At 71.7% G+C, this 56,740-nt stretch carries 54 protein-coding genes (1 of these 54 cut by a window edge); 31 read left to right on the top strand and 23 right to left on the bottom strand.

Annotated elements, in window-relative coordinates; genetic code table 11:
• The 6 genes from EUA98_RS11805 to EUA98_RS11780 all read left to right on the top strand — a co-directional run.
• Window positions 1–715, top strand: the 3' portion of a protein-coding gene (locus EUA98_RS11805; RefSeq protein ID WP_130102883.1) for a Ni/Fe hydrogenase subunit alpha. It extends 593 nt beyond the left edge of the window; only the last 715 of its 1,308 coding nucleotides appear in the window; the start codon falls outside the window, past its left edge; its stop codon occupies window positions 713–715.
• Window positions 712–1,233: a hydrogenase maturation protease gene (locus tag EUA98_RS11800; RefSeq protein ID WP_130102882.1), complete on the top strand. Its 522-nt coding sequence runs from the start codon at window positions 712–714 to the stop codon at window positions 1,231–1,233. The genes EUA98_RS11805 and EUA98_RS11800 overlap by 4 nt, the downstream gene beginning before the upstream one ends.
• Complete coding sequence (locus EUA98_RS11795; RefSeq protein WP_130102881.1) at window positions 1,220–1,480, top strand: HypC/HybG/HupF family hydrogenase formation chaperone; 261 nt, start codon at window positions 1,220–1,222, stop codon at window positions 1,478–1,480. The genes EUA98_RS11800 and EUA98_RS11795 overlap by 14 nt, the downstream gene beginning before the upstream one ends.
• On the top strand, window positions 1,477–2,394 hold the full coding sequence (locus EUA98_RS11790) for an EamA family transporter (RefSeq protein WP_130102880.1): 918 nt from the start codon (window positions 1,477–1,479) through the stop codon (window positions 2,392–2,394). The genes EUA98_RS11795 and EUA98_RS11790 overlap by 4 nt, the downstream gene beginning before the upstream one ends.
• A gap of 8 nt (window positions 2,395–2,402) precedes the next feature.
• Window positions 2,403–3,239, top strand: a complete 837-nt coding sequence (locus EUA98_RS11785; protein ID WP_242511428.1) for a DUF6390 family protein — start codon at window positions 2,403–2,405, stop codon at window positions 3,237–3,239.
• Window positions 3,240–3,333: 94 nt separating this feature from the next.
• The gene (locus EUA98_RS11780) at window positions 3,334–3,633 is read left to right on the top strand and encodes a hypothetical protein (protein WP_242511426.1); all 300 of its coding nucleotides are present in this window, start codon (window positions 3,334–3,336) and stop codon (window positions 3,631–3,633) included.
• A 17-nt stretch (window positions 3,634–3,650) separates the two neighbouring features.
• On the opposite strand, the gene EUA98_RS11775 is transcribed toward EUA98_RS11780, so the two are convergent.
• The 10 genes from EUA98_RS11775 to EUA98_RS11730 form a co-directional block, all read right to left on the bottom strand.
• Entirely contained in the window at window positions 3,651–5,186 is a 1,536-nt protein-coding gene (locus tag EUA98_RS11775; RefSeq protein WP_130102878.1) for a hydrogenase large subunit, read from the bottom strand.
• Window positions 5,183–6,652: a proton-conducting transporter transmembrane domain-containing protein gene (locus tag EUA98_RS11770; RefSeq protein WP_130102877.1), complete on the bottom strand. Its 1,470-nt coding sequence runs from the start codon at window positions 6,650–6,652 to the stop codon at window positions 5,183–5,185. The genes EUA98_RS11775 and EUA98_RS11770 overlap by 4 nt, the downstream gene beginning before the upstream one ends.
• A complete protein-coding gene (locus EUA98_RS11765) occupies window positions 6,652–7,314 on the bottom strand; it encodes a hypothetical protein (protein ID WP_130102876.1) in 663 nt (220 codons plus the stop codon). Before EUA98_RS11765 ends, EUA98_RS11770 begins: the two co-directional genes overlap by 1 nt.
• Window positions 7,315–7,330: 16 nt before the next feature.
• Complete coding sequence (locus EUA98_RS11760) at window positions 7,331–8,293, bottom strand: respiratory chain complex I subunit 1 family protein (protein WP_207219067.1); 963 nt, start codon at window positions 8,291–8,293, stop codon at window positions 7,331–7,333.
• On the bottom strand, window positions 8,290–10,290 hold the full coding sequence (locus tag EUA98_RS11755; RefSeq protein ID WP_207219066.1) for a proton-conducting transporter transmembrane domain-containing protein: 2,001 nt from the start codon (window positions 10,288–10,290) through the stop codon (window positions 8,290–8,292). Before EUA98_RS11755 ends, EUA98_RS11760 begins: the two co-directional genes overlap by 4 nt.
• Entirely contained in the window at window positions 10,287–10,766 is a 480-nt protein-coding gene (locus EUA98_RS11750) for an NADH-quinone oxidoreductase subunit B family protein (RefSeq protein ID WP_130102875.1), read from the bottom strand. The genes EUA98_RS11755 and EUA98_RS11750 overlap by 4 nt, the downstream gene beginning before the upstream one ends.
• Before the next feature lie 64 nt (window positions 10,767–10,830).
• A complete protein-coding gene (locus EUA98_RS11745) occupies window positions 10,831–11,178 on the bottom strand; it encodes an ArsR/SmtB family transcription factor (protein WP_130102874.1) in 348 nt (115 codons plus the stop codon).
• Window positions 11,179–11,349: 171 nt separating this feature from the next.
• The gene (locus tag EUA98_RS11740) at window positions 11,350–12,534 is read right to left on the bottom strand and encodes a TIGR04053 family radical SAM/SPASM domain-containing protein (RefSeq protein WP_242511424.1); all 1,185 of its coding nucleotides are present in this window, start codon (window positions 12,532–12,534) and stop codon (window positions 11,350–11,352) included.
• Window positions 12,535–12,801: 267 nt separating this feature from the next.
• Window positions 12,802–13,746: a D-hexose-6-phosphate mutarotase gene (locus EUA98_RS11735; protein WP_130102873.1), complete on the bottom strand. Its 945-nt coding sequence runs from the start codon at window positions 13,744–13,746 to the stop codon at window positions 12,802–12,804.
• Between the two features lie 47 nt (window positions 13,747–13,793).
• Entirely contained in the window at window positions 13,794–14,045 is a 252-nt protein-coding gene (locus tag EUA98_RS11730) for an acylphosphatase (protein ID WP_242511423.1), read from the bottom strand.
• A gap of 250 nt (window positions 14,046–14,295) precedes the next feature.
• Here EUA98_RS11730 and EUA98_RS11725 point away from each other — a divergent pair, with 250 nt between their 5' ends.
• On the top strand, window positions 14,296–15,252 hold the full coding sequence (locus tag EUA98_RS11725; protein ID WP_242511430.1) for an ATP-grasp fold amidoligase family protein: 957 nt from the start codon (window positions 14,296–14,298) through the stop codon (window positions 15,250–15,252).
• A 48-nt stretch (window positions 15,253–15,300) separates the two neighbouring features.
• Here EUA98_RS11725 and EUA98_RS11720 read toward each other — a convergent pair whose 3' ends face one another.
• The 7 genes from EUA98_RS11720 to EUA98_RS11690 all read right to left on the bottom strand — a co-directional run bounded on the left by EUA98_RS11720 (window position 15,301) and on the right by EUA98_RS11690 (window position 20,487).
• Entirely contained in the window at window positions 15,301–15,564 is a 264-nt protein-coding gene (locus EUA98_RS11720; RefSeq protein ID WP_130102870.1) for a MoaD/ThiS family protein, read from the bottom strand.
• A 52-nt stretch (window positions 15,565–15,616) separates the two neighbouring features.
• Entirely contained in the window at window positions 15,617–16,792 is a 1,176-nt protein-coding gene (moeB, locus tag EUA98_RS11715) for a molybdopterin-synthase adenylyltransferase MoeB (RefSeq protein ID WP_130102869.1), read from the bottom strand.
• Between the two features lie 132 nt (window positions 16,793–16,924).
• Window positions 16,925–17,296 carry a VOC family protein gene (locus EUA98_RS11710; protein ID WP_130102868.1) on the bottom strand — a complete coding sequence of 124 codons (372 nt, stop codon included), beginning with the start codon at window positions 17,294–17,296 and terminating at the stop codon, window positions 16,925–16,927.
• A 170-nt stretch (window positions 17,297–17,466) separates the two neighbouring features.
• Window positions 17,467–18,306: an SDR family NAD(P)-dependent oxidoreductase gene (locus EUA98_RS11705; RefSeq protein ID WP_130102867.1), complete on the bottom strand. Its 840-nt coding sequence runs from the start codon at window positions 18,304–18,306 to the stop codon at window positions 17,467–17,469.
• A 66-nt stretch (window positions 18,307–18,372) separates the two neighbouring features.
• Window positions 18,373–19,125 carry an SIR2 family NAD-dependent protein deacylase gene (locus tag EUA98_RS11700; RefSeq protein ID WP_130102866.1) on the bottom strand — a complete coding sequence of 251 codons (753 nt, stop codon included), beginning with the start codon at window positions 19,123–19,125 and terminating at the stop codon, window positions 18,373–18,375.
• A gap of 31 nt (window positions 19,126–19,156) precedes the next feature.
• Window positions 19,157–19,966, bottom strand: a complete 810-nt coding sequence (locus EUA98_RS11695; RefSeq protein WP_242511420.1) for an alpha/beta fold hydrolase — start codon at window positions 19,964–19,966, stop codon at window positions 19,157–19,159.
• Window positions 19,963–20,487: a PadR family transcriptional regulator gene (locus EUA98_RS11690; RefSeq protein ID WP_130102865.1), complete on the bottom strand. Its 525-nt coding sequence runs from the start codon at window positions 20,485–20,487 to the stop codon at window positions 19,963–19,965. Before EUA98_RS11690 ends, EUA98_RS11695 begins: the two co-directional genes overlap by 4 nt.
• Before the next feature lie 101 nt (window positions 20,488–20,588).
• On the opposite strand from EUA98_RS11690, the gene EUA98_RS11685 reads away from it, so the two are divergent.
• The 3 genes from EUA98_RS11685 (at window position 20,589) to EUA98_RS11675 (ending at window position 24,387) form a co-directional block, all read left to right on the top strand.
• Window positions 20,589–23,264, top strand: a complete 2,676-nt coding sequence (locus EUA98_RS11685; RefSeq protein WP_242511418.1) for a phosphoenolpyruvate carboxylase — start codon at window positions 20,589–20,591, stop codon at window positions 23,262–23,264.
• A 157-nt stretch (window positions 23,265–23,421) separates the two neighbouring features.
• Window positions 23,422–23,706, top strand: a complete 285-nt coding sequence (locus tag EUA98_RS11680; RefSeq protein WP_130102864.1) for a hypothetical protein — start codon at window positions 23,422–23,424, stop codon at window positions 23,704–23,706.
• Between the two features lie 9 nt (window positions 23,707–23,715).
• On the top strand, window positions 23,716–24,387 hold the full coding sequence (locus EUA98_RS11675; RefSeq protein WP_130102863.1) for a LiaF transmembrane domain-containing protein: 672 nt from the start codon (window positions 23,716–23,718) through the stop codon (window positions 24,385–24,387).
• Between the two features lie 38 nt (window positions 24,388–24,425).
• Here EUA98_RS11675 and EUA98_RS11670 read toward each other — a convergent pair whose 3' ends face one another.
• Together EUA98_RS11670 and EUA98_RS11665 are read right to left on the bottom strand one after the other, a co-directional pair.
• Window positions 24,426–24,869 carry an FMN-binding protein gene (locus tag EUA98_RS11670; RefSeq protein WP_242511415.1) on the bottom strand — a complete coding sequence of 148 codons (444 nt, stop codon included), beginning with the start codon at window positions 24,867–24,869 and terminating at the stop codon, window positions 24,426–24,428.
• 168 nt (window positions 24,870–25,037) lie between these two features.
• Window positions 25,038–25,538, bottom strand: coding sequence for a DUF1269 domain-containing protein (locus EUA98_RS11665; RefSeq protein WP_130102861.1), 501 nt, complete (start codon window positions 25,536–25,538; stop codon window positions 25,038–25,040).
• A 178-nt stretch (window positions 25,539–25,716) separates the two neighbouring features.
• Here EUA98_RS11665 and EUA98_RS11660 point away from each other — a divergent pair, with 178 nt between their 5' ends.
• From EUA98_RS11660 to EUA98_RS11570, 19 genes are all read left to right on the top strand, one after another.
• Window positions 25,717–26,178, top strand: a complete 462-nt coding sequence (locus EUA98_RS11660; protein WP_130102860.1) for a DUF7144 family membrane protein — start codon at window positions 25,717–25,719, stop codon at window positions 26,176–26,178.
• A gap of 122 nt (window positions 26,179–26,300) precedes the next feature.
• Complete coding sequence (locus EUA98_RS11655; protein ID WP_130102859.1) at window positions 26,301–26,837, top strand: hypothetical protein; 537 nt, start codon at window positions 26,301–26,303, stop codon at window positions 26,835–26,837.
• A 234-nt stretch (window positions 26,838–27,071) separates the two neighbouring features.
• Complete coding sequence (locus tag EUA98_RS11650; protein ID WP_130102858.1) at window positions 27,072–27,566, top strand: DUF1269 domain-containing protein; 495 nt, start codon at window positions 27,072–27,074, stop codon at window positions 27,564–27,566.
• A gap of 63 nt (window positions 27,567–27,629) precedes the next feature.
• On the top strand, window positions 27,630–29,048 hold the full coding sequence (locus EUA98_RS11645) for a DUF2252 domain-containing protein (protein ID WP_242511413.1): 1,419 nt from the start codon (window positions 27,630–27,632) through the stop codon (window positions 29,046–29,048).
• Window positions 29,049–29,089: 41 nt separating this feature from the next.
• The gene (locus EUA98_RS11640; RefSeq protein ID WP_130102856.1) at window positions 29,090–29,770 is read left to right on the top strand and encodes a hypothetical protein; all 681 of its coding nucleotides are present in this window, start codon (window positions 29,090–29,092) and stop codon (window positions 29,768–29,770) included.
• A 71-nt stretch (window positions 29,771–29,841) separates the two neighbouring features.
• A complete protein-coding gene (locus EUA98_RS11635) occupies window positions 29,842–31,383 on the top strand; it encodes a CHAD domain-containing protein (RefSeq protein ID WP_130102855.1) in 1,542 nt (513 codons plus the stop codon).
• Window positions 31,380–32,114 carry a ParA family protein gene (locus EUA98_RS11630; protein ID WP_130102854.1) on the top strand — a complete coding sequence of 245 codons (735 nt, stop codon included), beginning with the start codon at window positions 31,380–31,382 and terminating at the stop codon, window positions 32,112–32,114. The genes EUA98_RS11635 and EUA98_RS11630 overlap by 4 nt, the downstream gene beginning before the upstream one ends.
• A gap of 207 nt (window positions 32,115–32,321) precedes the next feature.
• Window positions 32,322–33,299: a LacI family DNA-binding transcriptional regulator gene (locus EUA98_RS11625; protein WP_242511412.1), complete on the top strand. Its 978-nt coding sequence runs from the start codon at window positions 32,322–32,324 to the stop codon at window positions 33,297–33,299.
• A gap of 202 nt (window positions 33,300–33,501) precedes the next feature.
• Window positions 33,502–35,040, top strand: a complete 1,539-nt coding sequence (locus tag EUA98_RS11620) for an ABC transporter substrate-binding protein (protein ID WP_130102853.1) — start codon at window positions 33,502–33,504, stop codon at window positions 35,038–35,040.
• A gap of 111 nt (window positions 35,041–35,151) precedes the next feature.
• Window positions 35,152–36,090 carry an ABC transporter permease gene (locus tag EUA98_RS11615; protein ID WP_130102852.1) on the top strand — a complete coding sequence of 313 codons (939 nt, stop codon included), beginning with the start codon at window positions 35,152–35,154 and terminating at the stop codon, window positions 36,088–36,090.
• Window positions 36,090–38,030 (top strand): dipeptide/oligopeptide/nickel ABC transporter permease/ATP-binding protein, encoded by a 1,941-nt coding sequence (locus EUA98_RS11610; RefSeq protein ID WP_130102851.1) that lies wholly within the window; start codon window positions 36,090–36,092, stop codon window positions 38,028–38,030. Before EUA98_RS11615 ends, EUA98_RS11610 begins: the two co-directional genes overlap by 1 nt.
• The gene (locus tag EUA98_RS11605) at window positions 38,027–38,980 is read left to right on the top strand and encodes an ATP-binding cassette domain-containing protein (protein ID WP_130102850.1); all 954 of its coding nucleotides are present in this window, start codon (window positions 38,027–38,029) and stop codon (window positions 38,978–38,980) included. Before EUA98_RS11610 ends, EUA98_RS11605 begins: the two co-directional genes overlap by 4 nt.
• Window positions 38,981–38,983: 3 nt before the next feature.
• A complete protein-coding gene (locus EUA98_RS11600; protein ID WP_130102849.1) occupies window positions 38,984–40,492 on the top strand; it encodes a glycoside hydrolase family 43 protein in 1,509 nt (502 codons plus the stop codon).
• Complete coding sequence (locus EUA98_RS11595) at window positions 40,485–42,647, top strand: beta-galactosidase (protein ID WP_130102848.1); 2,163 nt, start codon at window positions 40,485–40,487, stop codon at window positions 42,645–42,647. The genes EUA98_RS11600 and EUA98_RS11595 overlap by 8 nt, the downstream gene beginning before the upstream one ends.
• A 67-nt stretch (window positions 42,648–42,714) precedes the next feature.
• Window positions 42,715–45,267, top strand: coding sequence for a beta-glucosidase family protein (locus EUA98_RS11590; RefSeq protein ID WP_130102847.1), 2,553 nt, complete (start codon window positions 42,715–42,717; stop codon window positions 45,265–45,267).
• On the top strand, window positions 45,267–46,268 hold the full coding sequence (locus tag EUA98_RS11585; RefSeq protein WP_165372805.1) for a nucleoside hydrolase: 1,002 nt from the start codon (window positions 45,267–45,269) through the stop codon (window positions 46,266–46,268). Before EUA98_RS11590 ends, EUA98_RS11585 begins: the two co-directional genes overlap by 1 nt.
• Window positions 46,265–49,183, top strand: a complete 2,919-nt coding sequence (locus tag EUA98_RS11580) for an alpha-L-rhamnosidase (RefSeq protein WP_130102846.1) — start codon at window positions 46,265–46,267, stop codon at window positions 49,181–49,183. Before EUA98_RS11585 ends, EUA98_RS11580 begins: the two co-directional genes overlap by 4 nt.
• 10 nt (window positions 49,184–49,193) lie before the next feature.
• On the top strand, window positions 49,194–49,790 hold the full coding sequence (locus EUA98_RS11575) for a hypothetical protein (protein ID WP_130102845.1): 597 nt from the start codon (window positions 49,194–49,196) through the stop codon (window positions 49,788–49,790).
• A 266-nt stretch (window positions 49,791–50,056) separates the two neighbouring features.
• A complete protein-coding gene (locus EUA98_RS11570) occupies window positions 50,057–50,476 on the top strand; it encodes a DUF1801 domain-containing protein (RefSeq protein ID WP_130102844.1) in 420 nt (139 codons plus the stop codon).
• A gap of 369 nt (window positions 50,477–50,845) precedes the next feature.
• On the opposite strand, the gene EUA98_RS11565 is transcribed toward EUA98_RS11570, so the two are convergent.
• Window positions 50,846–51,808 carry an aminoglycoside phosphotransferase family protein gene (locus tag EUA98_RS11565; protein ID WP_130102843.1) on the bottom strand — a complete coding sequence of 321 codons (963 nt, stop codon included), beginning with the start codon at window positions 51,806–51,808 and terminating at the stop codon, window positions 50,846–50,848.
• A gap of 346 nt (window positions 51,809–52,154) precedes the next feature.
• Between EUA98_RS11565 and EUA98_RS11560 the strand changes: the two genes are divergently transcribed.
• The gene (locus tag EUA98_RS11560) at window positions 52,155–52,337 is read left to right on the top strand and encodes a hypothetical protein (RefSeq protein ID WP_130102842.1); all 183 of its coding nucleotides are present in this window, start codon (window positions 52,155–52,157) and stop codon (window positions 52,335–52,337) included.
• A 265-nt stretch (window positions 52,338–52,602) separates the two neighbouring features.
• On the opposite strand, the gene EUA98_RS11555 is transcribed toward EUA98_RS11560, so the two are convergent.
• Together EUA98_RS11555 and EUA98_RS11550 are read right to left on the bottom strand one after the other, a co-directional pair.
• Entirely contained in the window at window positions 52,603–53,592 is a 990-nt protein-coding gene (locus tag EUA98_RS11555) for a DUF4232 domain-containing protein (protein WP_130102841.1), read from the bottom strand.
• Between the two features lie 774 nt (window positions 53,593–54,366).
• Window positions 54,367–54,675, bottom strand: a complete 309-nt coding sequence (locus EUA98_RS11550; protein WP_130102840.1) for a hypothetical protein — start codon at window positions 54,673–54,675, stop codon at window positions 54,367–54,369.
• A 154-nt stretch (window positions 54,676–54,829) separates the two neighbouring features.
• Between EUA98_RS11550 and EUA98_RS11545 the strand changes: the two genes are divergently transcribed.
• Entirely contained in the window at window positions 54,830–55,675 is an 846-nt protein-coding gene (locus tag EUA98_RS11545; protein WP_130102839.1) for a LuxR family transcriptional regulator, read from the top strand.
• Here the strand turns inward: EUA98_RS11545 and EUA98_RS11540 are convergent.
• The coding region (locus tag EUA98_RS11540; RefSeq protein WP_434063495.1) for a DDE-type integrase/transposase/recombinase at window positions 55,672–56,740 on the bottom strand (1,069 nt) is incomplete at its 5' end. The two genes, EUA98_RS11545 and EUA98_RS11540, sit on opposite strands and share 4 nt — an antisense overlap.

The raw sequence follows: 56,740 nt of genomic DNA, 5'->3' as shown, positions 1-56,740 counted from the left end.
GACCGTGCGGCTGGTGTCGACCTTCGACTTCCCCGACCTGGAGCAGCCGTACACCTACCTCTCGCTGCGGCCCGAGCAGGGCTACCCGATCGAGTCGGGCAGCGTGGTGACGACGGCCGGCACCGCCTTCGACGTGCGTGACTTCCCGGAGCACATCACCGAGCACCACGTCGCACACTCCAACGCGCTGCACGCCAGCCTCGACGGCGGTGGGCCTTACGTCGTCGGGCCGCTCGCGCGGTACACGTTGAACTTCGACCGGCTGTCGCCGCTCGCCCAGCAGGCCGCCCGGGAGGCGGGCCTCGGTGAGACCTGCCGCAACCCGTTCCGATCGATCATCGTGCGGTCGGTGGAGCTGGTCGAGGTCTTCAGCGAGGCGCTGCGGATCATCGACGCCTGGCGGGACGGGACAGCGCCGTCCGTCCCGGTGCCGGCCCGCGCGGGCGAGGGGTTCGGCGCCACCGAGGCACCCCGCGGCGTGCTGTTCCACCGCTACCGCCTGGACGACGACGGCACGATCCTCGACGCGCAGATCGTCCCGCCGACGTCGCAGAACCAGCCGAGCATCGAGGCCGACATGCGCACGCTCGCCGAGAGCTGGCTCGAGCTGTCCGACCACGACCTGTCCCACCGGTGCGAGGCGGCCATCCGCAACTACGACCCCTGCATCTCGTGCGCCACGCACTTCTTGGACCTCACCGTGGAGCGGACATGACCGACCTCGTGATCGGGCTCGGCAGTCCCGACGGTGGGGACGACGCCGTCGGGCTCTGGGTCGCACGGCGGGTGGCGGCCCTCGGGCTGCCGGGCGTGGCCGTCATCGAGCACGAGGACCCGACCGGCCTGATCGACGTGTGGGGTCAGGCCGACCTCGCCCTCGTGGTCGACGCCGTCCGATCGGGCGCAGCACCGGGAGCGCTGTTCGTGCTGGCTGCCGGCGCGGACGCGCCCCCGCTCACCGCGGATGCGTGGGCCCGCACCGGACGCGGCGGCACGCACGCCTTCGGGCTCGCCGCCGCCGTCGAGCTGGCCCGCGCCCTGCACCGGCTGCCGCCGCGGCTCGTGCTCGTCGGGGTCGAGGCGGCCACCGTCGAGCACTCCACCTCGCTGTCGGCCACGGTGCAGGACGCCCTGCCCGCGGCGGTCGCCGCCGTCGTCGGCGCGCTCGCACGCCAGCTCCCCGCGCAGCACCAGATTCCGGCCCAGGAGGTCGATCTCGATGTGTCTCGGTGAGGTGGGCCGCGTCGTCGAGCTCCGGCGCGGCGGCTGGGCGCGCGTGCACACCGCGGACCGCACGGTGGCGGTCTCGCTCGTCACGCTGGACGCTCCCGTGGAGGTCGGCGACTGGGTCGTGATGCACGCCGGGTTCGCCCTGGACCGGCTGAGCGTCGCGGAGGCGCAGGACGCCCTGGCCCTGCGAGCAGGTCTGTCACCTGCTGCCACCGCTGCACCCCGCACCCCCCTGGAGGGATCGGCATGACCAGCACCCGACGGACGGGCCTTCTCCTGGCCCTCGCCACGGCCGCGCTCAGCGGCGTCGCGGTCTTCCTCAACAGCTATGGCGTCAAGGCCTTCGGCAACGCGTCCGTCTACACGACGGCGAAGAACCTCGTCGCGGCGGTGGTCCTGCTGGTCGTGGTGACCGCCGGCAGCCGCGCGGGTGCGCGGGTGACCCGTCCGCACGGTGCCCGCCAGTGGCTCGGCCTGACGGCGGTCGGGGTCATCGGCGGCAGCATCCCGTTCCTGCTGTTCTTCGAGGGGCTCGCACGGGCGTCGTCGGTCCAGTCGGCGTTCCTCCACAAGACCCTGGTGGTCTGGGTCGCGGTGCTGGCCGTGGCGCTGCTCGGCGAGCGGCTGTCCGTCTTCCACTGGGTGGCGATCGCGCTGCTCGTGATCGGCCAGATCGGTCTCGTCGGCGGGATCACGACCGCCGTCGGCTCCGGCGAGCTGATGATCCTCGCCGCGACCCTGCTCTGGTCGGTCGAGGTGGTCGTCGCCAAGCGGCTGCTCGGCGAGGTGTCGTCGTGGACGGTGGGGCTGGCCCGGATGGGGATCGGGGCCCTCCTGCTCGTCGCATGGGTCGTCGTCCGCGGCCAGGCGGCGATCCTGGTGTCGATGGACGCCGCGCAGTGGGGTTGGGTGCTGCTGACCGGGGTGATCCTGGCCGGCTTCGTGTCGACCTGGTTCGCGGCGCTGGCCCGGGCGCAGGCGGTCGACGTGACCGCGGTGCTCGTGCTCGGGGCCCTGGTGACCGCCGGGCTGCAGGCCGCGGTCGGTGGTGCGGGCGTCTCGCCGCAGCTGGTCTGGCTCGGATTGCTGCTCGGTGGCGGGATGCTGCTGTCCTGGCACGTGTGGCGCAGCGCGGACGAGCTCCCGCGCGCGCTCGCGGTCTAGGGCCGATCGTGCTCGAGGGCGGGACGTCGCCGGTCTCCGATGCGGTGCGGGATCGTCGGGGCGCGCCGGCGCGGGTCGGTGGCCGGCCGGTCAGCGGACCCGTGCTGTTCGCCCGGTACGCCTATCCGCCGAACGAGCTGGGCTTCTGCGGCCCCGACGCGCCCCACCACCTTCTCGAGCTGGTCAGCGGCCCGGCGGACGACGGCGGTCTGCGTGAGCTGGCGCGGGGCTTCGCCGGCGCGTGGCCGTACCTCGAGCTGATCGCGGCGGCCAACGGCATCGGGGACCCGCTCGACGTCCGCGTGGTCGAGGCGTACTGGATCGGCAACGTGCTGCTCGACCGCGTTCCCGTCTCGATGATGGGCGGGTCGCTCGAGGACCGGTTCCGCGCCCGAGCCGGGCGGTCGTGGTCGCAGTTCACCGAGGCCATCCCGGGGGCGCAGCCGCACCACAGCTTCCATGTGTTCGGCGTCTACCCGTGGCTCGGGCTGCTCCGGTCCGGCCGCGTCGACGAACCGCTGCGGGTGCTGGACCGGTGCCGGGTCCGGTGGGGCCGGGTGGTCGACGTCGTCGGCGATCGCGCCGTGGTGCGCAGCCGCCCGCTCGAGTGGGACGGGCGGGTGCTGCGCGAGGGACCGCCCGACCTCGACCAGGTCGTGGTGGCGATGGACGGGCTGGGACTCGCCGGACCGCTGCGCCCCGGCGACTGGTGCTCGCTGCACTGGGACTGGGTGTGCGAACGGCTCACCCCGCGCCGGCTCGCTGCGTTGCGCTACCGCACCGGCCGACAGCTCGCGGCGGTGAACGCCCTGGCGGTCCCGCCGCCCGTCCGCGTGCTCGGCTGACCAGCACGCACGATCGCGGGACGTGCGTGCGCCGGACGTCCATGATGGAGACCGACGACAGGTGGTGGAGATGACCCGGACCAGAAGTCTGCGGATGGTTCTGCTCGTGGCAGGGGTGTGCGGGCTCGCGCTGCTGGGGCTCGCGGGGTGTGCTGCCGGCCCGAACGACTCGGTCGGGGTCGGCAACCCGGACGTCGCGGGCTTCTGGCTCGGGCTCTGGCAGGGCCTGATCAGCCCGATCACGTTCCTCGTCTCGTTGTTCAACTCCGACGTGAACATCTACGAGGTGCACAACAACGGCAACTGGTACAACTTCGGCTTCATGCTCGGGGTGAGCGCGGTCTTCTCCGGCGGCGCCGGTTCGGGCGCGGCTGCGAGCCGACGGTCGCGATGACGCGGTGCGCGGGTGCGCTACAGGTCGTTGCCCGCGTAGGACAGGTTGAAGCTCTTGTTGGTCACCGGGAAGTCCGGGACGATCGTGTCCGCCATCGACAGCGGTACGGCCGGCCAGTTGAACCAGGACGGGTCCACGACCTTGGCGCGGGTCAGCAGCCCGTCGGGGGCCACCTCGACGCGGTGGACGATCGTCCCGCGCCAGCCCTCGACGATGCCGACCCCGCTGCGCACGGCGGCCGACGTCGGCTCGGCCGCGGACCGCTCGGCCGGCTCGGCGCGGTAGCTCAGCGGGCCGGCGGCCGCGATGAGCTGCTTCACCAACCGGACCGACGACGCGAACTCGTCGCGCCGGATGGTGAACCGGGCGAGCACGTCGCCGTCGGTCGCGGTGGCCGGGGTCACCGCGAGCGGGGTGGCCGGGTGGTCGGTCCGGGCGTCGGTGGCCAGGCCGCTCGCGCGGGCGACGTAGCCGAGACAGCCGAGGTCGTAGGCCTGGGTGCGGGTGAGGACCGCCGTGCCGGTGAACCGGTCGCGGATGACCGAGTTCGCGAGCGAGAGCTCGACGACCTCCGCCAGGTCGGCCGCGATCCGGTCCAGCTCGGCCGGGTCGGGCAGGCTGAGCAGCTCGACCGCCCCCGGCCGGATGCCGCCGCGCAGCAGCCGGTGGCCGGTGGTGGCGAGGTTGATCCGCAGCAGCTGCTCGCGGATGCGCAGCGCGTGCGCGTTGGCGAGCGAGAATCCGACGTCGTTCGGCAGCGCTCCGAGATCGGCTGCGTGGTTGTACAGCCGCTCGAGCTCGACCAGCAGGGCGCGCAGCTGCTGGGCGGCTGCGGGCATGGTGATACCGAGCGCGTCCTCCACCGCGAGCGTGTGGGCCAGTGCGTGCGCGGCGGACGTGTCTCCGCTGATGCGTTCGGCCAGGTGGACGGCCTCGGTCGCGGCGAAGCCCTCGAACAGCTTCTCGATGCCCCGGTGGGTGAACCACAGGCGGGCCTTGAGCTTCAGGACGCTCTCGCCGACCACGGAGAAGCGGAAGTGACCCGGCTCGATGATCCCGGCGTGGACGGGCCCGACCGGGATCTCGTAGACCCCGTCGCCCTCGACCGCGATGAACGGGTAGGCGTCGGCGCCCGTGTCGCGGAACGGCGGCACGTCGCCCGCGCCGGAGCGCATCGGGTACCAGCCCGCCGGCCAGTGCGCGTGCCGGACCATGCGGCGGGGGAGCGGGTGGTTGACGGGCACGATGCCGTACAGGTCGTGCATCTCGCGCTCGAACCGGGAGGCCGCGAACGACAGCGGGGCGAGGGAGGCGATCCGCGGGTTGTCGGCGGGGAGCCGGACCTGCAGCTCGACCCGGCGGTCCGGGTCGCCGGCCAGGAACAGGTACACCACCCGCAGGGTCGCGCCGTCGTCGTGCGCGGCGACCAGGCCGAGGCGGAAGCCGGCCTCGAGCAGCGACGCGGCCTGCCCGGCGAGCTCCTCGGGCAGCAGGGTCCGACTGGTGCGGTGGAGGCCGGCGGGTGCGCCGATGGGGGGCTGGGGGACGGTCATGAGCTGGCTCCGAGCTGGGTGGCAGCGGACTGGAAGAGCGCCGTGAGCGGACCCGCGCTGAGGCCGAGGGCCAGGCTCAGGATGATGCCGGTGACCATCGCCGCGGCGACGGTGCCCGGCAGGGCGATGGTCGGGGCGTCCGGTTGCGGCGGACCGAGCAGCATGCGGCTGCCGTTGCGGACCAAGGACGCGAACGCGATGGTCAGCAGCAGCAGGGTGGCACCGAGAACCCAGCCGAGGTTCGCTCCGGCCAGCGCCCGTGCGATGGACAGCTCGCTCGCGAACATGGCGAACGGCGGCAGCCCGATCAGGACCGCGAGCCCGACCGCGAAGGCCACCCCGACGAGGCGGGACCGGGTCAGGACGCCGGTGACGGCGCTGATCGCCGTGGAGTCGTGCGCGGCCTGGAGCTGGCCGGCCGCGAGGAACACGAGCGACTTGCCGATGCCGTGCGCCAGCACGTGGAGCAGGAGCGCGGCGATCGCCAGCTTGGTGCCGGCCGCCGCCGCGATCGCGACCAGGCCCATGTTCTCCATGGAGGAGTAGGCGAGCATCCGCTTGAAGTCCGTCTGGACCACCAGCAGGGAGGCCGCGATCAGGACCGTGAGGAGCCCGACGACGAGGAGCCCGGCCCGGAGGAACCCGGTGCCCAGCGTCAGGTCGACGACCGACTTGACCCGCAGCAGCGACGCGAACGCCACCGACAGCAGGACGCCGCTCATCAGCGCCGAGACCGGCGCGGGCGCCTGGCTGTGGGCGTCGGCGAGCCAGGTGTGGAACGGGACGAGCCCCGCCTTGGCGCCATAGCCGAGCAGCAGCAGCCCCGCGGCGAGGCGGGTCACGTCGGGGTCGAGCTGGGCGGCGTTGTTCAGCAGCGTGTCGATGTCGAGTGCGTGCGCGCTGCTGGCACCGGCGTGGAGGCTGACGAAGTAGAGCAGCACGGTGCCGAGCAGGGCCAGGGCGATGCCGACCGAGCAGATCACGACGTACTTCCAGGCCGCCTCGAACGCCGCCCGGGTGCGGCGGTGGCCGACGAGGAACGCGGTGGCCACGGTGGTGGCCTCGATGGCGACCCACATGACGCCGATGTTGTTGGCCACCACGGCCAGCGCCATCGCCGCGAGGAACAGCGGCAGGAGGACGGCGTACAGGTGCGCGCCGGCGCGGTCGGTGTGCCCGTCGCGGAGCTCGGCGTCGATGTAGCCGACGCTGGCCCAGGTGGCGAGCGTGCCGACCGTGCCCATCACGAGCAGCATGGTGACGGTCAGGGAGTCGGCCCGCAGCAGGTGACCGACGGCGAAGACCGCCCCGGACTCCACCCGGTGGACCAGGATCGCGCCGCTGAGCAGCACGGCGAAGGCGGCCGCGAGCGTGACGTACGCGGTCAGGCGCCGCCAGCCGAGCAGCGCGGCGAGGCCGGCCGCGACGAGCGGGGCGAGGATGGGTACGAGCAAGAGATAGCTCATCAGTCGCGCAACTCCCGTAGCTGATCGAGGTCGGTGCCCCCGAAGGCGCGACGCATGTGGCCGGTGAGCAGCCCGAGGACGAACACGGCGAAGAGCACGTCCATCGACGCGCCGAGCTCGACGATCAGGGGGACGCCGCCGGTGATGAGGAACGCGGTGGCCGTGATGCCGTTGTCGAGCATCAGGAACCCGACCGCCTGGGACAGGGCCCGACGGCGGCTCACCATCACGAACAGGGCGATGAGGATCACGGCGAACGCGGCGGGCACGGCGCGGGTGGCCGCGGCCTGGTCGAGCGCGATGATCGGCCGGGTGACCGCGTACGCGAGCATGGTCAGGGCGGCGGTGATCAGCAGGGAGGACGTCGTGTTGACCAGCGGTGTGCTCTCTCGGCGCTCGGCGTCCGCGGTCCCGACGGCCCGCAGAAGCAGCACGGGCAGCACGCCGGCGCGCAGGACGAGCACGACGAGGCCGACGATGACCGGGCCCGGGTTGCCCTCGTAGAGCCCCTCGGTGAGGGGGATCGCGGCGAGGGCCACGCCCTGCCAGGCCAGCAGGTGCACGATCGAGCGGAGCTCGCGGCGCCACACGATGAGCACCGCGGCGAGCAGGAACGCACCTGCGGTCAGGTCGAGCACGCCGGTATAGGTCGCGAGGGACATCAGCGGATCCTTCCGGTCATCGGGTCGGGGTGGCGAGGAAGTAGGACGCGGTCACCGCGAGCAGCGCGAGCAGGAAGGACCCGGAGAGCAGCTCGGGCACGCGGAAGTACCGCAGCTTGGCGATGAAGACCTCGCCGGCCGCGAGCAGTCCGGCCAGCACCGACACCTTGACGGCGATCGCCACGACGCCGATCAGGACCGCGAGCAGCGACGGATCGGCCCCGGCGATGCCCCACGGCAGGAACAGGTTCGCCAGCAGCGCGAGCAGCACCGTCAGCCGCATCCCGCTGGCCCACTCGACGAGCGCGAGCTTCGGGCCGGCGTACTCGAGGACCATCGCCTCGTGGATCATGGTCAGCTCGAGGTGGGTCGAGGGGTTGTCCACGGGGAGCCGCCCGGTCTCGGCGATGATCACGATCACGAGCGCGACGAACGCGAGCACGCTGCCGAGGGAGAACACCTGGCCCGGGTTGTCGAGCGTGGCCGAGACGATGGCCGACAGGTTGGCCGACTGGCCCGGGATGGACAGGGCGAACACCGCGAGCAGGATCGTCGGCTCGACGAGCGCGGCGATGGTGATCTCGCGGCTGGAGCCCATCCCGCCGAACGCCGTGCCGGTGTCCAGACCCGCCAGGGTCAGGGCGACCGTCCCCAGGAACAGCAGCCCGACGACGCCGAACAGGTCGGCCACGGAGTCGAGCGGCGAGCCGAGAGCGAAGATCGGCAGGATCGCCGCGATCAGCAGGGTGGTGCCGGCCGCGATCGCCGGGGCCACCGCGAACACGAGCGTCGTCCCGCGCGGGGTGACCTGCTGCTTGCGGAGCTGCTTGCGCAGGTCCCGCCACGGCTGCCCGACGCCGCCCCCGGCGCGGCCCTCGAGGCGGGCGCGCACCTGGCGCATCCCACCGACCACGAACGGGGCGCCGACGAGGACGACGACGACCTGGAGCACGGCCGCGACGATCGACAGGGCGCTCACTGGGCGACCAGCAGCACGACGAGCAGCCCGATGGCGCCGTACAGCAGGTAGAGGTGCACGCTGCCGTTGTGGGCGCGGCGCACGGTCTGGGCCAGTGCGATCACGGCGCCCACCACCGGGGTGTACAGCCGCTGCTCCACCGGGTCGGCGAGCCGAGTGGTGAAGGTGACCTTCTCGACCAGGTACTGCGACTCGGCGAAATGAGTGACCTCCACGTCGGTATCGGGCCGCAGCACGTTGTCGAACACGCGCTGCAGCGGCTCCGCGAACGAGGTCGCGGTGTACTGCATCCGGGGGCTCAGGGTCTCGGCGCCGCACGCCCACAGGGGAACCTCGACCGGCGCGGGCCGGTGCCGGGCGCCCCAGCGGGACGCCGCGAACGCGAGGAGCACGCCGGCAGCGAGGGCGACCGCCAGCAGGGCGGGAGAGAGCGAGCCGTCGATCCCCGGCAGGCGCAGGAACGTCGCCAGCTGGACCCCTGCGGTGTCCCCGCCGACCTCGGGCAGCGCGTCGAGCACGCCGCGCAGGGCGGGTGCCACCAAGGCCGGCCAGAACGCGAACACCGCGCAGGCCGCCGCCGCCAGCCCCATGCCGGTGAGCATGCTCATGGGGGACTCGCGGGCGTCCTCGGCGGCGACCGATCGCGGCCGCGCGAGGAAGCCGACGCCGAACGCCTTCACCATCGAGGCGATCCCGAGCCCGGTCGTGAGCGCGACCGCGCCCACGGACAGCGGCATCGCCAGGGCGAGGAGGGTGTTGCCGTCGGGGGGGGAGTGGATGAGGCTCTGGAACAGGATCCACTCGCTGACGAACCCGGCACCCATCGGCAGGCCCGACGCGCCGAGCGCTCCGATCCCGAACATCACGGTGGTGACCGGCATCCGGCGGGCGAGGCCGCCGAGCTTGTCGAGGTCCCGCAGCCCGGTCGCGGCGAGCACGGAGCCGGCCGCGAGGAACGCGAGCGTCTTGAACGCCGCATGCGCGAGCACGTGCAGCAGCGCCGCGGTCATCGCGATGGCGGCGACGTCGGGCGCCCCGGAGGCGGACAGCAGCGACGCCGTCCCGAGCGCGAGCGTGACCAGGCCCATGTTCTCGGTGGTGGAGTAGGCCAGCAGCCGTTTGAGGTCGGTGGCGACCGTGGCCTGCAGCACCCCGAAGACCGCCGAGACGGCACCGAGGATCATGAGCGTCAGACCCCACCACTGCGGCCCGGGGCCGAGGATCTGCAGGTCGATACGGATGATGCCGTAGATGCCCATGTTGACCATCGCGGCACTCATCAGCGCCGACACCGGGCTCGGTGCCTCGGGGTGGGCCTTCGGGAGCCACGCGTGCAGCGGCAGCAGGCCGGCCTTCGAGCCGAACCCCAGGACGGTCAGCACGAAGACGGCTGTCCGCGTCCCGGCCGACATGTCGTCCGCGTGGGCCGCGATCGTGGTGAACGCGTCGCCCCCGGCCGCGGCGGACAGCAGGACGAGCGCGAGCAGGATCATCACGAAGCCCAGCTGCGTCATGACCGCGTAGAACACCCCGGCGAACCGGACCGCCCCGCGGTTGTGCTCGGACAGCACCAGCACCAGCGACGCGGCGGCCATCAGCTCCCAGGCCAGCAGGAACGTGGGGACCGACCCGGCGGCCGGGACGAGGAGCATGCCGGCCACGAACAGGGGCAGCACGACCATCGGGAACCGGGCCCAGTGCTCGCGCTGCGCGTACCCGACGGTGTAGATGCCCACGGCGACCGCGACGGCGCCGGTCACGGCGATGAAGAGGCCGCCGAGCGGGTCGACGTCGAAGCGGACCCCGGCGAGCGGCAGCAGCCAGTCGATCCGCAGGTGCCGGGTCGGGCCGAAGATCGCGACCACGCCGAGGACCAGGCCGAGCGCGCCGAGCAGGGTGGTGGCGAGGCCGGAGGCGATGGCTTCGCGGGCGAGGCGAGCAGTGCGGGGACCCTCGCCGAGCTCGGCAGCGGCGGCGGGGAGCACGGTGGTGGTCACTTGCCGGTGACCGAACGCAGTGCGGTGACGATCTGGTCGGGCGTGGGCGGGCAGCCGGGCACCTGGACGTCGACGTCGATCACGTCGGCGACCGATCCCACGACGCCGTACGCCGTCGCGAACACGCCGCGGTTGCACGCGCAGTCGCCCACCGCGATGACGACCCGGGGCTCGGGCACGGCGGCGAGCGTGTTGAGCAGCGGCTCATGCATGTTGTGCGTGACGACCCCGGTCACGATCAGCCCGTCGGCATGGCGCGGCGAGGCGATCAGGCGCGCGCCGTACTGCTCGGCGTCGTAGACGGGCGAGAACGCACCGGCGAGCTCCAGCTCGCAGCCGTTGCACGAGCCGGCGTCGACGTGCCGCAGCTGGAGCGATCCGCGCACGCCGGTCGGGGGTGCGACGGTCGGCTCGGGTGCAGCGGGCGCGGGCTCCACGATCCGCCCGACTCGGCGGATCTTGCCGATCCAGGTCATGCGTCCCTACTTTCGTGTGCGGCTCAGCGGTGCGACGAGGTGCCGGCCGGGACCGCCGGAGCGGTCAGTTGCTCGTGGTGGGCTCGCTGGCGGACTGGAGGTCCTTGAGGAGGTCCATCTGCTCGGTGAGCAGCCCCGTCAGCACCTTCCGGGCAAGCAGGAGCAGCGCCGCGATGTCCGGCGAGGCCATCGAATAGATCACGGTGTTGCCCTGCTTGCGGGCGACGACGACGCCGGCCCGGCGCAACACGGCGAGCTGCTGCGACAGGTGCGAGGCCTCGAGCCCGAGCTCGGGCATCAGCTCACCGACCGAGTGCTCACCGGTGGCGAGGAGCTCGAGGATCCGGATCCGAGCGGGGTGTCCGAGGGTCTTGAAGAACTCGGCCTTCAGCTTGTCGATCGGCTCAGGCATCGGGGCACCGCCCTTCCCGCTCGAGGTCCGTGAAGAACATAAGTTCTTCAATCAATCAGTTGATGAGTTCATCATACGCTTGATTCGGGTCGCCCGCCGCACCTGGTGACAGCTGGACGGCGTCGAGCATGGGGCCCAGCGGGCGAGGCGGGCGCCGCTCGACGCTCCCGGTCAGGAGACCAGGACGGCCTCGGGCTGCTGGGGGCCGGGCTGGTAGGGGCACGCGGGGTCCTCGCCCAGCGGGTCGCCGCTCGCAGCGAACGCGCGGGCGCGCGAACCCCCGCACAGGTCGGCGTACTCGCACCGACCGCACCGACCGGTGAACTCGGCCGCGCGGATCTGGCGCAGCAGCGGGTTGTCCTGGTAGATCTCGGCGATCGGCGTGGTCTTCACGTTGCCGAGGGGCTCCGGCAGGAACCCGGCCGGGTAGACCTCGCCGTCGTACGCGACGAAGACGATGCCCTTGCCGTCGCGGGTGGCGGCGGTGTGCGCCCGGGCCCGACCGATCGACGGTCCCATCAGCGTGGCGAGCCGACCGGACAACCGCTCGTACAGCGGGGTGGTCGGGGCGGGGTCACCGGCGAGCCGGCACTTGACCACGCGGCGGAAGAACGGGGCCTCCACCGTGCGGACGATGAACCCGTGCTGCGAGGCGTCGAACAGGAAGTGGCAGATGTCTTCGTGCTCGGCGGGGGTGACCGCCTCGGTAGCCACGCCGCGGCCGACCTGGACCAGGAAGAAGACCTCCCAGATGTGCGCGCCCGCGCTCGAGATCAGGGCGGCGACGTCCGCGAGCTCGTCCACGTTCGCGCGCATCACCGTGGTGTTGACCTGCACGGTCAGCCCGGCGGCGGCGAGGGTGCGGATCGCGTGCACGGTGGCGTCGAAGTGTCCCTCGATGCCCCGCACCCCCTCGTGGGTCGCCGCGAGCGCACCATCGAGGCTGATCGAGACGGCCTTGACCCCGCTCGCGACGATCCGGTCGATCATCTCGGGCGTGAGCGACGGCGTGACCGACGGCGCCAGGGCCGTCGGCAGGCCCAGCCCGGTCGCGTGCTCGACGAGCTCGAACAGGTCCGGGCGCAGCAGGCAGTCGCCGCCGGTGAGCACGAGGATCGGATAGGGCCGCCCGAAGCCGGCCACCTGGTCGATCAGCTCGTGGCCCTGTGCTGTGGTGAGCTCACCGGGCAATGCCTGTTCGGTCGCGCTCGCGCGGCAGTGCCGGCATGCGAGCTGGCACGCGCGGGTGGTCTCCCAGAAGACCAGCATCGGGCGGCGCCCGTAGTCCAGCCGGCTGCCCCCCATGATTCCCGTCGCCTGAGTCGGCGTGGCCGTCATCTCCGGTCGAGACTGCACGGTGCTCCTTTGCTGTCCAGACAGGCGGTCCCCGGCTGCCTGGACAGTCTGCGCGTCGAGGCGGCGTGCGGGTCGGGGACGTTGGTCCCTTCCGACCCGGGGCGGTCGCCGCGGCCCCTCTCGTCCGGGACGGGCTCCGGGGCATGACAGAATGGCCTCTGTCAGATGCCCTCTCGGTCTGGTCGATCTGTCCGTCGCAAGGCACATCGTCCCAGGTGAGAGGGCATTTGATTGTCCGGATGCGGCAACGGCCGCGGCCGGGCGCAATCAGGCGGTGAGCCCCAGGACAGCGGTCATGGTGTGGCTCTGCCCGGGTGCGAGGCGCACGGCGTCCGTGCGGATGTTGCACGTCTCGACGCACACCATCGTGGTCCACTCGTCATCGCCGAAGTCGGCCATTGCCGCGGACTTGTCGACCCAGGGGTTCCACACCACGGTCGAGCCCGAGCCCAGCTTGTCGATCCTGACCCGTCGCCCCACCGCGCCGTCGACCACCCCGCCGTCGACCACCGCGCCGTCGACCACCGCGCCATCGACCACCGTCGCCGCGCTGCGAGTGCCGAGGTAGATGCGGTCGGTCTCGCCGGCGAACCGCACCGGACCATCCTCGCCCGCCTGCGGATCTGGACCACCGAGCCGGTCCAGGAACGGCGCGCCCTCGAGCCCGGTGACCTCGGTCGAGGCGATGTCGCTCACGCGCAGGTAGGTGTGCAGCGCTTCCTCGAACATCACGTCGCTCGGGTCGAGGTTCGTGACCTCCAACGCGAGCGTCAGGCGGGCGCCGACGGTCACGGTGTAGCGGGCCTCGAAACGGTGGGGCCACGCGGAGGACCTCGTGGCGGGGGAGTCGGCGAGCCGGAAGGTCGCCACGACGTCGTCACCGTCGTCCTGCGCGTCCGCCAGCTCCCAGTCGAGCAGCCGCGCGAAGCCGTGCGCGGGGGCGGCCGCGTCGCCGTCGTGCGCGCCGAACCACGGGAAGCACAGCGGCACCCCACCTCGCAGCGGCGCATCGGGCACGTACCGGCTCGCTGCGCTCATCCAGATCACCGGCGCGGCCCCGGCCGGCGCCCAGTGCGTGACGTGCGCGCCGTGCAGGTAGATCTCGGCCGATCCGGTGCGACCGGCGACGAACACCACCGGCAGGCCCCCGTGGCCGGGGCCGACGCGCACAGAGGAGGGCAGGGATGCATGGGCGGGCAGTGCGGATGGCATCGGGTCTCCGGGGTCGGGGCGGGTCAGATGATGCTCCCACCTCGCCACTACCCGGGGATGCGCGTGACCTCGACGGAGTCGACCCGACCCGGGGTGTGGGGACCGCGCAGCGCCGCGAGCAGCCGCTCGATCGCCGCCGGGTCACCGTGCGCGACGACCTCGACGCTGCCGTCGTCGAGGTTGCGCGCCGATCCGGTCAGGCCCAGCCGCGACAGCTGGTCGCGGGTCCACCAGCGAAAGCCGACACCCTGGACACGGCCGCGCACCTTCGCGACACAGGCGGCGTCCGGCACGGGCACATTCTCGAGGCTACTGCTGTCCCGCGCGAGAGGACACTGCTGTCCCGCGCGAGAGGACACTGCTGTCCCGCGCGAGAGGACACTGCTGCCCCGCGCTCGCATCGCAGGACGGAACCGCTCGCGATAGCGTGATGTGGAGCCATGACCTGGGAATCGAACCGGGTGGTCAGGACTCCGGCCGCGGCATGCAGAGCCGTGTGCGCACACCCGTTCGGCGCAGGTCCCGTCGCCTGACAGGGAGTTCTCCGTGATGATCCTTCTTCGCCGTGCACGAAACCGGGCGATTCGCGCGTACCGCACCATCCGCAGTCAGAACCTGCGGGCGCCGTCATACACGTACAAGCGTCACGAGGCGGGCCGGGTGCTCGAGCTCATGCGGGAGTTCAGCTGCTCGGATCCGGTCTTCGCGATCAACGGGAAGGACAAGACCCACGAGTGGGCCCGGGCGCTGGGGGTGCGCATCCCCGACCTGCTCGGCACCTACGCCGAGGTCGGCGACCTTCCCTGGGAAGAGCTCCCGGAGCAGTTCGTTATCAAGCCGTTCCGGGGGTCGACCAGCATGGGCGTGTTCTTGCTCCAGCGCGTCGACGGCGGCTGGCGGGAGCTGCGCTCGGGGCGCGATATCCGACGTCAAGACGTGGAACGGGAGTACCGCGACCTCGTCGCGACCGACGCGATCTCCTCGGCCGTGCTCGTCGAGAAGCTGATCGTGGACCCCCGGATGCCTGGGCTGCCCCCGATCGACTACAAGGTCTACACGTTCTTCGGGCGCGTCGGGTTGATCGTGGCGAAGTCGCACGAGCGGGACTCCGCGGGCGGCGGGGCGGGCTTCCGGATTTTCGACCCGCAGTGGCGCGACCTCAGCTCTGCCTTCTCGGGTGTCCCGCTCGACCCGACGATCCCGCTGCCGGTCCGCCGCCGCGAGCTGCTCGAGCTCGCAAGCCTGGTGAGCTCGGCCGTTCCCCGCGCAGCGCTGCGGGTCGACCTGTTCGAGGACGCCGACGGCGTCGTGCTCGGGGAGATCACGCCCGAGCCCGGCGGCAGGTGGATCGCGCGGCAGGACATCGACCGTGCGCTCGGCGCCATGTGGGAGGAGGCCGAGGCGCGGCTGCGCGTGCGGTTCGCGCGGGCGGGTCAGCTCACCCCCGGTCAGGAGCCGCAGCCGGAGGCGCTGCTCGAGCGGTCAAGTATCCGTGCGCGGACGTGATCGCAGCTGCGCCACCGACGCAGCGCGGCGCGCCCACGTCCCGTCCCGTCAGCCGCCCGCGAACGGCGGCAGCACGTCGAGCGTGGCACCGTCGCGCAGGGTGGCCTCACGGGTGTGCTGGTGGACGCCGTCGACCATGACGCTGCTGGCCGCGATGACGCGGGTCAGCGCGGGGCCGCGGCGGTCGCCGGCACCGCCGAGCGCATCGGCCACGGTGGAGCCGACCGGCAGCGCCGCCTGCTCCTCCTCGACGCCGGCTGCGGCGCCGGCTCCCGCGAAGTACCGCAGCGTGACCATCAGGGTGTCGGGCATGGGGTCCTTCTCACGGAGGTCCGCCCGGTGGGGGCGGCGGGGTCAGGCAGGTTCAGGAGGGCGGCGCGGGCTGGCTGGCCCAGGCCAGGATGCCACCTTCGAGATGCACGACGTCGTATCCCTCGGCTCGTGCGATCGCCAGCACCTCCGCGGAGCGGATCCCGGACGCGCAGTGCAGGATCAGCGGCCGGGCGCGGTCGAGGGTGGCGAACGCGGAGCCGTCGATGAATCCGCCCCGCGGCAGCAACCGGGCCCCCGGGATGGCCACCTCGGCGTGCTCGGACGGCTCGCGAACGTCGACGAGGTCGAAGTCGTCGGCGCCGAGAGCGCGCTGGGCGATCCGCTCGGCGAGTCGACGCGCCGAGATCACGAGGCCGGCGGGAAGGGGCGTGGGCGCCGGCACCGCGCACGCGATCTCGATGTCGGCGAGGTCACCGATCGGAGCGCGGTCCGGGTCCGGGCGCACCGTGATCTCGCGCCAGCGCGTCGTCAGGGCATCGAAGGTCAGGAGTCGGCCCAGCAGCGGCTCGCCGACGCCGGTGATCAGCTTGACGGCCTCGTTCGCCATCACCGAGCCGATCGCCCCGCACAGCACCCCGAGCACGCCGCCCTCGGCGCAGCTCGGCACGGTGCCCGGCGCGGGAGGCGTGGGGAAGACGTCGCGGTAGTGGATGCCCTCGTAGCCGGACCCGGCGGGGGGATCCGCCCAGAACACCGAGGTCTGCCCGTCGAAGCGGTAGATCGACCCCCATACCAGCGGGAGCCCGAGCAGCACGCACGCGTCGTTGACCAGGTACCGGGTGGCGAAGTTGTCGGTGCCGTCCACGACCAGGTCGTAGCCCCGCAGCGTCTCGATCGCGGTGGCGGCGTCGAGTCGGAGGTCGTGCTCCTGCACGTGGACCAGCGGGTTGAGCCGTTCGACCGCGTCGCGTGCGCTCGCGGTCTTGGCCCGGTCGACGTCGGGCGTGCCGTGCAGCACCTGGCGCTGGAGGTTGGACTCGTCGACCACGTCGGAGTCGACGACCCCGAGCGTGCCGACGCCCGCAGCGGCGAGGTACAGCAGCACGGGGGAGCCGAGCCCGCCGGCGCCGACGACCAGCACCCGCGCGTTCTTCAGCCGGCGCTGCCCCTCGTGCCCGATGCCAGGCAACGTGAGGTGGCGGGCGTAGCGCTGGACCTCATGCGGGGTGAGCTCGGGTGCGGGTTCGACGAGGGGCGGGAGAGCCACGGTGTCCTTCTCAGTTCCTGGCACGGGTGAAGTCGGACCACGCTAGCCCGCCGCTCCGTCAGGTGCGTCACCGTTGACGAGCGCTGACTCCCGGCGGGAGGTCAGCGCTCGGACGTGCCGTGTGCGGAGGGCTCAGAGCATCTGGGTGATGCAGAGGAAGTTGCCTTCCGTGTCCCGGAACCAGGCAGCCCTGGTCTCGTCGGTGGTCGCGACACCGTTCACCGTCTTCATGCCCGGGATGTCGTAGTCCTCGAAGACGACTCCCCGAGCTCGGAGCCGGGCCATGTCGGCATCGAGATCGTCGGTCATCCAGCTCATCTGGGTGTTGCGGGCGGTGCCCGCGTTGGGCGTCTCGTAGATCTCGAACCCGGTGTTCTCGCCGTACCGGTACATGAGGAGCCCAGCGTGCTCCTCGACTGGGTCGAGGTCGAGCGCGGCGTGGTAGAACTCCCGTGCTCGCTGCAGATCCGCCGCCGGCAGGACAGTATGAAGATCCTTCAACATGGGACTACTCCTTCCGGTTCCGGACGTCCCGCCCGCGGGGTCGGCCGTTCCGCTCCGTCAGACGACGTCGTCCGTGACGGGTAAGAATTTTACGCCGGTGGCCCTGCTCTCGGCTATGGCCTGCGCCTCGACCGACGCCCGACGCGGCGAGCCCGGGGGCGGAGCGATGCTCAGGCGGTGGCCGCCGGCACGCCGACCATCTCGGCGCTGCGGTCCCAGAGCTCGCGCGCGAGGTCGGCGTCGTCGGCCTGCTTGTTCGTGCTCGCGAGCTTCTTCCTGGCGTAGTACGCGCCCGAGGTCCAGGCGGTGCCGGGCTCACTCGTGGCCAGCCACACCAGGTCCTCGGCGCCCCGGTCCGGCGAGATCAGCACGAGCCGCTTGAGGGGCGTGTGGTAGACGAACCGCAGGACGCTGGTGGTGTCCGAGGCGAAGCTGGTCGCGACGTTCCCCGGGTGGAAGGCCGCCGTCGAGATGCCCGCGTCGTGGAAGCGCCTGTGCAGCTCGCGGGTGAAGAGCACGTTGGCGAGCTTGCCGTCGCCGTAGGCCTTGGTCGGGGAGTAGTCGCGCGCGTTGTCGAGGTCGTCGAGGTCGAGGTGCCCGAACCGCTTCGCAGCCACGCTCGAGGTGTTCAGGACCGACGCCCGACTCGCCACCAGCGTGTCCATGAGCAGGTTCGTCAGCAGGAACGGTCCGAGGTGGTTCACCTGGAAGGTCTTCTCGAACCCGTCCGTGGTGGTCTCGGGCGCACCCATGAGGCCACCGGCGTTGTTGGCCAGGACGTCGATCCGGGGGTAGGCCGCACGCAGGCCCGCGGCGAGCTCGCGGACCGAGTCGAGCTGCGCGAAGTCGGCGACGAACGAGTCCGCGCCGATCTCGGCCGCGACGGCCGTGGTCTTCGACCGCGACCGGCCGACGACGACGACGGTCTCGCCCTGCGCGGTGAGGCGGCGGGCTGCGGCGGCTCCGATGCCGTCGCTGGCGCCGGTGATGATGATGGTGCGTCCAGGCATGGTCCGCGCTTTCGGGTGGGTCGATCGGGCTGGGTCGCCGCGGGGGCGAGGTCAGATTGTGGCAGGTCAGACGGCGAGCAGCTCACGAACCAGGGCCGGCAGCGCCTCTTGGATCGGGCGCCGCTCGACCCTGTCCGCGAGGTGGTCGTACGGAGTCGGTTCGGCGTTCACGATCACCACGCGCGCCCCTGCCTCGGCGGCCACCGTGGTCAAGCTGGCGACCGGTTGCACGGTCAGGGTCGAGCCGATCACGACGAAGACGTCGCAGCCGGCCGCCGCCTCGATCGCCGCGTCGAACACCGCGCTGGGCAGCGGCTCGCCGAACATCACGACGTCGGTGGCCAGCAGGCCGCCGCAGCCGGTGCAGTGCGGGTCGGGTTCGGCATCGAGGCGGGCCAGGATGCCGGCCGTGGGTTCGGCGGCGCCGCACCGCAGGCACCGCGACCCGGTCAGGCTTCCGTGCAGCTCAAGCACCTTGCCGACCGACGAGCCGGCCCGCTGGTGCAGGCCATCGAAGTTCTGCGTGCAGATGGCGCGCAGGGCACCGGCCCGCTCGAGGTCGACGAGGCTCGCGTGCGCCGGCGTCGGTTCGGCCCGCCAGACCGGGCTGTCGCGCCACATCTGCCAGGTCCGCCGCCGGATGGCGGCGTCGGTCACGTAGCGGCTGTGCTCGAGCAGCTGGGCCGCCGCCGGGTCGCGCGTCCACACGCCGTCGGGGCCGCGAAAGTCCGGGATGCCGGAGCCGGTCGAGATGCCCGCGCCGGCGAGGACGGTGACGACGGGGGCGTTGCTTTCACGTCGTGCTGCTGGTGGGGCCACGTCCTCGACGGTACCGCCGTGCCTCGTCGGGTCAGGCCGGCTGCAGCCGCGGGTCGACGACGCCGTCGCACACCCACCGGCGGACCACCTCGGTGAACAGGCCGGCGTCCTCGATGCTCCAGGCGTGGTGCATCCCCGGCGCGATCCGGCAGGTCGCGTGTGGCACGGCCCGGCGCAGCGCGGGGAACGAGGATCGGACGACGGCGGCCTCGCGCCCCCCGGCGATCGCGAGCAGCGGGCCCCGGTAGCGGTCGAGTCCGGTCGGCACGCCGCCGTCGTAGACCTCCCGCATCAGCCGCACGGCATTGGCCCGGCTGACGGTCAGCCCGTGCGACACGAACAGCTCGCGCGAGTCCGCGGGCAGGCCGAACGCCCGCGCCTGCACCCGCCAGAACCAGCGCCGGTCCCAGAACCGCAGCTGCAGGTCGGCCAGCGCCCGCGTGCTGCCGTGCACCCCGGCGAGGGGGACCCCGCTGATCAGGGCCGAGTGCACGACGTCGGGGTGACGCGCCAGCAGGCGGGTGGTGACCACCCCGCCGAGGGAGAGTCCCACGACGTGGGCGCGGCCCCCGCGGGCGAGGTCGGCGATCGTGGCCGCCAGATCGTCGGCAGCGGCATCGAGGTCGCGCCAGGTCTCCGCGGCGCGCGCGCCGAAACCGGGCAGGTGCGGAGTGAGCACGTGGAAGTCCGCGAGTCCGGCGACCTGCGGCTCCCACATCCAGTTGGCGACGTTGCCGCCGTGCACCAACGCGATGGTGGTGCCGGCGTGCGGACCGGCGGACGGGTGCTCGACCGGGTACGGAGGCGTGGTCGGCGCCGGGCCGGGTGCGGCCGCCGTCACGGCAGGTCCTGCTCGACCGTGTCCAGCCAGGCCAGCTCGGCCTTGGTGTGGGCGATGCCGTTGTCCAGCGTGGCGATCGTCAGGTACCGCGCCCGGTCGGCCTCCGCCGGGCGCAGGCTCTCGCGCTTGTCCGTGAAGCGGGTGAGCATCGCCTCGGCCTCGGCGCGACGCTCGCGCAGCAGGTCGAGCACCTGGGCGCGCGGCAGGTTTCCGGCGAAGAACACGCGCGCGAGGAACGGCTCGCGGGCCGCGTGCGGCGTCGGTTCCGAGGTGAGCCACTCCAGGAGCACCGCCTGGCCGGCCGGGGTGATGTGGTGCTCCTGGCGGTCGGGGTAGTTCGCCTGGGGCACGACCTCGACCGTGGCATAGCCCTCGGCCACGAGAGTGTTGAGCGTGCGGTAGATCTGGGCCTTGTCGGCGGCCCAGAAGTGGCTGATGCTCGAGTCGAAGACCTTCTTGAGGTCGTAGCCCGTCATCGGGGCGAGGTTGAGCAGGCCGAGGACGAGACGCGCCAGGATCATGCTCTAGTAGAGCACGCAATTAGTCGACATGACAACTATGGCGACGACCGGTTCCTGGTCATCGGGCCCGGGATCGGTGTCGTTGACCTAGTGTTTCGCCCGTGATCGCTCAGAACCCCCCGCAGGATGCCCGTCGTGGCCTCGCCCGTCACGACGTGCCCGACGCGCTGCGCAACGACGTCCGCCTGCTGGGCGGTCTCCTCGGAACCGTGCTGCGCGAGGCCGGCGGTGCGGAGCTTCTCGCCGACGTCGAGCGGCTGCGGGAGCTGACGATCCGCGCGCACGACGAGCAGGGGATGGACGCGCTGCTCGAGGCCGAGGCGCTCGTGGAGGGCTTCTCGCCGGCCCGGGCCGAGCAGGTCGCGCGGGCGTTCACCTGCTACTTCCATCTGGCGAACCTGGCCGAGGAGTACCACCGCGTGCGCACACTGCACGGCCGGGAGTCGGTCCTCGCGCCGCACGAGCTGTCCTCCGACGACTCCCTGCCGGCTGCGGTGGCCGAGCTCGCCAAGGAGATCGGGTTCGACGCCGCCATCGCGCGCCTGCAGGAGCTGGAGTTCCGTCCGGTCGTGACGGCACACCCCACCGAGGCGCGCCGCCGCGCGGTGGCGAGCGCGATCCGACGGATCTCCGACCTGGTCGCCGAGCGCGATGCGCTGCACGTGGGCGGAACCTCCCTGGCCGAGAACGAGCGGAGCCTGCTCGCCGAGATCGACGTCCTGTGGCGCACCTCGCCGTTGCGGGCCGCCAAGCCGATGGTGCTCGACGAGGTGCGCACCGTCATGGCGGTCTTCGACGCCACCTTCTTCGAGGTGTTCCCCGAGGTCTACCGGCGGCTCGACGACTGGCTGCAGGCCGATGCCGCCGGTGCCCAGGCTCCGATCGTCCGCCCGTTCATCCGCCTGGGTTCCTGGATCGGCGGGGACCGCGACGGCAACCCCAACGTCACGCCGGACGTGACCCGGGCCGCCGCGGTGATCGCGTCCGAGCACGTCCTGACGGCCCTTGAGGAGGCAGCGCGGCGCACGGGCCGCGCGCTCACGCACGACGGGCACGGCACGCCGGCCTCGGCCGAGCTCCTCACGCTCTGGCAGCGCCAGCGCGAGCTGTCCGAGACGCTCACCTCGACGGTCGCCGACAGCTCGCCGAACGAGCCGCACCGCCGAGCCCTGCTCGTGGTGGCGGCGCGGATCGCCGCGACCAAGCGTCGCGACGCCGACCTGGCGTACGCGCGCTCGGAGGACCTCCTGGCCGACCTGGCCGTGGTGCAGCGTTCCCTGGTCGCCGCCGGCGCGCCCCGCGCCGCCTACGGAGACCTGCAGCGCCTGATCTGGCAGGTGGAGACGTTCGGGTTCCACCTGGCCGAGCTCGAGGTGCGTCAGCACTCCCAGGTGCACGCCGCCGCGCTCGCCGAGATCGCCGAGCTCGGCATCGACGGTCCGCTGTCGGCCCGCACGAGCGAGGTGCTGGACACCTTCCGCTCGATCGGCGCCGTCCAGCGGCGCCACGGCGTCGAGGCCGCGCGGCGCTACATCGTGTCGTTCACGCAGCGCCCGGAGCACATCGCGGCGGTGTACGAGCTCGCCGACCTGGTCTTCCCCGATCCCGCGCAGGCGCCGGTGATCGACGTCATCCCGCTGTTCGAGACCTTCGCCGACCTCGCCGCCAGCGTGGACATCCTCGAGGCGATGCTCGACCTCCCGGCCGTGCAGCGACGCCTGGCGAGCAACGGTCGCCGGGTCGAGATCATGCTCGGCTACTCCGACTCCTCCAAGGACGTCGGCCCCGTGGCCGCGACGCTCTCCCTCGATGTCGCCCAGAGCCGGATCACCGAGTGGGCCGGGCGGCACAACATCACCCTCACGCTCTTTCACGGTCGCGGCGGCGCCCTCGGTCGCGGGGGCGGCCCGGCCAACCGCGCCCTGCTCGCCCAGCCGCCCGGTTCGGTCGACGGCCGGTTCAAGGTCACCGAGCAGGGTGAGGTCATCTTCGCCCGGTACGGCGACCCGGTGATCGCTGCGCGGCACATCGAGCAGGTGGCGGCCGCCACGCTGCTCGCCGGCTCGCCCGCGCTCGGCCAGCGGAACGCGGCCGCCACGGCGCGGTTCGCCCCGCTCGCCGCCGTGCTGGACGAGACCTCGCGGGCCCGGTTCTACGAGCTCGTCCGCGCCGATGGCTTCCCCGCCTGGTTCGCCGAGGTCACGCCGCTCGAGGAGATCGGGCTGCTCCCGATCGGCTCACGCCCTGCCCGCCGGGGGCTGTCCGTCGAATCGCTGGACGACCTGCGCGCGATCCCCTGGGTGTTCTCGTGGTCGCAGGCCCGGACCAACCTCGCGGGCTGGTTCGGTCTGGGCACCGCGCTCGCCGCCGTCGGCGATCTGGCCGAGCTGCAGGCCGCGTACGCCGACTGGCCCCTGTTCGCGACCTTCATCGACAACGTCGAGATGTCGCTCGGCAAGACCGACGAGCGCATCGCGGCCCGGTATCTCGCCCTCGGGGACCGGCCCGACCTGGCGGCTCTCGTCCTCGAGGAGATGCGGCTCACCCGGTACTGGGTGCTTGCCACCACCGGTTCGGACAGCACGCTCTCCCACCGGCGGGTCCTCGGTCGGGCGGTCCAGCTGCGCAGCCCCTACATCGACGCGCTGTCCCTGCTGCAGCTCCGGGCGCTCAAGCGCCTGCGCGGCGGTGTCGCCGCGGACGAGGTCGAAGATGTGCGCCGCCTGCTCCTGCTGAGCGTCAACGGGGTGGCCGCCGGCCTGCAGAACACCGGCTGAGCGCGGTTCGGATGGCGCGCGGGGGGAGAGGTGTTATACCGGAGGTAGCCGTCATCACGGCCAGTTCCTCGGCCAGGGAGCCGGTCACCGCGCGTGCACCGGGATTGCCTGGTCGGTACTCGTCAGCGCTCAAAGGCGTCGCACTGAGGAGAATCGCGTGGTCACACTCGACGAGCGGCCGCCGGACCGCGGCCGCGCAGCAACCCTCCAGCTCGCCCGCCCGGCACCGACCATCGAGGCACCGGCACCCGGACGTGCGCGCAGGTTCGCCGAGCTCGAGGCGCTGATCCGCGCGAAGGAGAGTGACCGGATCCGGCTCGCGTGGGACGTGCCGGAGGCAGACCGCCGGCAGCGGCTGCAGGCGCTGGAGCGCAGTGCGCGGCGGCAGGGCCAGCTCGCCGAGAGCGCACGGCTCGCCGTGGAGCGACGCACCCGCCGCTAAGGTGTCACCATGAACCGACGCCCCTTGCCGCAGATCGTGCTCGGGGTCGTCATCGTCGTCGTCGGCGTGGTGGGGCTGCTGCGCGCCATGGGGCTGGTCGATCTCAGCCTCGACGATCTCTTCTCGACCTGGTGGCCGCTGGCGATCATCTTGGTCGGTCTCGCCGCGCTGGTCGCGGCACCGCGCGCCTGGATCGGTCCGACCCTGATCGTGACGGTCGGGCTGCTCTTCCAGCTGGACAACCTGGACCTGCTCGACGTGGCTGTCGGGGAGCTCCTGTGGCCGCTGGTGATCATCTTCGTCGGCCTTTCGCTGCTGACGAACCTCGGCACGCGCGGCACGGACGACCGGACGATCAACTCCGCGGTGATCTGGTGGGGCTCCGCACGCCGGACGACGTCGCAGCAGTTCGAAGGTGGCAGCCTCAGCGCGATCATGGGCGGCATCGAGGTGGACCTTCGTCAGGCCGGTCTCGCCGACGGTGCGGAGATCTCGGTCTTCACCTTCTGGGGCGGCGTCGAGATCAAGGTCCCGCCGACCTGGCGCGTGCAGGTCAGTGGGCTTCCGGTGCTCGGCGGGTGGGAGAACAAGACCGTGCCCCCCGCTGATCCCGAGGCCCCCGTGCTCACGGTGCACGTCACGGCGATCATGGGCGGCGTCGAGATCAAGGCCGGCGACTGATCAGGCCCGGCAACTGATCAGACCCGGCAACTGACGGGTCAGAGCCCGGCCTGGTCGAGGGCGTCCTGCAGGGACTGGACGTAGCCGTTGCTGGTGTACGTCGCGCCCGAGACCATGTCGATGCTCGCGGTGCCCGCGTCCACGGCCTCCGCATTGAGGATCGGGATCGCGTACGAGTTGATCTGCTGGTCGTGCCCGTCGGAGTCCGGGTAGTCGATCGCCTCGGCGGCGGTGAGCACGCCGTCGGTGACGGTGATGCGGACCTGCACGTTCCCGAACCGGGTCGAGGCGGCCGCGCCGTCGTACGTCTGGGTCGTGCTCGCCCCGGTGTCGACGGAGGCGGCCGACGCGGTGGTCGACCCGCTGACGATCGAGGTCGCGGCCGACCGGCTCACGCTCGCCGAGTAGGAGAGCAGCAGCGCGACACCGGTGAGCGTGGTGCCGGTGGCGAGGACGATGCGGCGCACCGGGTCCCGCTTCACGAGCGGGACCGATCGCCGGTGAGGGCGCGACGGGGTCGACCGTCGAGGAGCGGAGCGGGACGAGCTGTCGTGGTGGTCATGGGATCGACGATGCCGCAGGGCGCTGAAGGCATGCTGTTGGTCTGCTGAGAATCCCCTTTGCCCGGCCGGACCCCACCCTGCCCCTCGCTAGGGGTTCGTGATCTCGGCTTCGATCGTTGCGGCGGCCTCGGCGCTCAGCGCGTGCTTGGCGATCCGCTCGTAGCCCTCGAGACCCGCCTCGAGCCGCTCGATGACCTTGTCCTCGGCGATCGCGATGATGGCCGACGTCCCCGGCTCGAGGCTCTCGCCGATCGCCTTGAGGTCCTCGTCCTTGAAGCCCTTGTCGCGGATCTTGCCCCAGACCCCGCCGCCCGCGCCGCCGATGAGGGCGCCCGCGATGATGCTCGGGGGAAAGATCAGCCCGACCAGGCCACCGACGACCGCGCCGCGCGCGGCCCACTTCTTCCCGCTCGGGTCGGCCGTCTCCTCGAACTTGACCTTGCCGTCGGTGTGGCGCACGAGCACGGCGGCGTCGATCAGGTCGATCGCCCCCGCCCGGTCCATCTCCCGGAAGTCCTGCAGCGCGATGGCCGCCTGCGGCTCGTTGTCGAACGCCGCGACGAACAGCTGCACGGTGGTGTCGGTCATCTTGCTGCCTCCTTGAACCGGTACGGGGACTGTCCCCTCGAACCGTCGTAGCCCCACCGGACCTGTGACGCCAGCCGACCGGGGTGGCCGGCCCCGCTCCTCTCACCCGCAGGGGATGAGGACCCCCGCTCCGGCACCGGACGACGCTGAATGTTGTCCACAGCGAGAAGGAGTTGACATGACTGACATGAGGCGGGAATCCTCGCGCGACACCTCCGTGGAGAACACGTCGTGGCAGACCGAGCGCGGACCCACCGGCTGGGTCGGCTGGATCGCCTTCGCCGGCACGATGATGCTGCTCCTCGGCACCTTCCACGTGATTCAGGGGTTCATCGCGCTGTTCCAGACCGAGTACTACCTGGTGGGCGAGAACGGCCTGACGGTGAACGTCGACTACACCCAGTGGGGCTGGACGCACATCGTCCTCGGCGCCCTCGCGGTAGCCGCCGGCCTCGGGCTGCTGGTCGGGCAGATGTGGGCCCGGGTCATCGCCGTCATCATCGCGTTCGTCAGCGCCGTCGTGAACATCGGGTTCATGGCCGCGTACCCGGTGTGGTCGACGATCATGATCGCCATCGACGTGCTGGTGATCTGGGCCGTCATCGTGCACGGCCGGGAGATGAAGTCGATCGACGCCTGACCGGCGGCTCAAGCGCATCTTTGGCTGAATCTGAACCGCCAGGGCGCACCGTGCTCGGCGCGCCCCGGCGGTCCGGTGCTCTGCACCCATGAGCATCGACCAACCCGAGGGAGGAACAGCACATGACAATCGGACCTGTTCAGCTACTGGTCCTGGGTTTCGACCACCCCGACTTCCGGGGCGAGATAGTCGACGAGCTCGAGCGGCTCCGCGACTCCGACGTCGTGCGGGTGATCGACGCACTGGCCGTCTACAAGGACACTGCCGGTGACATCGAGGTCATGCACCTGAGCAACCTCACCAAGGACGACGCGATCGAGCTCGGCAGCACGATCGGCGCGCTCATCGGCCTCGAGATCGAGGGCGACCGGGGCATCGACATCGGCGCGGCCGCCGGCGCGGAGGCCGGGGCCGAGGGCCTCGAGGTCTTCACGGACGAAGAAGCCTGGGACGTCATCGACGACATCCCCGCGGGCACCGCCGCTGCGCTCATCCTGCTCGAGCACCGGTGGGCGGTCCCGTTCCGCGACGCGGTAGCCCGGGCCCACGGGTACCGGATCAGCGACGGGTTCATCAGCCCGCTCGACCTGGTCACCCTGGGCCTGCACACGGTCGAGGAAGCCCAGCAGATCGACGCGATGAGCTCCGGAGCCCGATAGCACCACCAGCCCGCACGCGGACCCGTCCAGGTGGAAGGAGGTCGCCATGTTCGCATCACGCAGGGTGGCGCGGCGCACATCTCGCCGAGTCGCGCGGCGCCGCTAGGTCGCGCACGTCTTGGACACATCGAACGTCCCGGTCCCGGGGCATCGGCATCGCCGATCGCCACGGGACCGGGCCCGAGTTCTTCCGATCTTCCCGAGCACCCGTTCCCCAGCCCCAAGGAGTACGACATGTCCGAACTCATCGTCATCGGGTACGACGACCAGCAGACTGCCACGTCCGCGTACAACGAGGTGATCGGCCTCCAGAAGGACTTCGTCGTCCAGCTCACCGGGCTCGCGCTCGTGCAGGTGGACTCCGCCGGCAAGACCCACGTCGAGACCCCGACCAAGATCGTCGGCGTCTCCGCCGCATCCGGCGCGCTCTGGGGCATGATCATCGGCCTGCTCTTCCTCGTCCCGTTCGTCGGTCTCGCGCTCGGTGGTGCGATGGGTGCCCTCATGGGCAAGCTCGGCAAGTCCGGTGTGAACGACGAGTTCCGGTCGCAGGTGAAGTCGCTGCTCAAGCCGGGTGGAGCCGCCGTCGTCGTGATGGCGTCGAAGATCACCGAGGACAAGTTCGCCGATGCCATGAGCAAGTACGGCGGGACGCTGCTGAAGACCTCGCTCTCGGAGAGCGACGAGAAGGAGCTCGCGCACGAGCTCTCGGAGGGTGCAGGCGCCTGACAGTCGCCTGGACCTGAGGGCGCGGGCACCCCGCGAACGCGGAAGATGGCAAAGGAGACGGCCGTGCGTGGTTCTGTGATCGGGTCGAGCTCGGGGGCTGTGGCGAGCCGGGAGGAGCGGGCGACCGCCGGGAGAGCGGTCCGCGACCGGGTGCCTCTCGCGGCGCAGGCCGCGCTCGTGACGGCCGGTCGGTCCGACCCGGTGGCGCAGCTCGAGGGCCAGGCCGCCAGCCGGGTCCCCGAGCTCGTCCCGATCCGGTACGGGCGCATGCTCGACTCGCCGTTCACCTTCTACCGCGGCGGCGCGCTGATCATGGCGTCGGACCTGTCGCAGAGCCCGCACTCCGGCTTGATCGTGCAGCTGTGCGGCGACGCCCATCTGAGCAACTTCGGGGTCTACGCCTCGCCCGAGCGCAAGCTCGTCTTCGACGTCAACGACTTCGACGAGACGCACCCCGGACCGTTCGAGTGGGACGTCAAGCGGCTCGCCGCGAGCCTGGAGGTGGCCGCCCGGGGCAACGGGTTCTCCGCGAAGAAGTGCCGCAAGGTCGTCCTGCAGGCGGTTGCCGGGTATCGCGACACGGTGACCAGCTTCTCCCACCGGGGCAACCTCGAGGTCTGGTACTCCCATCTCGACATGGAGGAGCTGCTGCCTCAGATAGGTCAGCAGCTCGATGCCAAGCGCGAGACCCGGATGAGGTCCATGCTCGCCAAGGCGCGAACCCGGGACAGCGTGCAGGCGCTCGCCAAGCTGACGACCATGGTGGACGGCCGCCCCCGCATCGTCAGCCAGCCGCCGCTGGTCGTCCCCGTCGAGGAGCTGTGGGGCGAGGACGAGGCGAAGGTGACCTACGAGCGGTTGACGAAGCTGCTCGGGTCGTACCGGCGGACCCTCCAGTCCGACCGTCGTCACCTGCTCGAGCAGTTCACGCTGGTGCAGATCGCGCGCAAGGTCGTCGGGGTCGGGAGCGTGGGCACCCGCGCCTGGATCCTGCTCTTCGAGGGCCTCGACGGCACCGACCCGCTGTTCCTGCAGGCGAAGGAGGCTCAGAAGTCGGTGCTGTCCGGCTTCACCAAGGCGAACGGCTTCAAGAACCAGGGCGAGCGGGTCGTGGCCGGCCAGCACCTGATGCAGGCGACGAGCGACATCTTCCTCGGCTGGGACCGCGTGCTCGGTCCCGACGGGGTCGAGCGCGACTTCTACCTGCGCCAGCTCCGCGACGGGAAGGCGTCGGCCATCGTCGAGAGCCAGGCTCCCGACACGATGGGCCTGTACGGACGGCTCTGCGGGCAGGCGCTGGCCCGCGCACATGCGCGGTCGGGGGACCGGGTCGCGATCACCGGGTACCTGGGGGAGGGGGACGAGTTCGACCAGGCGATCGCCGACTTCGCCACGTCCTACGCCGACCTGAACGAGCTCGATCATGCCCTGCTCGTGGAAGCCGTGCGCTCCGGTCGGGTGACCGCGCAGAGCGGGATCTAGTCGATGGGCCCGCGCCTGTCGACCGGGTGACGGGGGCCGCCGTGACCGACGACGCGCGGTCGTCCCGAGGTGCGGTCCCGGTGCACCGCCGTGGGGAGCATCGCTGGCCGATGGCCATCGCCGCCCTGACCGCCGGAGTGCTGCACCAGTTCCTCCCGGCGGACTTCCGGGTGTCGCCCCACTGGGTGTACCCGTCCGTTCTCGTCGTGTTCCTGGTGCTGCTGGTCGCGGGCGACCCGGGCTTGATCGACCGGGACCGGCGGTGGCTGCGGGTGACCACCGGGCTGCTGATCGCGCTGATCACGTCGGTGAACGTGATCGCCGCCATCCGCCTGGTCGCCGGCATCCTGCGACCGGGATCGTTCGACACCGCCGGCCCGCTGCTCGCCATCGGCGCGATCGTCTGGCTCATCAACATCCTCACGTTCGCGCTGTGGTTCTGGGACCTCGACGGCGGCGGTGCGAGCACTCGGGCTGCGCGTGGGGCGACCAGCAATCCGGCGTTCGTGTTCCCCGAGATGACCAACGCCACGCTCGTCCCCGCCACCTGGTACCCGCAGTTCGTGGACTACCTCGCGCTCTCGTTCAACACCGCGACCGCGTTCGGGCCGACGGACGTGTCGGCGGTGAAGCGCTGGGCCAAGCTCGGGATGATCATCGAGTCGCTGATCTCGTTGTCGTTGGCGGCGCTGGTCGTCGCCCGGGCGATCAACCTCCTGTGAGGCAGACACGCGGGCCTGCGAGGGCAATCTGCCGGAATCGTGCACCCTGGCGCGGTTAGGTTGGGTGCACCATGACGCGCCCGGCCCGTGCCTTCCAGGGAGTCGACGAGGGTCGGCTCGAGCTCGACGCGGTCGTCGGCGTGCTGGCCGATCGGTACACGGTCGAGGCCGGCCGCCCGCGGACCGTGCGTCGTCGTCGGCTCGACACCTTCGACCGGCGCCTGCGGGCCGCCGGCCTGACCCTCGAGCACCACAGCGAACCTCGGGCCCGCCGCGTGGTGCTCGACGGCGCGGACGGACCCTCGACCGACGCGGTCACCGGAGACCTGCGGTGGCCGGCCGGCGCCGAGGTGCTGCGGGCGGGTCGGGTCCGGGACGCGGTCGCTCCGGTCGCCGGGATCCGCGCCCTGCTGGTGGTCTCGGACGAGCGCCACTCGTGGCGGCAGCTCGACCTGCGCGACGCCGACGGCAAGACGGTCGTCCGGGTCGAGCTCGACGAGCCGCTCGCCGTGGTCGGAGGAGCGGGCCGGGTCACCGTGCGGGCGCTGCGCGGCTACGACGAGCACGCGCGCCGGGTCGACCGCCTCCTGACCGGACTCGGTCTGCGCCCGGTCGAGGCCGGCCTGGCCGGGCTGGCGGGGATGCCCGACGGCGACGACCTGGCCGACGACGTCCCGGCGCCCGTCGCCGCGGACGCCCCGGCCACCGCGCTGCTGGCGGCGGCGCTGTCCGGCTTCCTTGCGGTGATGAGGGCGAACCTGCCCGGGGTGCTGGCCGACATCGACACCGAGTTCCTGCACGACTTCCGGGTCGCGCTGCGTCGGACCCGCTCCACCCTCCGGTGGGGACGGGAGGTCCTGCCTGCCGAGTTCCGCAGCGAGTGGGAGCCGGCCTTCGCCGGGCTCGGCGCCCTGACGACGCCGGTCCGCGATCTGGATGTCTACCTGCTCGGCCTGCCTGCCATGTCGGGCTGGCTGGTCGCGGCGGACGCCACCGACCTCGACTCGTTCGGCCGGCATCTCACCCAGCGGCGCGCGATCGCACGCCAGGAGATGGTGGACGGGCTCAGGTCTGCCCGGTTCCGCCGGCTGCTGGCCGGTTGGGAAGGGGCGCTGGTCACGCTGGGTGGCCGTGCGACCGGCACCGCGACCGGCACCGAACGGTCGACGTCGGCCGGGGTGCTGGGCGGTCGCGTCCTCGCCCGGGCCTCCCGGAAGGTCGTGCGGGACGGTGCCGCGATCGGCGCCGGCTCCCCGGCCGACGACCTGCACCGGCTCCGCGGGCGGTGCAAGGAGCTGCGGTACGCGCTCGAGGTGTTCGCCCCGGTGGTCGACCCGCCGCCGTCGCGGCGGGTGGTCGCGGACCTCCGGGGCCTGCAGGACGTCCTCGGCCGGTTCCAGGACGCCGACGTGCAACGTCGCGCGCTGCGTGAGTTCGCCGAGGAGATGCTGACCTCCGGGGTGCCCGCCGCGGCCCTGCTCGCCATGGGGGAGCTCATCGCGCATCTCGACGCCGAGCAGGGCAAGGCCCGGCGCGAGTTCGACCAGGCGTTCACGCGGTTCGTCCGACCGTCAGGACGCGCACCCCTGCACCGACCCGGAGGCGACACATGAGGATCTTCGCGACGTACAACATCAAGGGTGGCGTCGGCAAGACGTCGACGGCGGTGAACCTCGCCTACCTTGCGGCACGCGAGGGGCAGCGCACGCTCCTGTGGGACCTTGATCCGCAGGCCGCCGCGACGTACCTCTTCCGGGTCCGGCCGAAGGTCAAGGGCGGCGCGCACGGTCTGGTCACCGGCCGGCGACCGGCCGAGTCGGTCCTCAAGGCGACCGACTTCGAGAACCTCGACCTGCTGCCGGCCGACTTCAGCTACCGGAATCTGGACCTGGACCTCGACGACGCCAAGAAGCGGACCCGTCGGCTGGGGCAGCTGCTGACCGGCTTCACGGCCGACTACGACGTCGTCTTCCTGGACTGCCCGCCGAGCATCTCGCTGCTGTCCGAGAACGTGCTGCACGCCGCCGACACCCTGCTCGTGCCGCTGATCCCGGCGGCGCTCTCGCTGCGCACGTTCGACCAGCTCAAGACCTTCGTCGCCGAGTCGGCCAAGCCGCGCCCCGAGGTGCTTGCCTTCTTCTCGATGGCCGATCGGCGCAAGCGCCTGCACCGCGAGGTGATCGAGGCGTTCGACGGTGCCGCGGGGGTGGCCACGACCGTGATCCCCGCTCTGTCGATCATCGAGCAGATGGCCGAGCGCCGGGCCCCCGTGCCGGCCTTCGCCCCGTTGAGCCGTGCGGCGCTGAGCTACGAGGCGCTGTGGGCCGAGGTCCGACCTTCCTGACGGGTGGCCGATGGCGACCGTTCGCCGCGCGTCTTGCCGACGGACCGCGGAACTGCGCTGTTACGATTCAGTGGCACGCGCGCAGAGACGTGTCGGCAGCGGTCGAGACGGACGGGGGCGGCGCCAGTGGCCATCACTTCGGCATCGAACGGTAGAGGCACCGGCACGGGGAACGGCAGCGGCAACGGAAGCGGCGCCACCCGACGGGTGACGGCCAAGGACGTCGCGCGCGAGGCCGGGGTGTCCCAGGCGACCGTCAGCTACGTCATCAACAACACCGCGCACCAGAAGATCTCCGACGAGACGCGTGAGCGGGTCCTGGCCGCAGTCGCCGCCCTGCGCTACACGCCGTCGGCCGCCGCCCGGGCGCTGCGGCGGGGGAGCAGCGATCTCGTGCTTCTCGTGCTGCCCGACGTGCCGCTGGGGCCGAACATCGCCCACTTCATGGAGTCGATCACCGACGAGCTCGAACCTCATGGTCTGACCGCGATCACCCGGCGGACGCGCGACTCCACCCCGGTGTCCGGGCTCTGGCGCGAGCTGCGCCCGGTGGCCGTCATCGGGCTGTCCTCGTTCGGCGAGCAGGACGAGCTCGAGATGCGCGAGGCCGGCATCCATGTGGTCAGTGCGCTGCTGTCGCCGGTGTCGGGTCGATCGATGCTGAGCGTGCCGCAGACGCTCGTCGGGCGGATGCAGGTCGAGCACCTGGCAGCGACCGGCCATCGCCGGATCGGGTACGCCGCGCCGGACGACGCCCGGGTGAGCGAGTACTTCCACCTGCGGCTGTACGGGGTGCGCACGGCGTGCCTGGACCTGGGGCTCGACGAGCCGTACGTCCTGCCGGTCTCGCTCGACGTGCCGGCGGGGGAGGCCGCCGTCCGCGCGTGGCGCGCGGGGGAGAACCCGGTGACCGGCGTGTGCGCCTACAACGACGAGACCGCTTTCGCGATCCTGTCCGGGATGTATAGCCTCGGGCTGGCCGCGCCGCGCGACCTCGCTGTGATCGGGGTCGACAACATTCCACTGGCCCAGCTCGCGACCCCGCCGCTGACCACCATCGATCAGAACCTCGAGGCGGTGGCGGCCTTCATGGCGCGAACGATCGTCGCGGCGATCGCCGGTCGGCGTCCGCCGCGGTCCCGCGCGGCCGACGTCGTGACGCTCGTGGTGCGCGAATCTGCCTGACGCGCCCTGCCTGACGCGCTCGCTCTGCCTGACGCGCCCTGCCTGACGCGCTCGCTCCGCCTCGGGTCGACCTGTGGCTCAGATAACGATCCTGTGATGGTTCTTGCGTCCTGGCTTGTCGGGGATTAACGTACTGAAACGAATCACCTACACGCATCAGTAGACCACCGTGGGTCGCGGCGTGCATCTCAAGGGAGAGAAAATGCGCAGACGTTTGCTGGCGGCCGGTGCCGTCGTCCTCGCTCTCGGCCTGGCTGCCTGCTCGGGCGGCTCGTCGGACGAAACCACCTCGAACGGAGCCGCGGAGAGCGGCGGAACCCTCACCCTCGCGCCGATCGTCGTCGCGCAGCCGTGGGACCTCAAGGACGCCGGGCTGGGGAACAACACGATCTACTACCAGCCGGTCTACGACCAGCTGTTCCGGCTCGACCCGAAGGCCGAGGTCGGACCCAACCTGGCCACCGAGTGGACCTACGACGAGACGCTCACGAAGCTCACCGTCACGCTGCGCGACGACGTCACGTTCACCGACGGCGAGGCGTTCAACGCTGAGGCCGTCAAGGCCAACCTGATGAACACCAAGAGCGGCACCAACGAGGCCGCCAACCAGCTCAAGTCGGTCGACTCGGTCGACGTCGTCGACGAGTTCACCGCGACGATCAACCTCAACGCGCCCGACCCGTCGCTGGTCCCGAACCTCGGTTCGACCGCCGGCATGATGGCGAGCCCGGCCGCGATCGGCACCCCGGGGCTGCAGACCACGCCCGTCGGCTCGGGTCCGTACATGATGGACGAGGCGAACACGACCATCGACGCGAAGTACACCTTCGTGCGCAACCCGGACTACTGGAACACCGAGGCGTTCCCGTTCGACACGGTCGTGCTCACGCCGCTCACCGACTCGAACGCCGTCATGAACGCGCTCCAGGCCGGTCAGGTGGACGGCGCCCTGGTCTCCGACCAGAAGAACATCGCCACCCTCGAGGGTGCCGGGCTCAACACGGTCCAGTACGCCTCGGGCGACGTCTCGGGCCTGTACATCTGGGACCGCGCGGGCGTCATGGTCCCCGCGCTCGGTGAGCTGAAGGTCCGCCAGGCGATCAACCTCGCGTTCGACCGCCAGACGATCATCGACACCGCGTTCGGTGGCGCCGGGTCGCTCTCGACCCAGCTGTTCAACCCGGACACGGCTGCCTACGACGCCGAGCTCAACGACACCTACCCGTACGACGTCGACGAGGCCAAGAAGCTCCTCGCCGAGGCCGGCTACCCGGACGGCTTCGAGCTGACGATGCCTGACCTGTCGGCCTTCTCCGCGGGGGCTCAGGCGGCTGTCGTCGAGCAGCTCGCGGCGATCGGCATCACGGTCAATCTCGAGACGGTCCCGCTGGACACGGTCATCAACGACCTGCTCGCAGGCAAGTGGGCCGCCTCCTTCTTCCAGCTCGCCTCGTTCCGCCCGTGGGACACGATCCAGATCCAGCTCACGCCGGACGCCCTCTGGAACCCGCTCAAGTTCGAGGACCCGACGCTCACCGACCTGATCAACCAGTCGCAGCTCGCGACCGGTGCTGACCAGGACGCGCTCTTCAAGGAGATCAACGCGTACACGGTCGAGCAGGCCTGGAACGCGCCGTGGAGCGCGGTGCAGAGCACGTTCGCGTACTCCGACAACGTGCAGGTCACGACGCAGGCGTTCGCGACCTCGCCCGGCCTGTACAACTTCAGCCCCGCCAGCTGACGACCCGGGTGCCCGGGGCGGGGTCGGTCGACACACCGGCCCTACCCCGGGCGCCCGCCCGTTCACCGAATCGCAGCCACACGCAGCCACAAGCAGCCACAAGGGGCAACGATGCTCAGCTTCCTGTTACGCCGGATCGGCTCCGGCCTCGCGCTCATCGTCGTAATCGCGTCGCTCATGTTCGTCCTGATGAACATGACCGGCCAGAACGTCGCGCGGAACATCGCCGGACAGACCGCCAGCGAGGAGCAGGTGGCGGCCAAGTCCGCCGAGCTCGGCCTCGACCAGCCGGTCGTGACCCGCTACCTGGACTGGATCGGGAGCGCGATCCAGGGTGACCTGGGCTCATCGTGGTTCACCGGCCAGCCCGTCACGGACACGATCGGCGCGAAGCTCCCCGTGACGCTGTCGATCCTGCTCGTGGGCCTGCTGGTCGGGACCATCTTCAGTGTCATCATCGGCGTCGCGGCCGCGGTCAAGGGCGGATGGGTCGATCGCGCGGTCCAGCTGCTCGCGATCATCGGGTTCGCCCTGCCCAGCTTCCTCATCGCCCTCGTGCTGGCCGCCATCTTCGCGGTCAAGCTCCAGATCTTCCCCGCGGTCGGGTACGTCGAGCTCGCGGAGTCGTTCAGCGGATGGGCGAAGTCGATCACGCTGCCGGCGATCGCGCTCGCGATCGGGGCGATCGCGGCCACCGCGCAGCAGGTCCGCGGCTCGATGATCGACGTCCTGAAGATGGACTACGTCCGCACGCTGCGCAGCCGTGGCCTGTCGGCGCGGAGCCTGCTGTTCCGGCACGCCCTGCGCAACGCCGCGCCACCTGCCCTGACCGTCCTGTCGCTCCAGTTCATCGGCCTCGTCGGCGGGGCCGTCGTGGTCGAGAAGGTCTTCGGCCTGTACGGCATCGGCACCCTGGTGTTCTCGTCGTCCAGCTCCGGTGACCAGCCCCTCGTGCTCGGCGTCGTGGTGGTCATGGTCCTCATCATCGTCCTCGTCAACCTGCTCATGGATGTCGCGTACGGCTGGCTCAACCCGAAGGTGCGTGTCTGATGACTCTCCCCTCTCCGGATGGCACCGCAGGCGTCGCTCCCGACGCGGCGGCTCTCGTCGGCGTGGCGCTGCCCAAGCGCGCGCACCTCGTCCGTCGCCTCCTGAAAGACCCGACCGCGGTCGTCTCGATCGTGCTGCTGATCGTGATCGCGGCGGCGAGCTTCGCCGCCCCGCTGCTCACCAGCGCCGATCCCGCCGCCCCGTCCCTGGCCAACACGCTCGGGCCGCCCGCGCCGGGCCACCCGCTCGGCTTCGACGGCGTCGGCCGGGACATCTTCGCCCGCCTGCTCTACGGCGGGCAGGTCAGCCTCATCGGCGCCCTGATCGCGGTCTTGGTCGCCGTCGCGATCGGTGTCCCGTCCGGGCTGCTGGCCGGGTACGCCAAGGGCGCGTTCGACGCCGTGGCGAGCTGGACGGCCAACCTCACGATGGCGATCCCGGCCATCGTCATCCTCCTGGTGGTCATGACCGCGCTCGGCGCGAGCACGAGCACCGCGATGATCGTGTTCGGGGTGCTCATGTCGCCCGGGGTGTTCCGCCTCGTGCGCGCCTCGGTGGTCGCGGTGCGCGAGGAGCTGTACGTCGATGCCGCGCGGGTGTCGGGGCTGTCGGACGCGCGGATCATGCGCCGGCACATCCTGCCCGTGGTCGCGGCGCCCACGATCATCCAGGCCGCCCAGATGTTCGGCATCGCCATCATGATCCAGGCGGGTCTGCAGTTCCTGGGGATCGGGTCGTCGGCCGAGTCCTCCTGGGGCTCGATGCTCTCCGACGCCTTCTCGAACATCTACGTCGCGCCGCAGCTGCTCGTGTGGCCGGGTCTGGCCCTGACGATCACGGTCTCCGCGTTCGCGCTGCTCGGCAACGCGCTGCGCGACTCGCTGGGGGCCACGGCCATCAAGCCGTCACGCGCCGCGCGGCGCAAGGCTCGGGCGGCGAAGTCCGCGGCCCGGGTCACACCGTCGGCGAAGACCCCCGCGATCGTGCTCAGCGACGACGCCGCTTCCGACGACGACGACGCCGCTGCCGATGCCGCCACGCCCGAGGCCGACGTGCTGCTGGTGGTCGAGAACCTGCGGGTCGCCTACCCGACGTCCGGCGGCGAGTCGGTCGTCGTGGACGGCATCTCGCTCACCGTGCGCAAGGGTGAGGTCGTCGGCCTGGTCGGGGAGTCGGGCTCGGGCAAGACGCAGACCGCGTTCTCCATCCTGGGTCTGCTGCCCCCCGAGGCGCAGGTCACGGCGCACACGATCTCGTTCGACGGCCGCCAGATCGCCGGCCTCGGGCGCAACGCCATGAACGAGCTCCGCGGGCGCCGCATCGGGTACGTGCCGCAGGAGCCGATGTCGAACCTCGACCCGTCGTTCCGGATCGGCTTCCAGCTGGTCGAGCCCATGCGGCAGCACCTGGGGCTGTCCAAGGCGCAGGCGAAGGCGAAGGCCCTCGGGCTGCTGGCGCGGGTGGGGATCAACGACCCCGAGCGCACGTTCGCGGCGTACCCGCACGAGATCTCCGGCGGCATGGCCCAACGCGTGCTGATCGCCGGGGCCGTGTCGTGCGACCCCGAGCTGCTCATCGCCGACGAGCCGACCACCGCGCTCGACGTGACCGTGCAGGCCGAGGTCCTCGACCTGATGCGGTCCCTGCAGGCCGAACGCGAGATGGGGATGATCCTGGTCACCCACAACTTCGGTGTGGTGGCCGACATCTGCGACCGGGTCGCCGTCATGCAGACCGGCAAGATCGTCGAGACGGCCCCGGCCCGCGAGCTGTTCGCGAACCCGCAGCACCCGTACACCCGGATGCTGCTCGACTCCACCCTCGAGGACTCCGTCCCGCGCCGCGCGCTCGCCGCGGTGGGTGCGGCCGCCACCGGCAGCACCGCCGCCGACACCACCCTCGCCACCGACCCGACGACCCCGACCGGAGAGAGCGCATGAGCGCCGTCACGCAGCACCGGCCAGGTGCGGGAAGATCCGCCGCGACGGACGAACCGCTCCTCGTGGTGGAGAACCTCGTCGTGGAGTATCCGGGCAAGGGCTTCCGGGCCCCGCCGTTCCAGGCGCTCAAGGGGGTCTCGCTGTCCATCCGGGCGGGGGAGACCGTCGGCCTGGTCGGCGAGTCGGGCTCAGGCAAGACCACCCTCGGGCGCGCCGTGCTCGGCCTCGCGCCGGTGACGGGCGGCGAGATCCGGTACGCCGGTGACCGCATCTCCGGGATCAACAAGAAGCAGCGTCGCGCGCTGAGCGACGACCTGCAGGTCGTGTTCCAGGACCCGTACACGTCGCTCAACCCGGCGATGACGGTCAACGACATCCTCACCGAGCCCCTGCTCGTGGCCGGGGTGTCCCGCACCGACGCGAACAAGCGGGTGCGCGACCTGCTCGACCAGGTCAAGCTCCCGCAGGATGCCGGCCAGCGGCTGCCGCGCGAGTTCTCCGGCGGTCAGCGCCAGCGGATCGCGATCGCCCGGGCGCTGTCGCGGGACCCGAAGGTGATCGTGTGCGACGAACCCGTCAGCGCGCTCGACCTGTCCAACCAGGCCCGCGTGCTCGACCTGTTCATCGAGATCCAGGAGCGCACCGGCGTCGCGTACCTCTTCATCACGCACGACCTGTCGGTGGTGCGTCACATCAGCCACCGGGTCGCCGTGATGTACCACGGCGAGATCGTCGAGTCCGGCGACGCCGGCGCGGTGACCTCGACCCCCGAGCACCCGTACACGCAACGGCTGCTGCTCGCCGCACCGGTGCCCGACCCGGTCCGCCAGCTGCAGCGGCGCGCCGACCGGCAGCGCCTCGCGACCCAGCTCGCCGCGCAGGACGAGCAGGCCGGCGCCGGCGTCGGCGGCGACGAGGCCCATTCCACCGATCCTTCCCGAGAGGCCTGACCCGTGCTCAACCCTGCCGTCTGCGGTTTCCACCCCGACCCGTCCGTCGTGCGGGTCGGCGACGACTACTACCTCGCGTGCTCGAGCTTCGAGTACTTCCCGGGCATCCCGCTGTTCCACTCGACCGACGCAGAGCACTGGACCCCGATCGGGCACGTCGTGACCCGCCCCGGGCAGATCGCCGTCGAGCACGTCCCGACCGGCGGCGGGGTCTGGGCCCCCACGATCCGGCACCACGACGGGCTGTTCTGGATCACCGTGACCGACGCGATGGGCCGCGGCGCGCTGATCTTCACCGCCGAACGGGCCGAGGGGCCGTGGAGCGACGGCCTGGCGATGCAGGGCGCGCCCGGAATCGACCACGACATCGCGTGGGACGCCGACGGCGCCTGCTACGTGACGTTCTCCGGGCTCAACCTCGAGGGCGAGGACATCGGCCGGCACCTGGGCATCCAGCAGGTGCGGATGGACACGACCACCGGGCTCGCGCTGGAGGAGCCGCGGTCGCTGTGGTCGGGCACCGGGCTGAAGTTCCCCGAGGCGCCGCACCTGTACGAGATCGACGGCGCCTGGTACCTGATGATCGCCGAGGGCGGCACCGAGCGCGGCCATTCGATCTCGATCGCGCGCGGGGACAGCCCGACGGGTCCGTTCGAGGGCTGCCCGGCCAACCCGGTGTACTCGCACCGCAGCACGAACCACCCCGTGCAGAACGCCGGTCACGGCGACCTCGTGCGCACGGACACCGGCTGGGTGGTCATCCTGCTCGGCACGCGGCCGGGCGGCATGACCCAGGCCTTCGCGCCGATGGGCCGCGAGACGTTCGCGACCACGCTGTCGTGGGTGGATGGCTGGCCCGTCGTGGACCGGTTCGAGCTCACGGCGGACCGACCGCCGGTCACGGTCCGCACGACCTTCGACGCCGGCGTCGACCTCGGCCTCGAGTGGCTCTCGGTGCGCGACGCCGACCGCCCGTGGGCCACGCTCGACGCGCGCCCGGGCTGGCTCCGGCTCCACGCGGCCGACGCCGACGCCGGCGCGGTGGCGATGGATGCCGAACGGCCGCGGTTCCTCGGGCGGCGTCAGCAGCACGTCACCTCGCGGTGCGCGGCGCTGGTGGACACCGGAACGACCGGGGTCGGCGGGCTCAGCGTGCGGTACGACGAGGCCCACCACTACGACATCGAGGTCGGCGGCGGCGTCGTGCTCGCCCGGGTGCGGCTGGACCAGGTCGACCAGACCTGGGCCGTGCCCGCGCCGGACGGCCCGGTCGAGCTGTGGATCACCACCGAACCGCCCGTGGCCGCAGGGCTGGGCCTGGCCGGGATGACGTGCGACGTCGTCCGCCTCGGGTACGGCACCGGCGACGACGCCGTGGAGGTCGCCGCGATGGACGGGCGCTACCTGACCTCCGACACGACGGCCTCATTCACGGGGCGCGTCACGGGCATGTACGCCGCCGCCGGCGACGTCGCGTTCGAGCACTTCACCTATGAGGGACACCATGGCTGAGTCGACCGACCCGAACCCGGCGGCTCCCGTGCCGGGGCTGCCCGAGCGGATCCTGCTCGGCGCTGCGTACTACACCGAGTACCAGCCGTACGAGCGGCTCGAGGCCGACCTCGACCTCATGGCCGCAGGCGGGTTCGGCGTGATCCGGGTGGGGGAGTCGGTGTGGTCCACGTGGGAGCCGCGCGACGGCGTCTTCGACCTCGACTGGCTCCAGCCGGTGCTCGACGGCGCGCACGCGCGCGGCATCGCCGTCGTCGTCGGGACCCCGACGTACGCGGTGCCGCCGTGGCTGCGCAAGACGTACCCCGAGACCACCGCGCACAGCGCGACCGGCGTCGAGATCCCGTACGGGATGCGCCAGGACGTCGACTACTCGCACCCCACGTTCCGCTACCTCGCGGAACGGGTCGTGCGCAAGATCGTCGGCCGCTACGCGGACCACCCCGCGGTGATCGGGTGGCAGGTCGACAACGAGCCCGGCCACAAGATCTTCTACAACCCGCAGGTCTTCGCCGGGTTCGTCGAGCACCTCAAGGACACCTACGGCACCGTCGACGAGCTCAACCGCCGGTGGGGCCTGACGTACTGGTCGCACCGGATCGCGGACTGGTCCGAGCTGTGGACGCCCGACGGCAACTCCACGCCGTCGTACGACCTGGCCTGGCGTCGCTACCAGGCGACCCTCGGCCACGACCTCATCCGCTGGCAGACCGACCTGGTGCGCTCGCTCGTGCCCGCCGACCAGTTCGTCACCACCTGCATCGCGCTCGGCCAGCAGGGCCAGGACATCACCGTCATCGGCGAGCCGCTCGACGTCGCGGGCGCCAACCTCTACTACGCGACCCAGGACGGGCTCGAGCTGCCCGGCGCCCAGGGGCTCGAGGGCGGCCTCGCGTCGTTCTTCGTGCCGTGGTCGGGGCCCGCGTACCTGTCGCTGCAGGCCGACACCGCTCGCGGGACGCGCCAGGCGCCGTTCCTGGTGACCGAGACGAACGCGACCTCGATCGGCGGCACGGCCGACAACTTCCCCGCCTACGACGGCCAGTGGCGTCAGACCGCGTGGCACATGGTGGCCCGCGGGGCGCGGCTGCTGAACTACTGGCACTGGCACACGCTGCACTACGGCGCGGAGACGTACTGGGGCGGCATCCTCGGGCACTCGCTCGAGCCGGGCCGCACCTACGCCGAGCTGTCCCGGGTCGCGAACGAGCTCACCGCGGCGACCGACGCCCTCGCGGGCCTCGAACCGGTCAGCGACGTCGGGGTGCTCGTGGGAGCCGAGAGCCGCTGGGCGATGGAGTGCATGGGACCGCTCGCCGGCCCGGCGCACAGCTGGATGGGCGACCCGGGCTCGTACGATCGCATCCTGGCGGCGTTCTACCGCGGCCTGTTCGACGCCGGCCTCGCCGCCGACATCGTCTCGCCCGGCCAGCTGGCCGACGTCGGGCCCGGTCTGCCCGACGACGCCGCGGCGGCCGCCCTGGTCGCGCGCTGGCGGGTGCTGGTCGTACCCGGGCTCTACATCGCCGACGACGCCACGCTCGACCTCCTGCGTCGGTACGCCGAGGCGGGCGGGCACCTCGTGCTCACCCCCCGCACCGGGTATGCGGACGCCGACGCCGTCGTGCGCTCGACCGTGGCACCAGGCGTGCTGCGCGGGGCTGCGGGGGTGCACTACCTCGAGTACACCAACCTGGTGCATCCCGTCCCGGTCACCGGTGCCGGGTGGACCGGGGCCGGCACCGCGTGGGCCGACGGGCTGCTGGTGGACGATGCCGAGGTGCTCGCCGGGTACGACCACCCGCACCTGGGCCAGTTCGCCGCGGTCACCACGCGCGTGGCGGGGGCCGGTCGGGTGACCACCGTCGGCACCGTCCCCGACCGCGAGCTGGCCGGGCACCTCGCCCGGTACCTGGCCCGCACGTCGCTGCCGGTCGACCCGTGGCGCGACGCGCGGCCCGAGACCGTCACCGTCACCGCGGCGGTCAACGCCGCCGGGGAGCGGCTGCGGTTCGTGCACAACTGGTCGTGGGAACCTGCGACCTATCGGCTGCCCGCGGCGGTGCGTGACGTGCTCGACGACGTCGCCCTCGCCGCCGGCGAGCTGCTCGCGCTGGGCCCGTGGGATGTGCGGGTCCTGCGCGAGACCCCCTGACGCACCCGCACCCGTACCCGCACCGTCTTCCTCGACCGACCACGACGAACCACCTCCGGAGCACGCCATGACTGACCTCTCGATCGCCGCCCCCGCCGCCGACGCACCCGTCCCGACGCCCGCCCCGACCGCGGCCCCGGCCGTGGACGAGGCGGACCTCTCGGCCCGCCTCGGTGCGCTCTCGCTCGAGCAGAAGGTGCGCCTGCTGACCGGCGCCGACTTCTGGGCGCTGCATCCCGAACCCGCCGCGGGGCTGCGCCGGCTGGTGGTCTCGGACGGTCCGGCGGGTGTGCGCGGGGAGACCTGGGACGAGCGCGACACGTCGGCCAACGTGCCCTCGCCGACGGCGCTCGCGGCCACGTGGGACGTCGACCGGGTCGAGCGGATCGGCCGCCTGCTGGCGTTCGAGGCCCGCCGCAAGGGGGTCGACGTGCTGCTCGCGCCGACCGTCAACCTGCACCGGACCCCGTACGGCGGTCGGCACTTCGAGAACCTCAGCGAGGACCCGTACCTGACGGCGCGGATCGGGGTCGCGTACGTGCAGGGTGTCCAGGCCGGCGGGGTCGGCGCGACGGTCAAGCACTTCGTGGCGAACGACTCCGAGACGGACCGGATGAGCCTGAACGCGCTCGTCGACGAGCGCACCCTGCACGAGCTGTACCTTGCGCCGTTCGAGGCGATCGTGCGCGAGGCCGGGGTGTGGGCCGTGATGGCGGCGTACAACCAGGTCAACGGCACGACCATGACCGAGAACCCGCTGCTGCGGGACGTGCTGCACGACGCGTGGGGCTTCGACGGCGTGACCATGTCCGACTGGTTCGCGACCCGCTCGACCGTCGCCGCCGGCAACGGCGGCCTCGACCTCGCGATGCCGGGCCCGGCCGGTCCCTGGGGCCAGGCGCTGGTGGACGCGGTGCTCGCGGGCGACGTCGACCTCGCCCGGATCGACGACCACGTGCTGCGCATCCTGCGGCTGGCCGCCCGGGTCGGCGCGCTCGAGGGCATCGCCGCCGTCGCGCAGGCGCCGACGTACTCCGACGCGCAGATCGCCGCCGAGCTGCGGTCCGCCGCGGCCGCCGGGTTCGTGCTGGTCCGCAACCAGGGCGTCCTGCCGATCCCGGCGGACGTGACCCGCGTCGCGGTGCTCGGACCGAACGCGGAGGTCGGCCGGACCCTCGGTGGCGGCAGCGCGACCGTGTACCCGCCGTACGCGGTCTCCCCGCTCGACGGGATCCGCGCGGCCCTGGCCGCCCTGCCCGGCGGCGCCGAGGTGACCTCCGCCCCCGGGGTCCGCGCGCACGCGCGCACCTCGCCGGCGCGGGACGTGTTCACCGCCCGCCCCGACGGGAGCGCGGGCGTCGAGATCCGGTTCGTCGACGCGGCCGGCGTCGTCCTGGCCACCCAGCCCCGCACCGGCGGGACGTTCAACTGGCTCGCCGGGTTCGGCACCGAGGTCTCGGGGCAGGTCGCGACCATCCAGATCGCGGCGACCGTGCGCGCGGTCGAGGCCGGCACCTACGAGATCGGCGGCTCGGGCCTGGGCCGGTACCGCCTCACGGTCGACGGCGAGCAGGTGTTCGACGTCCAGCTCGCGCTGCCCCCGGGCGCCGACATCGTCGAGGGCATGATGACGCCGCCGCAGAGCGTCCACCCGGTCACGCTCGCCGCGGGCGAGAGCGTCGACGTCGTGCTCACCCACGATGTCGGCAGCGGCGGCCTGCAGGAGGCGGGCGTGGACCTCGGCACGATGCTGCAGTTCAACATCGAGCCCCCGCACGCGTCGGACGACGACGCGATCGCGCACGCGGTCGAGCTGGCCCGCGCGGCCGATGTCGCCGTCGTCGTCGTCGGCACGAACGAGGAGGTCGAGTCCGAGGGTTACGACCGCGACTCGCTCGCGCTGCCCGGCCGCCAGGACGAGCTCGTGCGCCGCGTGGCGGCGGCGAACCCGAGCACGGTCGTGGTCGTCAACGCCGGCGCCCCGGTCCTGATGCCGTGGGCCGACGAGGTCGGCGCCGTGCTGCTGGTCTGGTTCCCCGGCCAGGAGCTCGGCAACGCGCTCGCCGACGTCCTGCTCGGCGCCGTCGAGCCCGGCGGGCGCCTGCCCACCACGTGGCCGGTGTCCGAGGACCGGCTGCCGTCCACGACCCCAATCGACGGTCGGGTCGTGTACGGCGAGGGCCTGCTGGTCGGCTACCGCGACCCGAACCGGGACGCGCTGTACGCGTTCGGGCACGGGCTCGGCTACACCACCTGGGAGTACACCGCGCTGGAGGTCCCGGTCGCGCCGATGCTCGAGAACCTGCGGGCGGGCGTCGCGGAGGTGCGGGTACGCAACACCGGCACGCGCCGCGGCCGCGAGGTCGTGCAGGTCTACCTGTCCCGGCCGGGCAGCGACCTCGAGCGGCCCGTGCGCTGGCTGGCGGGCTTCGCCGCGGTCGAGGCCGACCCGGGCGAGGTCGTCACCGTGCAGGTGTCGCTGCCGGTGCGCGGGTTCGAGCACTGGGACGTCGACACGCACGGCTGGGACATCGAGCACGGCGCGTTCCAGCTCGAGGCCGGCTCGTCCAGCGCGGACCTGCCGCTCGCGTGCGAGCTGGTCTGGACCGAAGGGCTCTGATGTCGGCGCGCCTGCGGGTCATCAGCGACAACGACTACTCGGGCGACCCGGACGGGCTGATCCAGCTCGCCCACCTGCTGCTGTCGCCCTCGGTCGAGGTGCGCGCCGTGATCGGCTCGCACCTCGCGCCGGGGGACCCGTTCGACACCTCCGGCCGCACCGCGGAGTCGGCAGGCGTCGCGGCCGAGAAGGTCGTGGCGCTGGCCGGGCGCACCGGCGTCGAGGTGGTCGTCGGGGCCGAGGACGCCCTGGTCGACGCCGTCACGCCGCACCGCTCGGCGGGGGCGGCGGCGATCATCGCCGAGGCCTTGCGCGAGGACACGGACCGGCCGCTGTACGTGGTGCTCGGCGCGGGGCTGACGGAGCTGGCCAGCGCGTACCTGCTCGAGCCGCGCATCGCCGACCGGCTCACCGCGGTCTGGATCGGCGGGCCCGAGCACCCCGGGCTGGCCGAGGCTCCGCCCGGGTCGGTGGGACCCGAGTACAACCTGAAGATCGACCTCGTCGCCGCCCAGGTGGTGTTCGACTCGCCGATCCCGCTGTGGCAGGTGCCGCGGGACGCCTACCGGCAGACCCTGGTGAGCTTCGACGAGCTGGACGAGCACCTGCGCCCGGCCGCCCCGCTCGGCGCGCACCTGGTCGACGCGCTCGACGTCGTGCGGCGGATGTGTGCCGGGACGGCCTACGACCTGGGCGAGACGTACATCCTCGGTGACAGCCCGCTCGTGCTGCTCACCGCGTTGTTGTCGTCCTTCGAGGCCGACTCGAGCTCGAGCCGGCACGTCGTGCTCCCCGCCCCGCGGATCGCCGACGACGGCAGCTATCTGCCGCGCCCCGACGGCCGACCGATCCGGGTCTACACGCACCTCGACAACCGCCTGATGTTCACCGACCTGTACGCCAAGCTCGCCCGGCACGCGCGCACCACCCCGACCGGGGCAGCCACGCGGACCACGCCGACCACCCCAACCGCAGCACCCGCCGAGGAGATCTCCCGATGACCGCCGACCCGCCCGCCGTCCGCGTCGTCGCGCTGTGGGTGGGGGACCGCGGCCGGCCCGAGTTCTTGGCCACCGCGCGTCCGACGGTGTCATGGGCGGTGGAGTCCGAGGGCACCGACTGGGCACAGCGGTCGGCGCAGATCGAGGTCCGGCTCGACGGTGTGGTCACGGGCTTCGACCTGCTCGGGGCCGGTTCGCAGCGTCAGCCCTGGCCCGCGCGCGACCTCGCGGCCTACGAGAGCGCGGCCGTCCGGGTGTGGGTCCGGGGGACCGACGGGTCCGCGTCGGCGCTGAGCAGCTGGGTCGAGGTGCGCACGGGTCCGCTGGGCGGCGACGACTGGCGCGCGCCGCTGATCACACCAGCCGTCGCGGCGGACGCCTGGCCCGAACGCGGCACGGCGCGGTTCCGGACCGAGCTGACCGCGCCCGCCGGGCTCGCGTCCGCGGTGCTGTCGGTGACCGCGCACGGCTTGTACGAGGCGACCGTCGGCGGGGTGCGCGTTGGCGACGAGCTGCTCACCCCCGGGTGGACGGCTTACCGCGACCGGCTGGCGTTCCAGACCCACGACGTCACCGCCCTCGTGCGCGCGGCGGCGGCCGACGGCGACGTGGTGCTCGCCGCGACCGTGGCCGAGGGCTGGTACGGCGAGCGGTTCGGCTTCGACGGGAACTTCGCGCGCGCGTACCCGGGGCCGGTGGCGCTCGCGGCGCAGCTGCGCCTGGTCGACGAGGCCGGCGCGGTCACCTGGGTGACGACGGGGCCGGACTGGACCACGTCCGTCGTCGGGCCCGTGACCTCCGCGAGCATCTACCAGGGCGAGAGCCATGACGCGCGCCTGGACGACGACGCGGCGGCGGTGCCCGGGGTCACGTTGCCGGCGGCGCTGCCCGCGCGGCTGCTCGCGGACGTGCTGACCGACGACGACGCGGCCGACCACCTCACGGCCGCGCGACTGGTCCCGGCGTCGTCCCCGCCGGTGCGGGTGATCGAGACGCTGCCCGTGCGCGAGGTCCGCACCAGCGGTTCCGGTGCGACGATCCTCGACTTCGGCCAGAACCTCGTCGGCTGGGTCCGGCTGCGGGTGGACGGGCGCGCCGGCACCGTCATCACGCTGCGGCACGCCGAGGTGCTCGAGGACGGCGAGCTGGGGGTGCGACCGCTGCGGTTCGCGAAGGCGACCGACCGCTACACGCTGCGTGGCGACGGGCCGGAGGAGTGGCACCCGCGGTTCACGTTCCACGGCTTCCGGTACGTCGAGGTGAGCGGGTGGCCCGGCGCGTTCGACCCCGCCGACGTGACCGCCGAGGTGGTGCACTCGGACCTGGTGCGCACCGGCGAGCTCACCACGAGCAACCCGCTGCTCAACCAGCTGCACAGCAACGTGCGCTGGGGCATGCGCGGCAACTTCGTGTCCCTGCCGACCGACTGTCCGCAGCGCGACGAGCGGCTCGGGTGGACCGGCGACATCCAGGTGTTCGCGCCGACGGCGAGCTACCTGTACGACACCGCGGGCTTCCTCGGCTCGTGGCTGAGCGACCTCACCGTCGAGCAGGCGCGGTCCGGCACGGTGCCGATCGTCGTGCCGAACCCGCTGCCGTTCGGCTCGCCGCCCGGCGCGGCCTGGGGCGACGCGGCCACGATCGTCCCGGACGCGCTGTACGCGCACTACGCCGATCCCGAGCCGCTCGCGCGCCAATACGCGTCCATGCGGGCCTGGGTCGAGGACCTGCGGGCGATCGCGGGGGACAGCAACCTGTGGACGGGTGGCTTCCAGTTCGGCGACTGGCTCGACCCCTCGGCCCCGCCGGACAAGCCCAACCAGGCGCGCACCCACTCCGACATCGTCGCGAGCGCCTACTACTACCGGTCGACGGCGGCCCTCACGCGCGCGGCCCAGGTGCTCGGGTGCGAGGACGACGCGCACACCTACGCCGCGCTCGCCGAGCAGATCCGGCTCGCCTTCGTGGCCGAGTACGTCACCCCCGCCGGGCGGATGATGTGCGACGCCCATACCGCGTACGCGCTGGCCATCGAGTTCGGCCTGGTGACCGAGCCGGCGCTGCGGGCGCGCCTGGGCGCCAACCTCGCGGAGCTGGTCCGGGCCTTCGGGTACCGGATCGGCACCGGGTTCGTCGGCACGCCGCTGATGACCGACGCACTCACCCGCACGGGGCACGCCGACGTCGCCTACCGCCTGCTGCTCGAGCAGGGCTGCCCGTCGTGGCTCTACCCGGTCACGATGGGGGCCACGACCATCTGGGAACGCTGGGACTCGATGCTCCCGGACGGACGCATCAACCCGGGCGAGATGACGTCGTTCAACCACTACGCGCTCGGGGCGGTCGCCGACTGGATGCACCGCGCGATCGGCGGCATCGCGCCCGCGGAGCCCGGGTACGCGACCGTGGCGATCGCGCCCGTGCCGGGCGGGGGACTGACCTCGGCGGCGGCGTCTCTCGACACCGGGTACGGCGTGGTGACCGTCGACTGGGTTGTCGAAGGCAGCGCGGTCGAAGGCACCGGTGTCGAGGGCGCCGCGGTCCAGGGTGACGGGTCGACCTTCACTCTGCGGGCGAGCGTCCCGGCCAACACCCGCGCGCTGGTCACCCTGCCCGGGGCCGACGACGCGGTCGAGGTCGGCTCGGGCGAGCACACCTGGACCTGCGCGCTGCCGGCCCCGCCCGCCGTGGACCCCGCGCCCTGGACGCTCGACACGCCCCTGGCACGCTTCATGGACGACGACGTCGCCCGCTCGGCCCTGCTCGCCGTGCTCGCGGAGGTGGGCTTCTTCTTCGCCGCAGGCTGGACCGCCGACGGCCGGTGGCGCAGCGACACGTCGCTGCGCCAGTCGCTGGTGATGCTCTCGCTCGACGCGATCGCCACGATCGAGCGCACCGTGGCCGCGCTTGGCTAGTGTGCCGTCCATGGTGGAGGCGAGCTATGTCACCCGGGTCGACCTGCGCGTGCTCGAGGTGGGCTCGTCCGACCAGGTGTCGACGGCGACCAGTCTCGCTGCCGGAGGGCTGATCGTCCGCATGGGCGCCGAGCAGCCGGTCCACCTCCTTGCCGGCATCGTGATGGGACCTGCCCGCGTCACGATTCGTACGCTCGACGCCCGGCCCGACGTCGTCGAGGCCGGCTGGGAGGACGTCGGCGAGGTGAGCATCCTCGCGGACGGCAGGCCCGTCTTCGTACGCGGACCGTGGGTCGAGCACCGCGATCTGCGCTTCGACCTGGTCGACGGCGGCACCGGGTGGTACCGGGTGCGGGCGCACGCTCGCGGACGGGACCTGCTCTACGACCTGGTTGCCGAGGAGCCCGTCGAGGACTACCTGCTGGTGGCGTGGCCCGAGGCTCCGGCCGAGCCGCACACCGTGCAGGTCACGTCGAAGCACGGCAGTGAGCTGGCCGCCACACCGTTCCCGTGGATGCCGGCGGCCGAGCCCGACCCGCTCAGACGGGCCGCCGAGGCGAATCTCCGGGACGCGGCCCGCCGCAACGGGCTGCTGAGCGGTGAGTAGGTCCCGGCCCCGGGGAGATCACGCCGTCGCGACCAGCAGGGGTGACCTTCGGTGCCGCCGATCTTGCGGGTCATGTCGCCCTGAGTGCGTTCTCCAGGTCGGCGAGGTTGCTGATCGCTTCGACTCCCACCGGGGAGTGACTCAGGAGCCCGACTGAGCGTCCGCTGGGCCTCGGCCGTGGTCGCTCGGGCCGGTGACGCTCGTCGTTCTCGGCCTGCTGGACCCCGTTCCGCCACGTCTCAGCGTTGCTAGCATCTGGTCCCGAGATGGATATCCCTGAGCAGATCGAGGCTTACCTCGCCAGTCAACCCCAGCCCAAGCAGACCGACCTCCGACAGTTGCACGCTCGCGTGGTGGCGGAGTTTCCTGGGTGCAGGCTGTGGTTCACCGACGGCACGAACGAGGGCGGCAAGGTCGTGGCCAACCCGAACATCGGCTATGGCGTCTACACGATCAACTACGCCAATGGGTCTTCGCGTGAGTTCTATCGCATCGGCCTGAGCGCCAACACGACGGGCATTTCGGTCTACGTCCTTGGCCTCGACGACAAGACCTACCTCTCGCGCACCTACAGCGCCTCGATCGGCAATGCCAGCGTCACGGGCTACTGCATCAGGTTCAAGCGCCTCTCCGTCATCAACGCCGATGCGCTTCACGCGGCCATCCAATACGGCATGACCGTGTGAACGGTATGGCGCCGTGCCGGCCAGCGGCCACGAGCGGCAACTGAACTGACTTGGCGATGTCACGTTTCCGGGCGCTAGGGCCATCTCGGCGCCAGGTGTTCCGGCCCCCGAGCGGCGACCAGCGCCGCGGGCGGTCCTGCGTTCGTCTCAGATTTCACGAAATCCGCCTTCGAGGGGACCACCCCAGCACGGGATCAGGACGTGCTCTCCCTGCCCCCGAAGGCGGTGGGGCCGGCCTCCTGTTCCTGGCGCTGTGGGGTGTTCCGCTGCTCGTGCTCCAGCTCGAGTAGCGGAAGGTAGGCATGGCGACAAATATCAGCGCCTGCTTTGCGGTGACGCTGTGAATGCTGGCGGGTCGACCCGAAGCCCTCAGCCGGTGCCAAGCAGAGTCGCCGCCGTCGCCCATTCGCGGGCACGCACGAGGTCACCGTCGGCCCCGCGGAAACCCGTCCACCAGCCCCGGTTCGCGGCCCAGAGCGCGGACTCGACCCCTCGGGCCGTCGACCAGGCCGCGATCCGCGCGGCGTCGAGGCCAGTCAGGTCGGACAGCAGGCGGGTGCGCTCCGCCAGCTCGCCCGCCGGTGTCACAGCTGTCGCCCAGTCGCCGACCTGCGTGATCAGGGGCCAGGGATCCCAGGCGAGGTCGCCGACCACGGCCTTGGGGTCGATGGCGACCCAGCGCGCCGCGCCGCCAGAGTCGTCCCGCAGGATGTTGCCAGGGTTGAGGTCGCCGTGCGCGAGCCCTTCGCTGGGGGCGTCGAGCGGCAGGGTCCGCAGGAGGTCGACGGCATGAACGAGGAGGCCTTTGTCCAACGAGATCGGCGCCGAGCCGACGAGCCGGTCGATCCGCTCGCTCGCAAGGTCGGCGAGCCCGGCCGCGACGGCGACCAACGTGGGGAACGGCCCGCCGACCGGAACTGCTGCCATGGCCATCTGCTCCATGAGCGTGGCACCGATCTGTACGTGCTCGAGGTGCTCTAGCCCCTGGTCCCGCAGCGATGTGCCCGGCATGCAGCGCTCCAGGAGCAGTGCCCAGTCATCCTCGTGCGAGTCGAGGATCCGCACAGCACCGCTGCCTGCCCACACTCTCAAGGCCGCCGCCTCGTGCCGCGCCTCGAGATGCGGGTAGGAGATCTTCAGAACCCCAAGTGCGCCTGACCCCAGCGTGACGGGAGCGGTCCACGCCGCCGTGCCGTCCTCGAACGGCCGCCCGAGGATCAGCCGCCACCGCTTGGCTACGCGCACCACGAGCGCCGGGAGTGCCGCGAGCCACTCGTCGCCACCCTCGGCGCCCGCCACTGATCGGCGCAGCCCCGCTGGCACGGTCGTCATCGGGCGAGCATCGCACGCCGCGGAGCCAAGCCAGGTAGACAACAACTGTGCCCAGCCCAGTCAAACCCCCGAGAGCGAACCTCGCGAGCGAGTTGGTCGCGAACGAAACCGTCGAGCCCATCACCGCCACGCGAGCGTCCGCACGATCGCGTACGCGTTGTCGTCCTTCAGGTCGCGGTCAGAAGAGTCGAGAGCCACGCAGGATTTGGCGCCGGGAGGCGGGCACGCCCGGCCGCGCCGGCCCCTGAGGTTGCCCGATGTCCAATCTCGTAGTGCTCCGGCCGATGACCAGCGCGGACGTCGAGGTCCTGCTGGCCGAGCGTTCCAGCGAGGATGGTGCGGGCGCGTGCAGTGGTTCGGTCTCACGTCCGGTCAGCGGTTGCGGGACCGGGCCGAGGCCCACGCGTTGGTCACCCCTGACGGCGGCACCCTCGCCTTCGAGCAACGGGCCCTTGGTGCTGCGGGGCGCGAGGGCGTGATCCGCAGCGGCCAGTTGCGCGCCAGGCAGTGGCACGGCCAGGTCCGGTGACTTGGTCCTGCGCGCCGAAGGCGGACCTCAGGCGTCCTGCTCGGAGGCGAGCGGCTCTGTGCTGAGCCGTTCCCGCGGGAACGTCTGGTCCCAAGGATTGAGATGGAATCGTCCACGGGCTCCGTCGACGCGTTCCCGCGGGAACGTAGGTCGGCAACGACGCTGCACGGATGAGCACAGCGCATGACGACAGATAGGTTGCGTTGCGGCGCAGCGCCGGCCGTCCTGCCGGGGTAGATGTTCGGCCGAGGGACTCGGTTCCAAGTCATTCGGCCGCGTCAGAGCCGGTATCCCAGGTCGTGATGGGCACTCGTTCGTCGCCGCCGGCAACAGCCGTCCAGGTGTCGGGTGCGTCGATGACGGGCGCTACCGCCGCCCAAGGCAGGGTCCTGGAGAGCCCGTCGGAGGGGCGAAGCACCCACTGCTGACCTGGCTCACCGGGTTCCCTCGAAGTGCCAACGAGCTGGCCGTTCGGCCCGGCGACGGTTGGATCTCCGGCGACGATGCACGGCTCAAGTCCAAGATTGACGACGACCAGTTCCGCGGTGGGTCCCTCGTCGTCGGAGGAGGTGCCATTGTGCGGGCCAGTGATGGTTGCGACCAGGTCACGGGCACGGCATCGCTGGCTCGACTGGACCGGTTCGTGTGGCCAGTCGTAGGAGGGCGCTCCGTAGCCAACTGCCACCCACGGGCCGACCGTCATCACGCCACCGTCGACGATGTCGAACGGGGCGGCTGGCACGTATGTGCCCATTGAGGCAGGTTTGCTTGACGCGTCGGCGAGTACTACGCGCGCGAACTGCGCCGTCGTCTGGTCTGCGGCGTCGCGGTAGCCGCGCCAGAACAACTCTGCTGTCGCTGAGGCCTGGGGCTCGAGCGTGAGCTGAGTCGGCACGTCGGTCCCGTCGAGGAGCGTTGAGCTGTGATCGATGGTCAGCCGGAGCCGGTGACCGGCTTGGTCGATCGTCACCTCAGGGAGGCCATCGAGCACGCATGGGCGGTCAGCGTGGTTGATCGTGCGCAGCTGCGCCCAGGAGTTCCCCATCGTGGGGCTGAATGCCTCGACCACGAAGTCGAGGTCGGTGGTCGTGCACGGACCGGCCGGCCCGTCGGATACGCGAGGGGCCGGCAGGAAGACACGTCCGACCACCCGGACCGAAGGCGCGGGCTCGTGCGAGACATCTGCAGAGCAGGCGCCAACCGAGCCAACCACCGCGACGAGTGCCCCAACGATCACTGAACGGTGAGGGCGCATGCCCCGAATCGTCGCACCCCAGCCCCAATGCCGAGGCGGACTCAACTCCGAGCTGGGGCGAATCTGCACCAACCCTGCATCGGCGCCCAGAGGCGTCAGCCCGGCGCGCGAGCGTGCTTCTCGCCACTGATTGGCAGTCAACAAACGCCGCACTCCGCCACGCACGTGCCCGCCGCGTCAACAACGCTTGACGACAGTGAAGCGGCGTCCCTTCAGCGACAGCGAGAGCATCGCGAGCGCCATGTCTTGGGGTGCGGCGAGGGCGAGGGTGCGGTTGCGGGCGCTACCGCGGCGGCCGCGGCTGCTGGTGGTTCGCGCCTCGTCGGCCGCGGGCACAGTGGCGGCGCTCTCGGTGTCCGCAGCAGTCGTACGGGTCGATGGCACCGTTCATCGACATCGACATCGACATCGACATCGTCCGTGGCCAGACCGTGAACAGCGCCCTTGGCCCGGCCGGCGCTGCCGAGCCGGTACCGGAGCCGGAGCCGCGCAGGCTCGGTCGCCCCGACAGGGGGATGTCGACGCCGCGCTCCGCGGGCTCGGGCGACCGCTCCTCTTCCCGCCGGCCTCGCAACGGGGGCACACGCAGGCCCCGGGCAAACCCTCGGGCGCCGGTACACGGCTGGGGGAAGCCCCCGCGCTCGGTGACGCACTCGTCGATCCGGTCGGTGCCGAGCGAACGGCGCTCGCCATAGGTGTCAACCCCGATGCGAGCGCCCGGGTTCGCGGTGCGGATCGGTGTGAGGGTGCGGCGGGCCGGTTGTGCCTGGCGGCTCAGCGATCTGTGCCGACGGAGCCGGTGGCGCCCACAGGTTGGAGGATCCGGGTCCGCGGTTCCCCGGCCAGTGCCGGGGCAGTCGCGGGGGAGGCCCAGACGCGTGTGCGGAGGAAGGCGAGGAACTGCTCGGCCTGCGGGACGGTGTCGAAGTCGAGGTCGATGATGACGTACTTGGGGTCGTCGATTGGACGCTGGATGCGGTGGGCGCGGACGCCGGCCCGCTGCCGGGCCTCGACGAAGCCCTCGAAGGCTGCGACCCAGACGTTGAAGTCGGTGATCGGGTGCTCGATGTGCAGGGTGGTCATGGTGGCTCCTTGATGTGTGATGCCTCGTGCTCGCGACGCTATGAGAGCCGAGTGTCGAGGGTCCATCCCAGGTTCTGGTGGTCTTTTCGCACGGTGTCCTCCGGCACCACGGGCCGGCGGCCTCCGCATGTCACCGGCCGCGTACGGTGGCGGTGTGGCGACGCGATCGGTGTACGCGCTGGCTGCGGCGGGCATCATCGAGGCATGCCGGTCGACGGGCGACTCGAGATCACTGCGGCGGCGGATCCTCGAGGTGATCCGCCGCGCCGTGCCGTTCGATGCCTATGCCTGGTTGATGACCGATCCGGAGACTTCGGTGGGCTCGGCGCCGTTGGCGGACGTGCCGTGCATGTCGGAGCTGCCCGACCTGATCCGGCTCAAGTACCTCACCGAAGTGAGCCGGTGGACGACGCTGGGTGACCCACCCGTCGCGCGCCTGCAGGACGCTACCGGTGGGGAGTTGGCGCGTAGTCGTGTCTGGCGGGAACTGCTCCATCGATACGACGTCACCGACATCGCGTCGACGGTCTTTCGCGACCGCTACGGCTGCTGGAGCTTCCTCGATCTCTGGCGGATCGGCGACAGCGGCCCCTTCACTGCGGGCGACGCCGACTTCCTGGCCCAGGCCGCTGCACCGGTCACCGAGGCGTTGCGGCGCAGCCAGGCCGAGACCTTCGTCGTTCCCGCACCGGCTGGCCGGCATCGCATCGATCCCTTGGTCCTGCTGCTCTCCCCGGAGCTTGTCGTGCGGGCTTTGACGTCCAAGACGCAGGCCTACCTCCGTGCGCTGGTCCCGCCCGAAGGGGGCCGGGCGCCGGTCCCCGCCGCTGCCTATAACGTGGCCGCGCAGCTTGGGGCGGTCGAGGCCGGCGTCGACATGAGCGCACCCATGGCGCGGGTGCATGTCGCGGACGGCCTATGGGTGACCCTGCGGGCCGCCCGGATCGGTGAGTCCGGCGAGGCGGAATTTGTCAAGGTAGTTGAGGCCGGTGGGTGTTAAGCGGCTAACCCGATTCCGGTGTTGTCGGCGGGCTGGTTGATCCACGCCGTGGTCGGGATGGCCAGGATCTTGGGGTCCTGGGTCGTGGCGAATCGTTCGGGGTGCCGGCTGCGTGCGGCGGCCAGGACGAGCGCCCGTTCGGCGGCCTTCGCGGCCGCCAGTCCGTAGTGCACGTCGGCGGGGGTGTTCAGCCCGATGCCGGTGTGGTGGTGGTGATGGTTGTAGCCCTCGACGAACTCGGCCATGAAGCTCCTGGCGTCCCCCAGCGAGGCGAAGCGCTCGGGGAAGACCGGGGCGAACTTCAACGTCTTGAACCACGACTCCGAGTACGGGTTGTCGTTGCTCACCCGCGGCCGGCTGTGCGACTTGGTGACCTCCAGGTCGGACAGCAACGCCGCGACGGTCTTGGACGTCATCGACGTGCCCCGGTCGGCGTGCACCACGTTCGGGATCCCGTGGACCCCGAAGATCTCCCGCATCATCTCCGCCGCCAGGACGGCGGACTCGTGGGCGTGCACGTGCGCGCCCACGATGTAGCGGGAGTAGATGTCGATCATCACGTAGGCGTCGAAGTACTTGCCCTTGACCGGTCCGGCGAGCTTGGTGATGTCCCAGCTGTAGACCTGCCCAGGACCGGTCGCGACGAGCTCGGGGATGGCGCGGGCCGGGTGCCGCGCCAGGCGGCGACGCTCCTTGACCTGCAAGTTCGCCGCCAGGATCCGGTAGATCGTGGAGATCGACCCCAAGTACACGCCCTCGTCGAGCAGGTGCGCGTATATCTGGATCGGAGGCAGGTCCACGAACCGGGGACTGTTCACGACCGCCAGGACCTCGGTGCGCTCGGCGTCGGTCAGCTTGTTCGCCGGCACCCTCACCTTGGTCACCGTCGGCGTGCGGGGCTTGCGGGTCGCGGTCGCCCGCGGCACTCCGACCAGCGCGGACGCGGCCCGGGTCGGGACCCCGACGACGGTCAGTTCACGGTAGATGTCCATCAGGGCTTGGTGTGCTCGGCGTCGTCCTGCGAGCTCTTGGTAAGCACTTCCAAGAGTTCGTGCGCTTTTCCCA

Origin of the sequence: Pengzhenrongella frigida (assembly GCF_004168625.1) — a bacterium.
Classification (GTDB): Bacteria; Actinomycetota; Actinomycetes; order Actinomycetales; family Cellulomonadaceae; genus Pengzhenrongella; species Pengzhenrongella frigida.
The sequence above is the reverse complement of the archived record's forward strand: the minus strand, read 5'-3'. Positions and strand labels throughout refer to the sequence as shown.

Excerpts from the sequence above, each read along its gene's own strand:
- EUA98_RS11800 (WP_130102882.1), top strand. The coding sequence starts at position 712 with ATGACCGACCTCGTGATCGGGCTCGGCAGTCCCGACGGTGGGGACGAC.
- EUA98_RS11795 (WP_130102881.1), top strand. The coding sequence starts at position 1,220 with ATGTGTCTCGGTGAGGTGGGCCGCGTCGTCGAGCTCCGGCGCGGCGGC.
- EUA98_RS11790 (WP_130102880.1), top strand. The coding sequence starts at position 1,477 with ATGACCAGCACCCGACGGACGGGCCTTCTCCTGGCCCTCGCCACGGCC.
- EUA98_RS11780 (WP_242511426.1), top strand. The coding sequence starts at position 3,334 with ATGGTTCTGCTCGTGGCAGGGGTGTGCGGGCTCGCGCTGCTGGGGCTC.
- EUA98_RS11775 (WP_130102878.1), bottom strand. The coding sequence starts at position 5,186 with ATGACCGTCCCCCAGCCCCCCATCGGCGCACCCGCCGGCCTCCACCGC.
- EUA98_RS11770 (WP_130102877.1), bottom strand. The coding sequence starts at position 6,652 with ATGAGCTATCTCTTGCTCGTACCCATCCTCGCCCCGCTCGTCGCGGCC.
- EUA98_RS11765 (WP_130102876.1), bottom strand. The coding sequence starts at position 7,314 with ATGTCCCTCGCGACCTATACCGGCGTGCTCGACCTGACCGCAGGTGCG.
- EUA98_RS11750 (WP_130102875.1), bottom strand. The coding sequence starts at position 10,766 with ATGACCTGGATCGGCAAGATCCGCCGAGTCGGGCGGATCGTGGAGCCC.
- EUA98_RS11745 (WP_130102874.1), bottom strand. The coding sequence starts at position 11,178 with ATGCCTGAGCCGATCGACAAGCTGAAGGCCGAGTTCTTCAAGACCCTC.
- EUA98_RS11735 (WP_130102873.1), bottom strand. The coding sequence starts at position 13,746 with ATGCCATCCGCACTGCCCGCCCATGCATCCCTGCCCTCCTCTGTGCGC.
- EUA98_RS11725 (WP_242511430.1), top strand. The coding sequence starts at position 14,296 with ATGATCCTTCTTCGCCGTGCACGAAACCGGGCGATTCGCGCGTACCGC.
- EUA98_RS11720 (WP_130102870.1), bottom strand. The coding sequence starts at position 15,564 with ATGCCCGACACCCTGATGGTCACGCTGCGGTACTTCGCGGGAGCCGGC.
- EUA98_RS11710 (WP_130102868.1), bottom strand. The coding sequence starts at position 17,296 with ATGTTGAAGGATCTTCATACTGTCCTGCCGGCGGCGGATCTGCAGCGA.
- EUA98_RS11705 (WP_130102867.1), bottom strand. The coding sequence starts at position 18,306 with ATGCCTGGACGCACCATCATCATCACCGGCGCCAGCGACGGCATCGGA.
- EUA98_RS11690 (WP_130102865.1), bottom strand. The coding sequence starts at position 20,487 with ATGATCCTGGCGCGTCTCGTCCTCGGCCTGCTCAACCTCGCCCCGATG.
- EUA98_RS11675 (WP_130102863.1), top strand. The coding sequence starts at position 23,716 with ATGAACCGACGCCCCTTGCCGCAGATCGTGCTCGGGGTCGTCATCGTC.
- EUA98_RS11665 (WP_130102861.1), bottom strand. The coding sequence starts at position 25,538 with ATGACCGACACCACCGTGCAGCTGTTCGTCGCGGCGTTCGACAACGAG.
- EUA98_RS11660 (WP_130102860.1), top strand. The coding sequence starts at position 25,717 with ATGACTGACATGAGGCGGGAATCCTCGCGCGACACCTCCGTGGAGAAC.
- EUA98_RS11655 (WP_130102859.1), top strand. The coding sequence starts at position 26,301 with ATGACAATCGGACCTGTTCAGCTACTGGTCCTGGGTTTCGACCACCCC.
- EUA98_RS11650 (WP_130102858.1), top strand. The coding sequence starts at position 27,072 with ATGTCCGAACTCATCGTCATCGGGTACGACGACCAGCAGACTGCCACG.
- EUA98_RS11635 (WP_130102855.1), top strand. The coding sequence starts at position 29,842 with ATGACGCGCCCGGCCCGTGCCTTCCAGGGAGTCGACGAGGGTCGGCTC.
- EUA98_RS11630 (WP_130102854.1), top strand. The coding sequence starts at position 31,380 with ATGAGGATCTTCGCGACGTACAACATCAAGGGTGGCGTCGGCAAGACG.
- EUA98_RS11620 (WP_130102853.1), top strand. The coding sequence starts at position 33,502 with ATGCGCAGACGTTTGCTGGCGGCCGGTGCCGTCGTCCTCGCTCTCGGC.
- EUA98_RS11615 (WP_130102852.1), top strand. The coding sequence starts at position 35,152 with ATGCTCAGCTTCCTGTTACGCCGGATCGGCTCCGGCCTCGCGCTCATC.
- EUA98_RS11610 (WP_130102851.1), top strand. The coding sequence starts at position 36,090 with ATGACTCTCCCCTCTCCGGATGGCACCGCAGGCGTCGCTCCCGACGCG.
- EUA98_RS11605 (WP_130102850.1), top strand. The coding sequence starts at position 38,027 with ATGAGCGCCGTCACGCAGCACCGGCCAGGTGCGGGAAGATCCGCCGCG.
- EUA98_RS11595 (WP_130102848.1), top strand. The coding sequence starts at position 40,485 with ATGGCTGAGTCGACCGACCCGAACCCGGCGGCTCCCGTGCCGGGGCTG.
- EUA98_RS11590 (WP_130102847.1), top strand. The coding sequence starts at position 42,715 with ATGACTGACCTCTCGATCGCCGCCCCCGCCGCCGACGCACCCGTCCCG.
- EUA98_RS11585 (WP_165372805.1), top strand. The coding sequence starts at position 45,267 with ATGTCGGCGCGCCTGCGGGTCATCAGCGACAACGACTACTCGGGCGAC.
- EUA98_RS11580 (WP_130102846.1), top strand. The coding sequence starts at position 46,265 with ATGACCGCCGACCCGCCCGCCGTCCGCGTCGTCGCGCTGTGGGTGGGG.
- EUA98_RS11575 (WP_130102845.1), top strand. The coding sequence starts at position 49,194 with ATGGTGGAGGCGAGCTATGTCACCCGGGTCGACCTGCGCGTGCTCGAG.
- EUA98_RS11570 (WP_130102844.1), top strand. The coding sequence starts at position 50,057 with ATGGATATCCCTGAGCAGATCGAGGCTTACCTCGCCAGTCAACCCCAG.
- EUA98_RS11565 (WP_130102843.1), bottom strand. The coding sequence starts at position 51,808 with ATGACGACCGTGCCAGCGGGGCTGCGCCGATCAGTGGCGGGCGCCGAG.
- EUA98_RS11555 (WP_130102841.1), bottom strand. The coding sequence starts at position 53,592 with ATGCGCCCTCACCGTTCAGTGATCGTTGGGGCACTCGTCGCGGTGGTT.
- EUA98_RS11550 (WP_130102840.1), bottom strand. The coding sequence starts at position 54,675 with ATGACCACCCTGCACATCGAGCACCCGATCACCGACTTCAACGTCTGG.